54 protein-coding genes and 2 tRNA genes (2 of these 56 only partly in view) are annotated in these 55829 nt (G+C 64.6%); 23 read left to right on the forward strand and 33 right to left on the reverse strand.

What is annotated here, in order from left to right; genetic code table 11:
- The 3 genes in view from accB to aat are tightly spaced (at most 59 nt apart) and all read left to right on the forward strand, a layout consistent with a single transcriptional unit that may run on beyond the window.
- Positions 1-481, forward strand: partial view of an acetyl-CoA carboxylase biotin carboxyl carrier protein gene (gene accB / locus ATO9_RS10025; protein ID WP_043748014.1) — the 3' portion only. Its footprint begins 11 nt before the window's first position; 481 of the gene's 492 nt are visible here — the last part of the coding sequence; the start codon falls outside the window, past its left edge; its stop codon occupies positions 479-481.
- A 10-nt stretch (positions 482-491) separates the two neighbouring features.
- Positions 492-1841, forward strand: coding sequence for an acetyl-CoA carboxylase biotin carboxylase subunit (gene accC, locus ATO9_RS10030; protein WP_043748016.1), 1350 nt, complete (start codon positions 492-494; stop codon positions 1839-1841).
- Positions 1842-1900: 59 nt separating this feature from the next.
- Positions 1901-2551, forward strand: a complete 651-nt coding sequence (gene aat / locus ATO9_RS10035) for a leucyl/phenylalanyl-tRNA--protein transferase (RefSeq protein ID WP_043748018.1) — start codon at positions 1901-1903, stop codon at positions 2549-2551.
- On the opposite strand, the gene ATO9_RS10040 is transcribed toward aat, so the two are convergent.
- The 6 genes from ATO9_RS10040 to ATO9_RS10065 form a co-directional block, all read right to left on the reverse strand.
- The gene (locus ATO9_RS10040) at positions 2515-2877 is read right to left on the reverse strand and encodes a DUF2155 domain-containing protein (RefSeq protein ID WP_043748022.1); all 363 of its coding nucleotides are present in this window, start codon (positions 2875-2877) and stop codon (positions 2515-2517) included. The two genes, aat and ATO9_RS10040, sit on opposite strands and share 37 nt — an antisense overlap.
- Positions 2877-3329 carry an outer membrane lipid asymmetry maintenance protein MlaD gene (gene mlaD / locus ATO9_RS10045; RefSeq protein WP_043748025.1) on the reverse strand — a complete coding sequence of 151 codons (453 nt, stop codon included), beginning with the start codon at positions 3327-3329 and terminating at the stop codon, positions 2877-2879. The genes ATO9_RS10040 and mlaD overlap by 1 nt, the downstream gene beginning before the upstream one ends.
- 11 nt (positions 3330-3340) lie before the next feature.
- Positions 3341-3724 carry an NADH:ubiquinone oxidoreductase subunit NDUFA12 gene (locus tag ATO9_RS10050; protein WP_043748027.1) on the reverse strand — a complete coding sequence of 128 codons (384 nt, stop codon included), beginning with the start codon at positions 3722-3724 and terminating at the stop codon, positions 3341-3343.
- An 81-nt stretch (positions 3725-3805) separates the two neighbouring features.
- The gene (locus ATO9_RS10055) at positions 3806-4165 is read right to left on the reverse strand and encodes a RidA family protein (RefSeq protein ID WP_043748029.1); all 360 of its coding nucleotides are present in this window, start codon (positions 4163-4165) and stop codon (positions 3806-3808) included.
- Positions 4166-4224: 59 nt separating this feature from the next.
- A complete protein-coding gene (clpX, locus tag ATO9_RS10060) occupies positions 4225-5490 on the reverse strand; it encodes an ATP-dependent Clp protease ATP-binding subunit ClpX (protein WP_043748032.1) in 1266 nt (421 codons plus the stop codon).
- Positions 5491-5639: 149 nt separating this feature from the next.
- Positions 5640-6272 (reverse strand): ATP-dependent Clp protease proteolytic subunit, encoded by a 633-nt coding sequence (locus ATO9_RS10065; protein WP_043748034.1) that lies wholly within the window; start codon positions 6270-6272, stop codon positions 5640-5642.
- Between the two features lie 262 nt (positions 6273-6534).
- On the opposite strand from ATO9_RS10065, the gene ATO9_RS10070 reads away from it, so the two are divergent.
- Positions 6535-7224 (forward strand): DUF1045 domain-containing protein, encoded by a 690-nt coding sequence (locus tag ATO9_RS10070; protein ID WP_043748037.1) that lies wholly within the window; start codon positions 6535-6537, stop codon positions 7222-7224.
- 185 nt (positions 7225-7409) lie between these two features.
- Here the strand turns inward: ATO9_RS10070 and ATO9_RS10075 are convergent, their stop codons facing one another.
- A complete protein-coding gene (locus ATO9_RS10075; RefSeq protein ID WP_052418223.1) occupies positions 7410-8258 on the reverse strand; it encodes an SDR family NAD(P)-dependent oxidoreductase in 849 nt (282 codons plus the stop codon).
- Between the two features lie 146 nt (positions 8259-8404).
- Here ATO9_RS10075 and ATO9_RS10080 point away from each other — a divergent pair, with 146 nt between their 5' ends.
- Positions 8405-9670, forward strand: a complete 1266-nt coding sequence (locus ATO9_RS10080; RefSeq protein ID WP_052418224.1) for a TetR/AcrR family transcriptional regulator — start codon at positions 8405-8407, stop codon at positions 9668-9670.
- A 3-nt stretch (positions 9671-9673) separates the two neighbouring features.
- Here ATO9_RS10080 and ATO9_RS10085 read toward each other — a convergent pair whose 3' ends face one another.
- Positions 9674-11194: a flavin-containing monooxygenase gene (locus tag ATO9_RS10085; RefSeq protein ID WP_081979524.1), complete on the reverse strand. Its 1521-nt coding sequence runs from the start codon at positions 11192-11194 to the stop codon at positions 9674-9676.
- Between the two features lie 177 nt (positions 11195-11371).
- On the opposite strand from ATO9_RS10085, the gene ATO9_RS10090 reads away from it, so the two are divergent.
- On the forward strand, positions 11372-12262 hold the full coding sequence (locus ATO9_RS10090; RefSeq protein ID WP_043748039.1) for an alpha/beta fold hydrolase: 891 nt from the start codon (positions 11372-11374) through the stop codon (positions 12260-12262).
- An 86-nt stretch (positions 12263-12348) separates the two neighbouring features.
- Here ATO9_RS10090 and ATO9_RS10095 read toward each other — a convergent pair whose 3' ends face one another.
- From ATO9_RS10095 to ATO9_RS24570, 9 genes are all read right to left on the reverse strand, one after another.
- A complete protein-coding gene (locus ATO9_RS10095; RefSeq protein ID WP_043748042.1) occupies positions 12349-13239 on the reverse strand; it encodes an acyl-CoA thioesterase in 891 nt (296 codons plus the stop codon).
- A gap of 139 nt (positions 13240-13378) precedes the next feature.
- The gene (locus ATO9_RS10100; RefSeq protein ID WP_043748045.1) at positions 13379-14368 is read right to left on the reverse strand and encodes an ABC transporter ATP-binding protein; all 990 of its coding nucleotides are present in this window, start codon (positions 14366-14368) and stop codon (positions 13379-13381) included.
- Positions 14365-15351: an ABC transporter ATP-binding protein gene (locus ATO9_RS10105; RefSeq protein WP_043748047.1), complete on the reverse strand. Its 987-nt coding sequence runs from the start codon at positions 15349-15351 to the stop codon at positions 14365-14367. The genes ATO9_RS10100 and ATO9_RS10105 overlap by 4 nt, the downstream gene beginning before the upstream one ends.
- Positions 15352-15361: 10 nt before the next feature.
- Positions 15362-16273, reverse strand: coding sequence for an ABC transporter permease (locus ATO9_RS10110; protein ID WP_052418225.1), 912 nt, complete (start codon positions 16271-16273; stop codon positions 15362-15364).
- Entirely contained in the window at positions 16266-17219 is a 954-nt protein-coding gene (locus ATO9_RS10115; RefSeq protein WP_043748049.1) for an ABC transporter permease, read from the reverse strand. Before ATO9_RS10115 ends, ATO9_RS10110 begins: the two co-directional genes overlap by 8 nt.
- Before the next feature lie 86 nt (positions 17220-17305).
- Entirely contained in the window at positions 17306-18862 is a 1557-nt protein-coding gene (locus tag ATO9_RS10120; RefSeq protein ID WP_081979527.1) for an ABC transporter substrate-binding protein, read from the reverse strand.
- 453 nt (positions 18863-19315) lie between these two features.
- A complete protein-coding gene (locus tag ATO9_RS10125; RefSeq protein WP_043748052.1) occupies positions 19316-19783 on the reverse strand; it encodes a DUF2948 family protein in 468 nt (155 codons plus the stop codon).
- Positions 19780-21048, reverse strand: a complete 1269-nt coding sequence (gene murA / locus ATO9_RS10130) for a UDP-N-acetylglucosamine 1-carboxyvinyltransferase (RefSeq protein WP_043748055.1) — start codon at positions 21046-21048, stop codon at positions 19780-19782. Before murA ends, ATO9_RS10125 begins: the two co-directional genes overlap by 4 nt.
- Before the next feature lie 55 nt (positions 21049-21103).
- Positions 21104-21268, reverse strand: coding sequence for a hypothetical protein (locus tag ATO9_RS24570; RefSeq protein WP_202902124.1), 165 nt, complete (start codon positions 21266-21268; stop codon positions 21104-21106).
- Between the two features lie 98 nt (positions 21269-21366).
- Here ATO9_RS24570 and ATO9_RS10135 point away from each other — a divergent pair.
- Positions 21367-21441 (forward strand) — tRNA-Thr (locus ATO9_RS10135).
- 120 nt (positions 21442-21561) lie between these two features.
- On the opposite strand, the gene ATO9_RS10140 is transcribed toward ATO9_RS10135, so the two are convergent.
- The 8 genes from ATO9_RS10140 to ATO9_RS10175 form a co-directional block, all read right to left on the reverse strand.
- Complete coding sequence (locus tag ATO9_RS10140) at positions 21562-22326, reverse strand: ABC transporter permease (RefSeq protein WP_043748058.1); 765 nt, start codon at positions 22324-22326, stop codon at positions 21562-21564.
- The gene (locus ATO9_RS10145; RefSeq protein WP_043748061.1) at positions 22323-23129 is read right to left on the reverse strand and encodes an ABC transporter ATP-binding protein; all 807 of its coding nucleotides are present in this window, start codon (positions 23127-23129) and stop codon (positions 22323-22325) included. The genes ATO9_RS10140 and ATO9_RS10145 overlap by 4 nt, the downstream gene beginning before the upstream one ends.
- 45 nt (positions 23130-23174) lie before the next feature.
- Positions 23175-24194, reverse strand: a complete 1020-nt coding sequence (locus ATO9_RS10150) for an ABC transporter substrate-binding protein (RefSeq protein WP_043748063.1) — start codon at positions 24192-24194, stop codon at positions 23175-23177.
- Between the two features lie 177 nt (positions 24195-24371).
- Positions 24372-25646 (reverse strand): cytochrome P450, encoded by a 1275-nt coding sequence (locus ATO9_RS10155; RefSeq protein WP_043748065.1) that lies wholly within the window; start codon positions 25644-25646, stop codon positions 24372-24374.
- Positions 25647-25867: 221 nt separating this feature from the next.
- Entirely contained in the window at positions 25868-27766 is a 1899-nt protein-coding gene (locus ATO9_RS10160; RefSeq protein WP_043748068.1) for an acyl-CoA synthetase, read from the reverse strand.
- 188 nt (positions 27767-27954) lie between these two features.
- Positions 27955-29769, reverse strand: a complete 1815-nt coding sequence (locus ATO9_RS10165) for an ABC transporter transmembrane domain-containing protein (protein ID WP_052418226.1) — start codon at positions 29767-29769, stop codon at positions 27955-27957.
- 129 nt (positions 29770-29898) lie between these two features.
- Complete coding sequence (locus ATO9_RS10170) at positions 29899-30708, reverse strand: SDR family NAD(P)-dependent oxidoreductase (protein WP_043748071.1); 810 nt, start codon at positions 30706-30708, stop codon at positions 29899-29901.
- A 175-nt stretch (positions 30709-30883) separates the two neighbouring features.
- A tRNA-Gly gene (locus ATO9_RS10175) sits at positions 30884-30957 on the reverse strand.
- 134 nt (positions 30958-31091) lie between these two features.
- On the opposite strand from ATO9_RS10175, the gene ATO9_RS10180 reads away from it, so the two are divergent.
- Positions 31092-31484, forward strand: coding sequence for a response regulator (locus tag ATO9_RS10180; protein WP_043748072.1), 393 nt, complete (start codon positions 31092-31094; stop codon positions 31482-31484).
- Positions 31485-31550: 66 nt separating this feature from the next.
- Here the strand turns inward: ATO9_RS10180 and ATO9_RS10185 are convergent, their stop codons facing one another.
- The gene (locus ATO9_RS10185; protein WP_043748075.1) at positions 31551-35147 is read right to left on the reverse strand and encodes a hydantoinase B/oxoprolinase family protein; all 3597 of its coding nucleotides are present in this window, start codon (positions 35145-35147) and stop codon (positions 31551-31553) included.
- A 153-nt stretch (positions 35148-35300) separates the two neighbouring features.
- On the opposite strand from ATO9_RS10185, the gene ATO9_RS10190 reads away from it, so the two are divergent.
- The 4 genes from ATO9_RS10190 (at position 35301) to ATO9_RS10205 (ending at position 38737) form a co-directional block, all read left to right on the forward strand.
- Positions 35301-36275 (forward strand): TRAP transporter substrate-binding protein, encoded by a 975-nt coding sequence (locus tag ATO9_RS10190; RefSeq protein WP_052418227.1) that lies wholly within the window; start codon positions 35301-35303, stop codon positions 36273-36275.
- Positions 36276-36369: 94 nt separating this feature from the next.
- The gene (locus tag ATO9_RS10195; RefSeq protein ID WP_043748080.1) at positions 36370-36912 is read left to right on the forward strand and encodes a TRAP transporter small permease; all 543 of its coding nucleotides are present in this window, start codon (positions 36370-36372) and stop codon (positions 36910-36912) included.
- A complete protein-coding gene (locus ATO9_RS10200) occupies positions 36912-38207 on the forward strand; it encodes a TRAP transporter large permease (RefSeq protein ID WP_043748082.1) in 1296 nt (431 codons plus the stop codon). Before ATO9_RS10195 ends, ATO9_RS10200 begins: the two co-directional genes overlap by 1 nt.
- An 89-nt stretch (positions 38208-38296) precedes the next feature.
- The gene (locus ATO9_RS10205) at positions 38297-38737 is read left to right on the forward strand and encodes a winged helix DNA-binding protein (protein WP_043748673.1); all 441 of its coding nucleotides are present in this window, start codon (positions 38297-38299) and stop codon (positions 38735-38737) included.
- 108 nt (positions 38738-38845) lie between these two features.
- Here the strand turns inward: ATO9_RS10205 and ATO9_RS10210 are convergent, their stop codons facing one another.
- On the reverse strand, positions 38846-39172 hold the full coding sequence (locus ATO9_RS10210) for a hypothetical protein (protein WP_043748085.1): 327 nt from the start codon (positions 39170-39172) through the stop codon (positions 38846-38848).
- A 10-nt stretch (positions 39173-39182) separates the two neighbouring features.
- A complete protein-coding gene (locus ATO9_RS10215) occupies positions 39183-39515 on the reverse strand; it encodes an ElaB/YgaM/YqjD family protein (protein ID WP_043748088.1) in 333 nt (110 codons plus the stop codon).
- Between the two features lie 167 nt (positions 39516-39682).
- On the opposite strand from ATO9_RS10215, the gene ATO9_RS10220 reads away from it, so the two are divergent.
- A complete protein-coding gene (locus ATO9_RS10220; protein ID WP_043748090.1) occupies positions 39683-40294 on the forward strand; it encodes a hypothetical protein in 612 nt (203 codons plus the stop codon).
- A 3-nt stretch (positions 40295-40297) separates the two neighbouring features.
- On the opposite strand, the gene ATO9_RS10225 is transcribed toward ATO9_RS10220, so the two are convergent.
- The 3 genes from ATO9_RS10225 to ATO9_RS10235 all read right to left on the reverse strand — a co-directional run bounded on the left by ATO9_RS10225 (position 40298) and on the right by ATO9_RS10235 (position 41880).
- Entirely contained in the window at positions 40298-40960 is a 663-nt protein-coding gene (locus tag ATO9_RS10225; RefSeq protein WP_043748092.1) for an SOS response-associated peptidase, read from the reverse strand.
- A gap of 35 nt (positions 40961-40995) precedes the next feature.
- On the reverse strand, positions 40996-41301 hold the full coding sequence (locus ATO9_RS10230) for a DnaJ family domain-containing protein (protein ID WP_043748094.1): 306 nt from the start codon (positions 41299-41301) through the stop codon (positions 40996-40998).
- A gap of 69 nt (positions 41302-41370) precedes the next feature.
- Positions 41371-41880 carry a lytic transglycosylase domain-containing protein gene (locus ATO9_RS10235; RefSeq protein WP_052418228.1) on the reverse strand — a complete coding sequence of 170 codons (510 nt, stop codon included), beginning with the start codon at positions 41878-41880 and terminating at the stop codon, positions 41371-41373.
- A 236-nt stretch (positions 41881-42116) separates the two neighbouring features.
- On the opposite strand from ATO9_RS10235, the gene ATO9_RS10240 reads away from it, so the two are divergent.
- Together ATO9_RS10240 and ATO9_RS10245 are read left to right on the forward strand one after the other, a co-directional pair.
- The gene (locus ATO9_RS10240; RefSeq protein WP_043748097.1) at positions 42117-42404 is read left to right on the forward strand and encodes a GNAT family N-acetyltransferase; all 288 of its coding nucleotides are present in this window, start codon (positions 42117-42119) and stop codon (positions 42402-42404) included.
- A 19-nt stretch (positions 42405-42423) separates the two neighbouring features.
- Positions 42424-43386: a pirin family protein gene (locus ATO9_RS10245; RefSeq protein WP_043748098.1), complete on the forward strand. Its 963-nt coding sequence runs from the start codon at positions 42424-42426 to the stop codon at positions 43384-43386.
- A 79-nt stretch (positions 43387-43465) separates the two neighbouring features.
- On the opposite strand, the gene ATO9_RS10250 is transcribed toward ATO9_RS10245, so the two are convergent.
- On the reverse strand, positions 43466-45034 hold the full coding sequence (locus tag ATO9_RS10250) for a bifunctional metallophosphatase/5'-nucleotidase (protein WP_043748100.1): 1569 nt from the start codon (positions 45032-45034) through the stop codon (positions 43466-43468).
- Positions 45035-45307: 273 nt separating this feature from the next.
- Here ATO9_RS10250 and ATO9_RS10255 point away from each other — a divergent pair, with 273 nt between their 5' ends.
- The 8 genes from ATO9_RS10255 (at position 45308) to ATO9_RS10290 (ending at position 55605) form a co-directional block, all read left to right on the forward strand.
- Positions 45308-45646: a DUF952 domain-containing protein gene (locus ATO9_RS10255; protein ID WP_043748103.1), complete on the forward strand. Its 339-nt coding sequence runs from the start codon at positions 45308-45310 to the stop codon at positions 45644-45646.
- Positions 45643-46701 (forward strand): quinone-dependent dihydroorotate dehydrogenase, encoded by a 1059-nt coding sequence (locus ATO9_RS10260; RefSeq protein ID WP_043748106.1) that lies wholly within the window; start codon positions 45643-45645, stop codon positions 46699-46701. The genes ATO9_RS10255 and ATO9_RS10260 overlap by 4 nt, the downstream gene beginning before the upstream one ends.
- A complete protein-coding gene (gene arsC / locus ATO9_RS10265; protein WP_043748109.1) occupies positions 46698-47036 on the forward strand; it encodes an arsenate reductase (glutaredoxin) in 339 nt (112 codons plus the stop codon). Before ATO9_RS10260 ends, arsC begins: the two co-directional genes overlap by 4 nt.
- Positions 47037-47390: 354 nt before the next feature.
- Complete coding sequence (locus ATO9_RS10270) at positions 47391-49181, forward strand: peroxidase family protein (RefSeq protein ID WP_043748112.1); 1791 nt, start codon at positions 47391-47393, stop codon at positions 49179-49181.
- 88 nt (positions 49182-49269) lie between these two features.
- Positions 49270-50925 (forward strand): amidohydrolase family protein, encoded by a 1656-nt coding sequence (locus ATO9_RS10275; protein WP_043748115.1) that lies wholly within the window; start codon positions 49270-49272, stop codon positions 50923-50925.
- A gap of 3 nt (positions 50926-50928) precedes the next feature.
- A complete protein-coding gene (locus ATO9_RS10280; RefSeq protein ID WP_052418229.1) occupies positions 50929-52179 on the forward strand; it encodes a matrixin family metalloprotease in 1251 nt (416 codons plus the stop codon).
- Between the two features lie 46 nt (positions 52180-52225).
- Positions 52226-54469: a S8 family peptidase gene (locus ATO9_RS10285; RefSeq protein ID WP_043748118.1), complete on the forward strand. Its 2244-nt coding sequence runs from the start codon at positions 52226-52228 to the stop codon at positions 54467-54469.
- Entirely contained in the window at positions 54466-55605 is a 1140-nt protein-coding gene (locus tag ATO9_RS10290) for a trypsin-like serine peptidase (RefSeq protein WP_043748120.1), read from the forward strand. Before ATO9_RS10285 ends, ATO9_RS10290 begins: the two co-directional genes overlap by 4 nt.
- A gap of 16 nt (positions 55606-55621) precedes the next feature.
- On the opposite strand, the gene ATO9_RS10295 is transcribed toward ATO9_RS10290, so the two are convergent.
- Positions 55622-55829: the end of an MATE family efflux transporter gene (locus tag ATO9_RS10295; RefSeq protein ID WP_043748123.1), read on the reverse strand. The gene runs 1112 nt beyond the window's last position; only the last 208 of its 1320 coding nucleotides appear in the window; its start codon lies beyond the right edge, outside the window; the stop codon is at positions 55622-55624.

The following is a 55829-nucleotide window of genomic DNA, read 5'->3' on the forward strand; positions in this document are numbered from 1 at the left end:
GACGAACGAGGCCGATGTGGCCTTCATCAAGGCTCTGGCCGAACTTCTGCAGGATAACGGATTGACCGAGATCGAGGTCAAGCGGGAGTACGGGGAGGATGACAGCCTGAACGTCCGGGTCTCCAAGAAAATCGAATACGCGGCCGCACCGGCCCCGGTTCAGGTGTCGTCCCCCGCGGCAGCCCCGGCCCCCGCAGCGGCCAGCCCGGCGCCCGCGGCCACTACCGACGAAGACCCGGCGATGCATCCCGGCGCCGTGACCTCGCCGATGGTCGGCACGGTCTACCTTCAGCCGGAACCGACCGCCCCGGCCTTCGTCAAGGTGGGTGACAGCGTTCAGGAAGGCGACACGCTGCTGATCGTCGAAGCGATGAAGACCATGAACCACATCCCCGCGCCCAAGTCGGGGACCGTCAAGCGTATCCTCGTCGAGGACAAGGCTGCCGTCGAATATGGCGCGCCGCTGATGATCATCGAATAAGGGCCATCCCATGTTCGAGAAAATCCTGATTGCCAACCGTGGCGAGATTGCCCTGCGTGTCATCCGCGCCGCGCGCGAGATGGGCATCCGGTCCGTGGCCGTGCATTCGACCGCCGATGCGGATGCGATGCATGTGCGCATGGCCGACGAATCCGTCTGCATCGGCCCGCCGCCGGGCACCGAAAGCTACCTGCATATCCCATCGATCATCGCCGCCGCCGAAGTGACCGGCGCCCAGGCGATCCACCCGGGCTATGGCTTCCTGTCGGAAAATGCCGCCTTCGTGCAGATCGTCGAGGATCACGGCATCACCTTCATCGGCCCCACGGCGGAACATATCCGCGTCATGGGCGACAAGATCACCGCGAAGGACACGATGAAGGCGCTTGGCGTGCCTTGTGTGCCCGGATCGGACGGCGGCGTGCCCGACCTGGCCGCGGCCAAGGCGATCGGCAAGGAATTCGGCTATCCCGTCATCATCAAGGCAACCGCCGGCGGTGGTGGCCGTGGCATGAAGGTGGCCAATTCCGAAGCCGAGATGGAACGCGCCTTCCAGACCGCGCGGTCCGAGGCCAAGGCGGCCTTCGGCAATGACGAGGTCTATATCGAGAAATACCTGACCACGCCGCGCCATATCGAGATTCAGGTCTTCGGGGATGGCAAGGGCAAGGCGGTCCATCTGGGCGAACGCGATTGTTCGCTGCAGCGCCGCCACCAGAAGGTGTTCGAAGAGGCCCCCGGCCCCTGCATCAGCGCCGAAGAACGCGCCCGGATCGGCAAGGTCTGCGCGGACGCGGTCGCCAAGATCAATTATGCCGGCGCCGGCACGATCGAGTTCCTGTATGAAAACGGCGAGTTCTACTTCATCGAGATGAACACCCGCCTTCAGGTGGAACACCCGGTGACCGAGGCGATCTTCGGCGTCGACCTTGTGCGCGAACAGATCCGAGTGGCCGAAGGGCTGCCGATGTCGTTCACCCAGGACGATCTGACGATCAACGGTCACGCGATCGAGGTGCGTCTGAACGCGGAAAAGCTGCCCGATTTCGCGCCACGTCCGGGCCGGATCACCGCCTTCCATGCCCCCGGCGGGCTGGGTGTGCGGATGGATAGCGCGCTCTATGACGGCTATACGATCCCGCCCTATTACGACAGCCTGATCGGCAAGCTGATCGTGCATGGCCGCGACCGGAACGAGGCCCTGGCCCGTCTGCACCGTGCCCTGGGCGAATTGATCATCGACGGGGTGGAAAACACCGTGCCGCTGTTCGATGCCCTGCTGCAGGAGCCGGATATCCAATCAGGATCCTACAATATCCATTGGCTGGAACATTGGTTGGAAACCAGTTTCGCCAAGTGATATGGCCCCCGACCTGAATACAGGTTACACTGTAGCGGGTAGCAGGGGCAGGATAGAACGTGAAGGACACGGATTCAGAGCTGACGCCGGATTTGTTGCTGCACGCATACATGTCCGGCGTGTTTCCGATGTCGGAGCATCGCAACGATCCCGAAGTATTCTGGGTGGAACCTCGGCGGCGGGGTATTTTTCCGCTGGACGGGTTCCACACCTCGCGATCCCTGGCACGCACCCTGCGCCGCGATGACTACCAGGTGACGATCAACCGGGATTTCGAGGCTGTTCTGGATGGCTGCGCAGACCGGAACGAAACCTGGATCAGCGGGCGGATCGCCCAGCTTTATTCCGAACTGCACCATATGGGCCATGCCCATTCGATCGAGGTCTGGGATGGCTCCGACCTGATCGGCGGGGTCTACGGCGTGGCCCTGGGCGGGGCGTTCTTCGGCGAAAGCATGTTCTCGCGCCGCACCAACGCGTCAAAGATCGCCCTGGCCTGGCTGGTGGCGCATCTGAAGAATGGCGGCTTCGTGCTGTTCGACACGCAATTCCTGACCTCTCACCTCGCCTCGCTTGGCGCGGTCGAGGTGTCGCGCGCCGAATATCGCGCGCGCCTGGCAGATGCGCTGATCGTGGATGCGGATTTCACCGCCCCTGCTCTGCCCACCGGCGGTCAGGAGGTCGTGCAGCTCAATACCCAGACGTCGTAGCGGAAGTGGTCGAGCGGGTTCAGAGCCGGGCTTGACGCGATCATCCAGCCGGAAAAGACCGGGTCGTTGGACTTGGCCGGTTCCGTGATGGTCATGAAGGCATAGGCATCGCCTGCCTCGTTCCCCTCGGGATAGCGGCATTCCCACATCGTGATCGACAGCTTGCCCATCATCGCGGCAGAGCCCGACGGGATGGTGATGTCGACCGTATCCCCGTTGATCTTGTCGAGGCCACGCAGACGCGCACCGGTGCCAACGGACGCGTCCTCCTGCGCCAGGACCGGTTGTGCGGTCAGCAGGGCAAGGCCAAGGGCTATCCAGCGCATCAGCTGCCCTCCCCGCCGGCGACGAATTTCATCAGGAGCGAGACAAGGCTGACGGCGCCCTGGGTGTCCAGAACCTCGTCCCCGGATTCGTAGTTGAAGGGCGACCCGCCGGGCAGGATTTCCACGAAGTTCCCCCCCAGCAGCCCTTCGGACGAGATCACGACCGAACTGTCATCGGGCAGGGTCACATGATCTGCGACGGTGAAACGGGTCACGGCGCGGAAGGTCTGCGCGTCCAGGTCGATCCCGGTGACTGACCCGACCTTGACGCCCGCCAGCCGTACATCCGTGCCGACATTCACGCCCTGGGCCGACCGGAACGAGGCGCTGAGCGGATAGCCCGCGCCAGAGCCGGAGCCGATCCCCGCGATCTGCCCGGCATAAACGGCAAAACCGATGGCCAGGGCCAGGACAGCCCCGCCGACGACAACCTCGGTGGTGTTCTGGGACATGGTTCTGGCCCTTATTCGGGGCTCCAGGCCTCGTAATCGCTACGGTCGGCCGGAACCGGCTGACGGATCGACCCTGCGGGTGCATAGGCCTGCGGCGTGCCGGTCAGGTTCGGCAGGTGCGGCTTTTCCCAATCCTTGTGGACGAGGGGGCGGTCCTTCGGCGTTTCGTCGAAGGTGTAGTGCAGCCAGCCATGCCAATCGGGGCCGATCCGGCTCGCCTCGACCTCACCATTGAAGATCACCCAGCGTTTCTTGCCGTCTGCGGACTGGTAGAAGGTATTGCCCAGCTCATCCTCGCCCACTTTGGTGCCCTTGCGCCGGGTATAGAGCATGGTGTTCAGCGTGCCGCCGTTCCACCAGGTCACGGCGCTGAGGAAGGTGTTGAGAATGCCCATTTTCAAGCCTCCGAAGGTCTTTCCCCTGATATGGCGTATTCGCGGGACAAGGTCCAGCAGAGAGGTGTCGCAGGTCGGGATTCAGCCTGCGAGCGCCGTCACCTCGATCTCGATCCGGTATTTCGGGTCAATCAGGCCGCATTCGATCATCGTCGCGGCGGGCGGGTTGTCCCCGAATGCCTCGGACAAGATCGGCCAACAGGGTTCGAACTCGGCCCGGTCGGGAAGGTAATAGGTGACACGCACCACCTTTTCAAAGGACGAACCGGCCTTTTCCAGCGCATCGCCGATCACCGACAGGGCCGACTTGCACTGTTCCGTCACGCTGTCGCCCTGCCCCACCGTTCCGGCCACATGGACGAAACCGCCGGCAACCACGGCCCGGCAATACCCGATCTTCGCTTCGAATGCGCCGCCGGAATGAATGCGCTGAATTGTCATGAGTTCCTCACGAAAAAGGGCAGGATCGCTCCTGCCCCTTGATTGATATGCTTTGGCGGTCAGCCCGCCGTCGCCTCTTCCTTCTTGGCGTCGGCGTAGATCATCAGCGGGTTCGCATCCGAGGTCACGGCTTCTTCGTTCACGACAACCTCGTTGACGTCATCCATACCCGGCAGATCGAACATCGTGTCCAGCAGGATGTCTTCGAGGATGGAACGCAGGCCACGTGCACCGGTCTTGCGTTCGATGGCCTTCTTGGCGATGGCCGACAGCGCATCGTCAGTAAAGGTCAGCTGCGCGTCTTCCAGTTCGAACAGGCGCTGGTACTGCTTGACCAAGGCGTTCTTCGGCTCGGTCAGGATGGTGACCAGCGCGTCTTCGTCCAGGTCCTCGAGCGTCGCCAGAACAGGCAGACGGCCGACGAATTCCGGGATCAGGCCGAACTTGAGCAGATCTTCGGGTTCGAGGTCCTTGAAGATTTCGCCGATGCCGCGTTCGTCATTGTCCCGAACCTCGGCACCGAAGCCCATGGCAGAACCCTTGCCGCGCTGCGCGATGATCCGGTCGAGACCGGCAAATGCACCGCCGCAGATGAACAGGATATTGGTCGTGTCCACCTGCAGGAACTCCTGCTGCGGATGCTTGCGCCCACCCTGCGGCGGAACGGAGGCGACGGTGCCTTCCATCAGCTTCAGCAGGGCCTGCTGCACGCCCTCGCCCGACACGTCGCGGGTGATCGAGGGGTTTTCCGACTTGCGCGTGATCTTGTCGACCTCGTCGATATAGACGATGCCGCGCTGCGCCTTTTCGACGTTGTACTCGGACGATTGAAGCAGCTTGAGAATGATGTTTTCCACGTCCTCGCCCACGTAACCGGCTTCGGTCAGCGTGGTGGCATCGGCCATGGTGAAGGGCACGTCGAGGATGCGGGCCAGCGTCTGGGCCAGCAGCGTCTTGCCGCAGCCCGTCGGGCCGATCAGCAGGATGTTCGACTTCGCCAGTTCGATATCGCCACCCTTCGCAGAGTGGTTGAGGCGCTTGTAGTGGTTGTGCACCGCGACGGACAGAACCCGCTTTGCCACCGCCTGGCCGATCACGTAGTCGTCCAAGACATCACAGATTTCCTGCGGGGTCGGCACGCCTTCGGAGGATTTCAGGCCGGTGGCCTTCGTTTCCTCGCGGATGATGTCCATGCAAAGTTCGACACACTCATCACAGATGAACACCGTCGGACCGGCGATCAGCTTGCGCACCTCGTGCTGGCTCTTGCCGCAGAAGCTGCAGTAGAGCGTGTTCTTGCTGTCGCCGCCTGAATTGTTCGCCATCTTGTACCTCTCGCCCCGCCTCGGGGCTTGTCCGTCGGCCGCCCCGCACGATCATGCGGGATCGGCCTGAATTTATGACAGCCTAGGCCAGCCGATGGCCTACCACAATGTCAAAAATACGTCACGAAGCGATCGTGACGCAGGCGTGATTACGCCTTGTCCTCATCGGATTTCGGGCGCGTCTCGAAGATCTCGTCGATCAGGCCCCAATCCTTGGCTTCCTGTGCCGTCATGAAGTTATCGCGTTCCAGCGCATCGACCACCGTTTCGTAATCCTGGCCGGTATGCTTGACGTAGATGTTGTTCAGACGCTCTTTCAGCCGCTCGGTGTGCTTGGCGTGGATCATGATATCCGTCGCCTGGCCGCGATACCCGCCGGAGGGCTGGTGCACCATGACCTCTGCGTTCGGCAGCGCATAGCGCATGCCGGCCTCGCCGCCTGCCAGCAGGAGCGAGCCCATCGACGCCGCCTGGCCGATGACCAGCGTGCCGACCTTGGGCTTGATGTACTGCATCGTGTCATAGATCGACAGGCCTGAGGTCACGACGCCACCGGGGCTGTTGATGTACATCGAAATGTCCTTGGACGGGTTTTCCGCCTCGAGGTGCAGCAGCTGCGCCACGATCAGGCTGGACATGCCGTCATGCACGGGGCCCGAGACAAAGATGATGCGTTCCTTCAGCAGGCGCGAAAAGATGTCGTAGGCCCGTTCCCCGCGGCTGGTCTGTTCGACCACCATCGGCACGAGGGTATTCATGTAGTTTTCGTAAAGGTCGTCCATCTCGAACCCTGCCTCCTGATACCTTCCGATCCCTAACGGATCAGGTTCTAACAGAGTCTTAGTTACGCCGCAGACCGGCTGCAAGGGCAGCACGGGCAATCTTAAACCGACGGTAAACACGGGGTGTGGTGGCGGTGGCTTGCCCAAGCGACCCGAAAACCGTACCCGACCTTGACCGGGTGCCGCTGGGGCCCGGTCATCGCGGCCTTGTCACACCCCTGTCATCTTGGCGATGGATAGGCGGCAGAAACGGAGAGATGCCATGACCGACGACCGCCGCTACGCGATCTACTACGCGCCCGAGCCCGGACCGCTGGCCGATTTCGGTGCGGCGTGGCTGGGATGGGATCTGCATGCGGGTCGCACGGTCGCGCATCCCGACCTTCCCGGCCTGCCCCACCCGCTGGCCGAGATCACCGATACGCCCCGCAAATACGGGCTGCATGGCACGATCAAACCACCCTTCCGACTGGCAGAGGGGCGGACGCTCGATGACCTGCGGGACGAGGCGCTGGCGCTCTGCGCGGCCCTTCCCGTGTTGGCGATGGAGGGGCTGAAGCTTGCCCGGCTGGGCGGTTTCCTCGCGCTGGTGCCCGAAGGCGATACGGCGCCGCTGGCCGCCACCGCCGCCCGGATGGTCGACGGGCTGGACCATTTCCGCGCCCCGGCAGGAGAGGCAGAATTGGCCCGGCGCCGCGCCAAGGGGCTGACCGACCGGCAGGACGCGCTGTTGCTGAAATGGGGCTACCCTTACGTGATGGAGGAATTCCGGTTCCACATCACCCTGACCGGACGGCTGCCCAAGTCCGAAGCCGCGCAAACCGAAGCCGTCCTGTCAGAGCGGCTCGCTCCGCTGCTGCCGATGCCCTTTGTGATTCGGGGGCTGATTCTCGCCGAAGAGGACGATCTGGGCCGGTTCCGGCTGATCGAAACGCTGCCGTTCGGCGTGTAAACGCCTAATATATTTACCAAACGTCAACTATCTTGGACCGCGAGGTCAAAAAATTGCGCAAAAGGCCCGAAATGTGTTAAGATACTACCCATAAGGATAGTATAGATTTTTCCATTACCAAGAACGCGGCGACCCTCTGGGTTGCCGCTTTTTGTTTGTCGTTTTCGCATCCTGGATGATGTTCCTCACCCGCCCTGTTCGGCCCGGTATCTTGCGATGACCTCTGCCGCTTTCTGCGGGTCGGGACGGTCCGGACGATAGGGGTGCGAGGCGCTCAGACCGCCACAGACCGGCAGGGCCTGCCCGGTGATGTAGGACGCCATGGGCGAGGCGAGGAACAGCGCGACGGCAGCGATCTCCTCCGGCTCTCCGCCGCGCTGCAACGGCGTGGCCGAACCGAGCGCGGCATTTGCCCCGGTGGCGCGGGCGTAGTCGTAGATCGGGCGGGTCATCTCCGTCTCGATCAGGCCGGGGCAGATCGCGTTGACCCGAACGCCGGTTCCGGCCAGCCCGTAGGCCGAGGTCTGCACAAGGTTGATGACCCCGGCCTTGGAGGCCGAATAGGCCGGCGGCCCGGCATTAGCCCGCATGCCCGCAACGCTCGCCGTGGCGATGATCGCGCCGCCGCCGCGTTCGGTCATCAGGGGCGCGGCGTGTTTGACGGCCAGGAATGGACCGATGAGGTTCACACGCAGCACCTCGGCCCAGATATCGGGTGTGCTTTCCTCGATCGTGCGGACGCCGCCGGTGATCCCGGCATTGGCAAAGAAGATATCCAGCCCGCCCCCGATCGCGACGGCCTTTTCGATCGCGGCCAAGACGTCGGGTTCAGCGCCTGCATCCATCTCCATCGTCTCGATGCGCCCGCCGCCCTCCACCGGGCCCGCCAGCGCCGCGACATCCGCATTGCGGTCGCAGGCCAATACCGTGGCGCCGGAGCCCGCGAACATCAGCGCCGTGGCGCGACCGATCCCCGATGCGGCACCGGTGACGATCGCGACCTTGCCGGTCAGATCGGTTCCTGGGTTTGTCATGTCATTTCCTCCCGTTTCGACCATCACGGCCATACTGACATTTCGAATTCGGTTTCGCGCCCACGCCGGCGGGGACCGCGAAAATCGCCGCAGCGCGGCGGTTCAGCTGCGTGACAGCGCCGCCGGTGCTTGCTATTCCTCGTTACATGGCAAGCGTTTCCGCCCCCCAGCCGATATCGGCGCCCGACCCGCAGGACAGCGGCACCGAAACCTCGGACCGGTTCCGGGCCAAACGTGACCGGATCCTCGATGCGGCGGCGCAAATCATCAACGAAAAGGGCCTGCGCGGCCTGACCTTCGTGAGTGTGGCCGAGCTGGTCGAGATGAACACCACCTCGATCACCTACTACTTCAAGCGCAAGGAATTGCTGGCCGCGGCGACGCTGGAACGGTCGATCGAGGACATGCTGGACGCGGTGACACGCTCGGCCCGCGAAGCGACGCCCGAAGCGCGGGTCAGCCGCCTTGTCCGCATCGTTCTGGACAATATCGCGGAGGAGCGCACCGGCACCCGCCCGGCCCGCGCCCGCCTGTCGGACATGCGCGCCCTGAACGAGGAACTGCGCGACGAACTGGGTGTGCAATATATGAACATGTTCCGCCAGGTCGTTGATTTCTTTGACGTCCCGCGGGGCGACAAGGGGCGCGAGATCGCCTGGGCGCGCACCCATGTCCTGCTGGATACGCTGCATTGGTGCCGCATCTGGATCTCGAAATATTCCGTCGGGGATTACGACCGCGTCCATGCCCGCCTGATGGAGTTGTATCGCTACGGCTACGCCACCGATGACGCGCAATGGGCGCCTGCCACGCTGGACGTGCAGGACATCGACGACAGCACCGACGAGATCAACCGCGAGACCTATCTGCGCGCCGCCACCGTCACGATCAACGAACGCGGCTATCGCGGCGCATCGGTCGAACGGATCGCAGCCTTCCTGAATGTCTCCAAGGGGTCGTTCTATCACCATCTCGACGGCAAGGACGACCTTGTGCTGGATTGCTTCGACCGGTCCTATGGTCGGGTCAGCCGGGTGCAGCGCGCGGCGATGGCCCTGCCTGGCACGTGGTGGGACAGGCTGTCGGCCGCGACGGCAACGCTCACCGAGGTACAGTTCGATTCTCGCGTACCGTTGCTTCGGATCACCGCCCTGACCGCCCTGCCCCGCGAGATGCGCGGGCCGATCCTGCGGCGGTCGGACCGCATGGCACAGCGCTTTGCCGGGATGATGATCGACGGCATCACCGAAGGCTCCATCCGCCCGATCGACCCGCTGATCGCGTCGCAATGCCTGGTCTCCTCGTTGAACTCGGCCTTCGATTTCCGTCGCTGGGCCGAACACCGGAGCGATCCCGAAACCGCGATCCGGTTGTATTCCCAGCCCCTGGCGTTCGGATTGTTCGGACGCTAGGCGCTACTCTGCCGCCATTTCGACCGTGTCGTCGCAGCGCTGTTCCGGCGGGAAGACCACGGCCTTGCCCTCGGTCGAGAAATCCAGCGAACCATCATCGACCTTGCCGCGCTTGAGCGTCTTGCGGTCCCAGAAATATTCCTGTTCGTGCACCCAGGGAAAAGCCGTGCCGTGTTTCGGCAAACGGTCCCTGACCCGCAGGAAATAGCCGCTGGTGAACTTGATTGCGGTGGAAATTGTCGCGAAATCCTCGGACCCGGCGCGGGGCACGGCCTGCACATATCCCTTTTCGCCCATATGCTTGAGCAGACGGCAGGCATATTCCGCCACGAGGTCCACCTTCAGCGTCCAGGACGCGTTGGTGTAGCCCGTCACGTAGATGAGGTTGGGCATGTTGGAATACATGAAACCCTTGTAGACCAGTAGCTTGCCCGGATCGACGTCCTGCCCGTCCACGGCATATTGCGCGCCACCCAGCGTTTCCAGCACAAGGCCTGTGGCTGTGACGATGATATCGGCTTCGATCTCGGTCCCGTCCTGCATCCGAAGGCCGGTTTCGGTGAAGGTCTCGATCTCGCCGGTGACCATGGTGGCCTTCTTCTGGCGCAGGGTTTCGAACATGTCGCCATCGGGCACGACGCAGATACGTTGCTGTCCCGGCCAGTAGGGCGGCGTGAAATGGTCCTGCCAATCGGGAACGTCCTGCGCCAGTTCCTTGCCGACGCCGCCGATCAGCAGCTTTTTCATCCCCTTGATGTCGCTCACGAATTTCTTGCGGCGCAGGCGGCCGGCCCAGATAATCTTCCACCGGGTCAGCCAATAGCCCAGCTTGCCGGGGAAGATCGTCTTCAGGATATTGCCGATGCGGTCCTTGGCGGGCCGGTTGATGACATAGGTCGGCGTGCGCTGGATCTGCCAGACATGGGCGGCCTTTTCGGCCAGGGTCGGCGTCAGCGTCACGGCGGTGGCGCCAGATCCGATGATCGCCACCTTCTTGCCCGCATGATCCAGGTCTTCGGGCCAGAATTGAGGGTGGACCAATTGCCCCTTGAAGCTGTCATAGCCCGGGAAGTCGGGCAGATAGCCTTCGTCATGCCGATAGTACCCGGCGCAGGACAGGATGAACCGGGCGGTCATCGTCTTGGTCCCCTCGGGCGTTTCAACGGTCAGGGTCCAGAGCGCGGTCGACGTATCGTAATCGGCGCGCTGCACCTTGTGTTCGTAAAGGATGTGGTCGTCGATCCCGTATTCGCGGGAGGTTTCCTTGACGTAGTTCAGGATCGACCCGCCATCCGAGATCGCCTTGGCGTTCTTCCAGGGTTTGAACGCGTAGCCCATCGTATGCATGTCGCTGTCCGACCGGATACCGGGGTAACGAAACAGATCCCAGGTGCCGCCCATACGCGGCTTGGTCTCGAGGATCGCGAAATCCTTGTCGGGGCATTCGACCTTCAGATAGCGGGCAACGCCGATGCCCGACAGCCCTGCCCCGATGATGATGACGTCGTGATCCGGATTGGTCATTTTACATACCCATTCTTCAAACTCCCGATCTGTCTAGCAGCCCACCCCGGCCCCGGCTAGTGCGAAAATTATTTCCGCAAACTGCTTTTTGCGCCATCACGGCCTTCCACCTTCCCGGAAATCTGCCTAATCTGCCCGACAAGCTGGCGCGGCCAGCCATTCTGGGAGGAGACAGGAATGACAATCGCCAACGTCAATGGCATCGACATCTATTACGACGTGACAGGGCCGGAGACGGCCAAACCGCTTCTTCTGATCTCGGGGGTAGGCACGCAGAGCACGCGCTGGCCCGACGACTTCGTCGCGCCGCTGGTCGACCGCGGCTACCGCGTCATCCGGATGGATAACCGCGACATCGGGCTGAGCCAGAAATTCACCGAATTCGGCGTGCCGGACTTCAAGGCGCTGCTGGCGCAGAAGGCCTCGGGCGCTGTGCCGGACACACCTTACACCCTGTCTGACATGGCTGCGGACGGGATCGCGCTGCTGGATCACCTGAACATCGACAAGGCGCATATCTGTGGCGCCTCGATGGGTGGCATGATCGTGCAGCTGATGGCCATCGAACACCCCGAGCGCATCCTGTCGGTCACCTCGATCATGTCGAATACCGGCAACCCCGACCTGCCCCGCGCCACGGACGAGGCGATGGCCGCCCTGACCGCCCCGCGCCCGGACGCGACGGTGGATCGCGAAGGCTTCCTCGCCTCGGTGATCCACACCGCAAAGGTCATCGGCTCCCCTGCCCACCCGATCGCAGAGGAAGACATCCGCGCCGGGGCGGAACGCGACCTCGACCGGTCCTACCATCCCACCGGGTTTTCCCGCCAATACGCTGCAATCCTCGCGACCCGCGACCGGCGCGAGGAACTGAAAAAGCTGACCATCCCGATGGCCGTGATCCACGGCGTGCAAGACCCGCTGGTGCCGGTGCATGGCGGTCGCGATACTGCCGCGAATTGCCCGACGGCAGAGCTGATCGAGATCGACGGCATGGGCCACAACATCCCGCCCGGCATCTATGACCAGGTGATCGACGGGATCGAACGCGCCACGCTGCGCGCCTGATCCCCGACCAATCCCCAAACACTCCAATCACAAAGGCCGGCGCGTTCCCGCACCGGCCTTTTTTCATCTCCGTCGGGCGTCGCCGCTCAGGTCTTGCGCCGCAGCATGCCTTCCTGCGACAGGGTCGCGACAAGGCGGCCGTCGCGGGTAAAGATACGGCCGTGGGTCAGGCCGCGTCCGCCGCCGGTCCAGGGGCTCTGCATCCCGAAGAGCAGCCACTCGTCCATGCGGAAATCGTCATGCATCCACATCGCGTGGTCGAGCGAGGCAAAGCGCATCCCCTTCGAGAAGAACCCGACGCCATGCACGCCCAGTGCCACGCCGAGCAGCCCCATATCAGACGCATAGACCAGTGCCGCGCGATGCAGGGCCTTGTCATCGGGCATCGGCACCCGCGCCTTGATCCAGCGGAAGCTTTCGCCGTCAAAGGGTTCCATGTCGTAGGGCGGGCCAAGGCGGCAGGGCCTGACCTCGATCGGGCGCTCCGCCTGGAGGAAACGCTTGACCATCTCGGGCACCTTGTCGGGGTATTTCTCGGCCAGGCCCTGTTCGTCGAGCAGGTCCTCGGGCTCGGGCATATCCGCTGGCATGGCAGAGGCGTGGTGCATCCCCTCCTCCTGCACCTGGAAGGATGCGGCGAGGTTGAGGATGGGCTGGCCGTTCTGGATCGCGACGACCCGGCGGGTGTTGAAGCTGCGCCCGTCCATGTCCCGCTCGACCCGGTAGAGCACCGGCTTGGTCGCGTCGCCCGCACGCATGAAATAGCCATGGAGCGAATGGTTCACCCGGTCGCCCTCGACCGTGTGGGTCGCGGCCATCAGCGCCTGTCCCAGCACCTGCCCGCCAAACATCCGCCCCTCGCCATTCGGCGTTTCGATACCGCGGAAGAAGTTGTCCTCGATCCGCTCGACGGTCAGGATCTCGGTCAGGCGGTCATCGGCATGGCGGGTCATCGGCGGCTGGCTATCGTCGTTCATCACGCTCTCGTCGTTGTTTCACAGGGTCTGGTTCTGCCAAGGCCCGGTGGATTGCAAGCTGTTTTTGATGTCTCACACCGATGCGGCCCCGAAGTCTCCGGGGCCGCACACTGGCAATCAAATGCTTTGTCGGAAGGCGTCAGCCGGCCTCTGGCACCAGCGGGTGGTGGCAGGCGACGATATGGCCACGGGTGATCTCGCGCAGCTCCGGCATCACGGCCTTGCACTGCTCCGACGCCCTGGGGCACCGGGTGCGGAACGGGCATCCCGAGGGCGGGTTGACCGGCGATGGCAATTCCCCGGGCACGAGGTTGATCTCGCGTTCCGGTGCGTCCGGATCGGGTTCCGGCACGGCATCCAGCAGGGTGCGGGTGTAGGGATGCACCGGCTGACGATAGATCGTCTCGGCATCCGCCAATTCGCATAGCCGCCCCAGGTACATCACCGCCACCCGGTCGGAGACATGTTTCACCACCGCCAGGTCGTGCGAGATGAAGAGCATGGTCAGGCCCAGCTCTTTCTTCAACTCTTCCAGCAGGTTCAGCACCTGTGCCTGCACCGAGACGTCCAGCGCCGACACCGCCTCGTCACAGACCAGAAGATCGGGTTCAAGGATCAGTGCCCGCGCGATGGAGATCCGCTGGCATTGCCCGCCGGAGAATTCGTGCGGACGCCGTTCCATCGCCTGGTCGGCGTTCAGGCCGACTTTCTCCAGCATCTCGGCCACACGCTGCGTGCGTTCCTCTTCGGTGCCGATGCCGGCAATTTCCAGCGGTGCCGCGACGATGTCGCGGATGTTCATGCGCGGGTTCAGCGAGGCAATCGGATCCTGAAAGATCATCTGGAACCGCCGCCGCGCCTGTTGCAGCGCACGCCCCTTGAGGCCGGTCAGGTCCTGCCCGTCCAGCGTGACCTTTCCACGCGTCGGGCGCGGCAATTGCATCACCGCCCGCGCGGCAGAGGATTTGCCGCAACCGGATTCCCCCACCAGGCCAAGGGTTTCGCCCCGTTTCACATGGGCAGTGAAATCGGTCACCGCATGCACCTTGCGCCCGCCTTGCAGCGGGTATTCGACCGTCAGGTTGTCGATGGCCAGGAATGTATCGATCTTGCCGGGCTCCGCGTTCACGCCGCCACCTCCTCGCCCAGGGGTTTCACACAGGCATATTGATGCGCGCCCGGCCCTTCGAGCGGGGGCACCTGTTCTTCGCATTCGGGCCCCGCGAACTTGCAACGCGGCGCAAAGGGACAGCCCTGGGGCGGGTTGATCAGATCGGGCGGCCGCCCTTCGATCGCGTCCAGCTTGCGATGCGGCGGGTCGGTGACCTTGGGGATCGAAGACAGAAGCGCGGCCGTGTAAGGCATGCGGGTGTTGTTGAAAAGCTCCCTCACCGGCGCCTTTTCGACGATCCGCCCCGCATACATCACCGCGACCTCGTCACAGCGGCCGGCGACCACGCCCATGTCGTGGGTGATCAGGATCATCGCCATGTTGCGTTCCTTGACCATGCGTTGAAGCAGGTCGAGGATCTCGGCCTGCACCGTCACGTCCAGCGCCGTGGTCGGTTCGTCCGCGATCAGCAGGTCAGGCTCGCAGGCAATCGCGATTGCAATGGCCACGCGCTGCCGCATCCCGCCGGACAATTGGTGCGGATACTGGTTCACCCGCACATCGGGTTGCGGCAGGCCGACGGCGCGCAACAGCTCCACCGCCTTTTCCTTGGCCGGGCCCTTCTTCATGCCCATGTGGAACATCAGCACTTCCATGATCTGCTTGCCGATGCTCAGCACCGGGTTGAGCGAGGTCATGGGGTCCTGGAACACGATGGCCATTTCCGGACCACGCAGGCGGCGCAGTTCCGTCTCGGACAGGCGGGTCAGGTCCTTGCCGTTCAGGATCACCTTGCTGTCGGACGGCACGACCGAATTGCCCGGCAGCAGGCGCATGACCGAGCGTGACAGCACGGATTTGCCCGAGCCGGATTCACCAACCACGCCCAGGGTCTTGCCCCGCTCCAGCGTGAAGGACACGCCGTCCACGGCGTTCAGCATGCCCCGCGCGGTGGCAAAGGCGGTGCGCTGGTTGCGCACGTCGAGAATGATTTCTCCCATGACAGCCTCCTCAGATCGCGCCTTCGCGGACATCCGCGAGGCGGCGGCGGATTGCATCGCCCACCAGGTTGAAACACAGCACCGTCAGGAACATCACCAGCGTCGGATAAAGTGCGATATGCGGGCTGGTAGACAGGACCTCGCGGCCTTCGGCAATGATACCCCCCCAGGAAGGGGTCGGCGCCTTGACCGACAGCCCGAGGAAGGACAGCGCGCCTTCGATCACGATGGCGATCGGGATGTCGATCAGCACGAAGGCGATCAGCGGCCAGATGATGTTGGGGAACACCTCCTTGCGCAGGATGCGGAAATCGGACGCGCCCATGGCCTTGGCCGCCAGCACGAATTCCCGCCCCGCATAGTTCAGCGTCGCCGCCCGGGTGATCCGCGCCGCCGTGGGGATGAAAAGCAGCCCCAGCGACAGGCACACCATGAAGAGCGAGCCACCGAACACGACGGAGAAGAGCAGCAGGATCACCAGGCCGGGGATCGCCAGCCAGGCGTCGATCATGATGCCGATCACCTCGTCGGCCCAGCCGCGGTAATAGCCCGCGATCATGCCGAGGATCAGGCCCAGACCAACCCCGATGAACGGCGCGGCAAAGCCCACGGTCAGCGACACGCGGCCGCCATAGATGATCCGGCTCAGCAGGTCGCGGCCCAGGTTGTCCGTGCCCAGCGGGTGCCCCTCGACCGGCGGGGACTGGATGTAGGCCCAGTCGATCTCGTCCGCCGGCGGCAGGCCCCAGAGCGGGGCAAAGACACAGGCGACGGCAACGATGATCAGCCAGATCATCGGGATCCAGAAGTAGAGCCCGAAGGACCGCGACTTGCGATGCATCGCGATGGCCAGGGCGTTGCGGTCGATCTGCGGTTTGCCGTCGTCTTTGTCGGCGTTTCCGGAAGAAGTCACGTCAGCCATGAGAGCCTCTGGTTCTGACCCGCGGATCGAGCCAGGCATAGGCGATGTCCACGAGGAAGTTGGCGGTCACGAAGGCCAGGGCAAAGAAGGTCACGCAGCCCTGGATCACGACGAAATCGCGGGTGTAGACGGCATGGATCAGCAGGCGACCGACGCCTGGAATGCCGAAGATCTGCTCGATGATGATCGTCCCGCCCAACAGCCGCGCGACCTGAAGGCCCAGAAGGGTGATCATCGAAAAGGAAGAGGGCCGCAGCGCGTGGACCCACAGGATGCGCAGGTTCGACATGCCCTTGGCACGGGCCAACGCGATGTAGTTCTCCTGCAGGACCGAGATCATCTCGACCCGCAGGGTCCGCATCAGGATGGTCCATTCGACCAGCGCCAGCGACAGCGCCGGCAGGATCATCGGCTTGAGATTGGCCCAGAGACCAGAGGACAGCGGCTCGTACCCGGTAGCCGGCAACCAGCCCAGGCCAAGCGCAAAGACGAAGATCAGCAGGATCGCGGTCATGAAGGACGGCATCGATACGCTGGCAAAGGCCAGGGCCCCGATGATCCGGTCGGCGCGCCCATTCGGCCGGAACGCCGAAGCCATGCCCGCGGGGATCGCCATGGCCAGCGCCAGGATCTGCGCCAGCAGCATCAGCTCGAACGAGACGGGGAACCGGTCGGTGACCGCGTGCCAGACATCTTCGGAACTGATGAAGGACGTGCCCCAATCGCCCACGAAGACGCCGCCGACCCATTCGAAGTATCGGATCACCACCGGCCGGTCGAGGCCGAGCTCTTCGCGGATTTCCTGCACCTCCTCTTCCGAGGAATCCATGCCCGCCATTTCATAGGCGACATCGCCCGGCAGGACATTGACCAGCAGGAACGTGACAAAGGTAACCGCCGCTAGGACGATGGCCAGACGGCGGAGCCTGTAAAGCAGATAGCGCATATGCCCTCCCCTATTCCACCGGTCTGCGGGGCCGGTGGACGCATGATATCCCGGCGGCGCACTTGGCCGCCGGGACAGAGGTCAGATCACGACTGTTCGTCGATCCAGGCGCGGGTCACATCGACCGCACCCCGGTACGGGGCCGGAACGCCCTTGACCCGCGGCGTGGTGAAGGCGTGGTACCGCCCGCCACCGCGATAGAGGATGCCGCCGTCATCGTTCATGATCGACACCATCTCGCATTGCAGGTCCAGCCGCTCTTCTCGGGTGGTCGCGACGCGCATCTGTTCGGCCACCTCGGCCAGCTTCGGATCGTCGAAGCCGGTCAGGTTGTAGGACGAACCGGGCATCGCGTAGGCGTAGAGCTGCGGGCCCATGTCGGCGCCGTCGGCGATCCGCCAGCCGGAGATATCGAAATCGTTGGTGAAGACGCGCTTCACCAGCGTCGACTGGTCGACCGGCTGCAGCTCCAGCGGGATACCCGCTGCCTTGGCGGTCTGCTGGTAGATCTCGCCCAGTTCACGGCCGCGCGGGGTCGTGGTGTGGATCATCACGATGGTCGGCACCTCGGTATTGCCGGTGTCGGCCTTCCATTCCTCGATATATTCCTTCGCCTTGGCGATATCGAAGCCGCGATAGTTCACGTCGCCGCAATCCTTGACCGGACCCAGCGGATGTTCGACCGCGGGGCGGGTGTTCTGCCACGAGATCTTGACCAGCGCATCCTGGTTCCACGCATGGGCCAGGGCCTTGCGCAGCGCAGGATGGTTCAGCGGCTCCTTCTTGCCGTTCAGCAGGTTAACCGCCGCACCCGCGCCTTCCGATACCAGCGTGACCAGCTTGTCATCCTGCTTGGCCTCGACGATCGACGGACCACGGTCGGTCCACATCACGTCCACCTCGCCCGAACGGAGCGATGCAAACCGGGTCTGGGTATCGGGCAGAATGCGGAAGGTGATCTTGTCGAGGTTGATCTCGTCCGCGTTCCAGTAGTCGGGGTTCCGCTCTACGATGATCCGATCGCCCGAGGCCCATTCCACGAACTTGAACGGACCGGTGCCCACGGGGCTGCGGTTCTGCGTGTCGGCCTCGACCGCCTCTTTCGCCGGGATCGGTCCGGACATGGAGGTCGTCGCGAGGTAAGGCAGAAGCGCCTGCCACGGATGCTTGAGGTGGAATTCCACAGTCAGCGGATCGACCGCTTCGACCTTCTCGATCGAGGCGATGAAGGTCCGCGAGCGCGACTTGTTCTCGGGGTCGAGGATGCGGTTGTAGTGATGCGCCACGTCCTCGGCATCGAAATCGCTGCCATCGTGGAATTTCACGCCTTCGCGCAGCTTGAACGTCCAGACGGTCTGATCGTCGTTATGGGACCATTCCGTGGCCAGCAGCGGTTGGGGCTCGTTGGTTTCCGGGTCCCAGTCCAGCAGCGGCTCCTGGATCGTGCGCATCACGATCTCGCCGGTCTGCCCCAGAACGCCGCCCTTGATGGTGCCGAAGCCCCGGACGTCCGTTTCGATTGCCACGGTCAGTTCGCCACCTTTCTTCGCCATCGCGTGGGATTCGGCAAAGCTGGGTGTTGCGGCCAAAAGGGCCATGGCCGTCGACGCGGCCAGAGTCATAGGCAGACGGGGTGTCCGCATGGTCTTTCCTCCCTGATTTTTCCTCCAACCGCTCTCCTGACGGTTATCCGGATATTGGAGGCGTTTCCGGACCTTGTGAATACCCTATCTTCAAATTTTTCGTTATTTGCGGGTATTTGCATGCTGGATTCATCTATCTCGAAAGCCACTTGCGGAAACAAAATTCGCCATGCGAGATAAGGAGGTGAGTCATTATTTTTATATATTTTCATTAGGTTAGCCCTCAACCCAATCACGCAACCTGTCATAACAACCAGTTGAATTCCGTGATGCGGAACCGATCTCGGCCCCTCTGCACTGCAGCAAAAATGCTGTGCAAACGCAGCACCGGCCCAACATACCGGATCTTTGAATTTCCGTGAATCAGCCAAAAACATACCCGCAAGCATGCGAAAGCCGGACCATGTCATGGCCCGGCTCACTCCCGTCATGGGGGCATTCAGCTACGCAACGTCACTCGTGGGTCGGTCTCTTGCCTGATGGGGCGCGGTACGGGCGGGTCACGTCGCGCAGGCGTGCCTCGACCGCTTCGACGTTCAGGCGGATCGCTCCGTCGCCGGCAAGTGTCAGCAGGACCTGCCCCGCGGGGGCATCGTCACCGGCTGTGAAATCGACCGACAGAAGCGACAGGATCACGTCCTTGTCGGACCGGTCGATGCCCTGGCTGGATACCTGGAGAACGTTGTCGAAGACCAGCAGCGACTGCACGCGCTCGACGCCATGCCGCTCCACCCCGCGATCTTCCCACCTCACCCGGTTCAACAGGATCGAGAAACGGCGCGCGCCGGGCTGCCAGCGCATCTCCGTGACCGGAAAGACCGCGTCCTGCGCGAGCGCCGACAGGACCTTCAGATCCTCGCCATCCATCGCACCGAGGTTCAGCGGGGCCTCGCGTCCGTCTTCGAAACTGGCGTCGCTCATGTTTCCTTCACCCGTTCGATCTTGGCACCGCAGGCCATCAGCTTTTCCTCGACCCGCTCATAGCCGCGGTCGAGGTGATAGACACGGCGCACGATGGTTTCGCCCTCGGCCGCCAGCCCCGCCAGGATCAGCGAGACCGACGCCCGCAGATCCGTCGCCATGACCGGCGCGCCTTTCAGCCGTTCGACACCGGTCACGGTGGCCGTGCCGCCCTGCACGTCGATCGTCGCACCCATGCGGGTCAGTTCGGGCGCGTGCATGAACCGGTTTTCAAAAATCTTCTCTTCCAGAACCGATGTGCCATCCGCCGTGCAAAGCAGCGCCATCATCTGTGCCTGCAGGTCGGTCGGAAAGCCGGGGAACGGTTCGGTCGTCACGTTGACTGCCTTGACCCGGTCGCCGCGGCGACGAACCAGCAGGCCGGTCTGGGTTTCCGTGACCTCGACCCCGGCCTCGTCCAGTTTCTCGACGAAGGAGGACACGAGGTCCATCCGACCGCCCAGGCATTCCACCTCGCCGCCACAGATGGCGGGAGCCAGCATGTAGGTGCCCAGTTCGATCCGGTCGGTGACCACAGGGTGGGTCGCGCCGCTCAGACGGTCGACACCCTGGATGGTCAGGGTCGATGTCCCCTCCCCTTCGATCTGCGCGCCCATCTTGCGCAGGCAATGCACCAGGTCGACGATCTCGGGCTCGCGCGCAGCGTTCTTCAGGACCGTCGTGCCCTTGGCCAGGGTTGCTGCCATCACCGCGTTCTCCGTTGCGCCGACGGACACAAGCGGGAACTCGAACGTGCCGCCCTTCAGCCCACCCTTGGCGCGGGCATGGACGTAGCCGTCCCTCAGGTCCAGCTCCGCCCCCATGGCCTCCAGCGCCCTGAGATGCAGATCGACCGGACGCGCGCCGATGGCACAGCCGCCGGGCAGCGACACGACCGCCTCTCCGAACCGGGCCAGCATCGGACCAAGGACGAGGATCGAGGCGCGCATCTTGCGCACGATGTCATAATCCGCCTTGAAGTTGTCGATCCCGTGGGACGACAGGGCCAGCACTTTGCCCTCCTGCAGCGCAGTGACCTCGGCCCCCAGCGATTGCAGCAGCGTGGTCATGGTGCGGATATCCGACAGGCGCGGCGCATTGGTCAGCGTCAGCGGCTCCTCGCTCAGTAGCGTGGCCGGCATGAGGGTCAGGCAGGCATTCTTGGCCCCTGCAATCGGAATTGCGCCGTGAAGCGGCCCGTTTCCGGTGACGATAATCTGATCCATTGCCTTGCCTTTCGCCTGCACATGCGTTCGACGCCCCCCGGGGCCCCGATCCGCCTTATTCGGTCTCGTCCGATTCCGCCCCGGCCTCGCCAGAGGCCGCCCGCTTGCGCGCCTGCGCCTTGCGCCGCGACAGGTTCGCCTTCAGCGCCGCTTTCAGCCGATCCTCGCGGGTTTGCGCGGCTTTGGCGGGCTTGTCGGAAGAGGTGTTATTATCACTCATACCCCCTCCATAAATGAGACCGAAAAAAGGGTCCAGATTGCGCTTGCAGTATCCGACGATTGCGTCTAATCACCCGCCACGGCCCATTTGGGACCTGCGCCGCAGTAGCTCAGTGGTAGAGCGCACCCTTGGTAAGGGTGAGGTCGGGAGTTCAATCCTCCCCTGCGGCACCACCCCCCTTAGTTCAATCCGGTACAGTCACGCGTCAGCTGATTTGCGCCCTTGCGTGGGCTTGGTATCCGTCCCCGCCTGCCAAAAAGAAAAAGACCGGCGCGGCGGCCGGTCTTTCCAGGTTAGCTTTGCGGGCGTTCCGCCCAGCCTGCGAATATCCGCTCCAGTGCGACCACGGCGTAGTAGAGCAGGATCCCCAGCACGGCGAGCGCGATCAGAACCGCGAACATCAGCGGATAGTTCGAATTCGTCTGCCCCGACAGGAACAGCGCCCCCAGCCCGCGACCATGGGGCGAGATGATCTCGACCAGGTTGGTGCCGATGAAGGCCAGCGTGACCGAGACTTTCAGCGCGCCGAAGAATTCAGGCAGGGTCTTGGGAAGCGCGATCTTGCGGAAGATGGTGAACCGGCTGGCCCCGAGCGAGCGCAGGATGTCGCGGTATTCCGGCTCCAGCGTCGACAGGCCGATGCCCACCGACACGGCGATCGGGAAGAACGAGATCAGGAAGGCCATCATCACGGTGTTGAAATTATGCTGGCCGATGAACAGCAGCGCCAGAACCGGCACGAGCGTGGCCTTGGGTACCGCGTTGAATCCCACCAGCAGCGGGTAGAGCCCGTCCCGTGCAATCCGCGAAAACCCCATGATCATGCCCAACAACGTCCCGCAGACCACCGCCAGCAGCAGGCCCAGAACCGTCCGCCACAGCGTCTGCCAGCCACCGATCAGGAACAGGTTCCAGAACCGCGAATACGCTTCAGGCAGGTCGGACGGAGAGGCCATCACGTAGTTCGGCCAGCCATTGGCCCAGACCAGCAGCTCCCAGACGATCAGGAACAGGACGATGGCGGCCACGGGCACGCCGACTTTCTGCACGTTTCTCATGACTGCACCGCCGGTTCCGGTTGCCGCCCCTGGGCGATTTGGATCTGTTCCCGCAGGGCGGCCAGCATGTCGGAACAGGCCGGGGTATAAAGCCCCTCCAGCTTCCGTTCGCCGCCCTCACCGGGATATTTCACATCAAGCACGTATTGCGTTGTGGCGGGACGCCCCGACAGCACGATCACCTGGTCGCCCAGGTAGACACTTTCGCGCAGGTCATGGGTGATCAGCACCGCCGTGAACGGCTCTTTCGCGCGCAGGGCATGCATGGTCTGCCAAAGGTCTTCGCGGGTGAAGGCATCCAGCGCGCCGAAGGGCTCGTCCATGATCAAGACGTCGGGCTTGTGCACGATGGACCGGCACAGGGAAGCGCGCTGACGCATGCCGCCCGACAGTTCCGACGGGCGCTTGTCCTCGAAACCGTCGAGACCGACCAGCGTCAGCAACTCCATCGCCCGGTCGCGGCGCTTGGCACGCGGCATCGTCGGCGCGACGATTTCCAGCGGCAGGATCACGTTGTCCATGATCGTGCGCCATTCCAGCAGGACCGGGTTCTGGAACGCCATGCCCACGGTCTTGCGCGGGGTCTTCACCAATTCGCCATGAAGCCAGACCTCGCCCTCGTCGGGCTTCATCAGGCCGGCCACCAACCGTGTGAGCGTGGACTTGCCACAGCCCGACGGGCCGACCACGGCGGCGAACTCCCCCTCCGGCACGGAGACGTTGAGGTTGTCCAGCACCGGCAACGGACCGTCCGGCGTCTGGTAGGCGTGGGTCACGCCCTTGATCTCGATAAGATTTGTCATTGGAAAGAAGCGGGGCCGGCGTTTCGGACGCCGGCCCCTGCCCTGTTATTGCAGCATCAGGCTGCCGTCATCGGGCAGATAGCTGTCGTCGAAATAGAGCGAGGCATCGGGTTCCGACTGGAACTCATAAACCGCCTTGGTCTGCTCGATCGCCTTGGCCATGCGGTCGGCGTCGATCATGCCCAGGCCGTTTTCCTTGACGAAATCGGTCAGGACGTTGTCCTCCAGCACCATGGCCAGGCGCTCCAGCTCAAGCTCCTTGTCGGCGGCGGGGTTGCGTTCCAGCAGCGCGTCGATACCCGCTTCGGGATCGGCGATGACAGAGGCCCAGCCCTTGGCGACGGCGCGCAGGAAACCGGTGACGGCCTCGGGGTTCTCGGCGGCAAATTCGGTGTTCACGATCACCGCGTTGCCATACAGCTCAAGCCCGTAATCCGACATCAGGATGACCGAGATATCGTCGACCGGGACGCCCAGACGCTTGGTGTTCAGGAAGGACGAGAAGGAATAGCCGGTCACGGCAGCGACCTTGCCCTCGGCCAGCATCGGCTCGCGCGTCGGGAAGCCCACGGGCTCAACGGTGATGTCATCCATCACCAGCTCGTTCTCGGCGGCGAAGATCGGGAATTGCGCCCAGGCGCCATCCGGCGGCGGCGCGCCCAGCACCTTGCCCATCAGGTCCGACGGCTCCTCGACGCCCAGCGACTTGCGGCCCACCACGGCAAAGGGCGGCGCGTCATAGGTCATCATGATTGCGGTGACCGGCGCGCCGGGGTTCTGGTCGACAAAGCGCATCAGGCTGTTGATGTCGGCAAAGCCGATCGGATAGGCGCCCGTGGCCACTTTCGGGATCGCGTCCAGCGACCCGGCCCCTTCCGCGATCTCGACGGTCAGGCCCTCATCGGCGAAATAGCCTTCGTCCAGCGCCACGAAATACGGGGCCGCCGGCCCTTCGAATTTCCAGTCCAGCGCGAAATTCATCTCGGTTTGCGCGGAAACGGCGCCTGTTGCGCCGATCGTCGCGACGGAGGCAGCGAAAGCTGCAGAGATTAGTCGGTTGAACACGTCACTCTCCCTTGGATTGGTTCGACAACATTTGTCGTGCCCTGCGGGAGACGCGAAACAGGCGCTTCGGACTCGCCGATCACTTTGTCCATACGGTCCAGAATTGCGCCCGCAAATTAATCAGGGCGCCCGAAAATTGGGCGCCCCGCAATAATGGCCGATCGTCTGCGGACCGGATCAGTTTCGTCGTGGAATGCGGACCATCAGGTCCTCGTAGCCCCGCACGAAGACCGAGAATGTCCGGGACGGTTCCTGCAGGACCTCGATCACGGGGAAGCGTTTCAGGATCTCTTCCCACAGGATCTGCAACTGCATCTCGGCCACGCGATTGCCGAAGCAACGATGGATGCCGAAGCCGAAGGACAGGTGCGACCGCACCTTGTCGCGGGTGATGTCATAGGCGTTCGGGTTCTCGAAGTGCCGCTCGTCGCGGTTGCCGGAAACGTACCACATGGCGACACGGTCGCCCTTGCGGATCGTCTTGCCGTGCATCTCCACGTCTTCCTTGGCAGTCCGGGCCATGTGGGCCAGCGGGGTCTGCCAGCGGATCGTCTCGGACACCATGCCCGGCACCAGCGACGGGTCGGCACGCAGCTTGTCATATTGCTCGGGGAACCGGTTCAGCGCGTAGACCGATCCCGACAGCGTGTTGCGGGTCGTGTCGTTGCCCCCGACGATCAGCAGGATGACGTTGCCGTAGAAGACATGCCGCGGCATGGAGGCCGTGCCCTCCCCCTGCGCCAGCATCGACACCAGGTCGAAACCGCCATCCTTCTTCTCGCGGTCGCGCCACAGTTCGTCGAAGGCGGCGAAACAGGCGTCCATCTCGGCCTTCTTGTGCTCCCAGCTTTCGACCGGGCCATGGCCGGGCGAATTGGTGATCATATCCGACCAATGGGTCAGCTTGCGCCGGTCCTCGAACGGGAAATCAAACAGCGTCGCCAGGGTCATGGCGGTGAATTCCTTGCTCACCAGGTCGACCCAGTCAAAGGGCTCACCAATGGGCAGGCTGTCCAGCAGCTTGGCCGCGCGTTCCCGCAGCAATACCGACAGAGTCTTGAGGTTCGGCGGCTGCACGACCGGGCCGACGGCCTTGCGCTGCGGGCCGTGGTCGGGCTGGTCCATGGTGATGAAACCGACGCCGTCATTGCTCTGAAACCGGTTGAACTCGATCGTTTCGGCGGTGCGCAGCGTGATCGCCTCGGCCGAGGAGAACCGCTTGTGATCAAGATCGACCGCCGCGATGTCGGCATAGCGGGTGATCGACCAATGCGGTTCGTAATTGCCGGTATCGCAGTAATGCACCGGGTCTTCGTTGCGCAGGCGTTCGAAATAGGGCCACATCGTATCCATCGCGAATTGCGATGCGCGGGCGACGTTCAGCGTGTCCAGCGGCTGCGCGGCAGCATCCTGGCGCGCCTCGTCCAATGTCGGGCGTACAAAATCTTCCATATCAGGCCTCCCTCCTGACCCCGCGCGTTGCCGTCGCGGGCCCGGTCATTGGACCCCGAAAGCGCGGTGCCACGCAAGCCCCCTGACAACCTTCCGGTGCGTCACATGGGGCCCGGATCGCCCTAGAAGGACAAGAGAAAACCCGCCGCGCATGTGGCGCGGCGGGCTGCATCCAAGGGCTTGACCGGATCAGGGCGCGGAGGGCGCGCCCCGGGCCGGCATCATTCCGCCCAATCCCAGGGCCGGGTGAATTTCCCCAGCAGAGAGGTGATCGCCATATCGTCGACCTCGCCGGTCTTCTTCACCTTGGCGGTCAGGCCACGCTTCTTGTCATCCACGACCTCGACCACTTCGGCGGGCAGACCCGCTTCAGAGAGGGCTTCATTGTAGATGCGCCGGATCGCACTCTTGCGCAGGTCCGGCTTGAAGACCTTGCCGACGGCCGTCTTGGGCAATTCGTCCAGGATCTCGATATGCTTGGGAAAGGCCGCGCGTTCGTGGATATGCTTGCGCGCATGTTCCATCAACTCGTCCGTGGTGACATCCCCGCCACCGACCAGTTCGACATAGGCACAGGGGATTTCGCCGGAATGCGCATCGGGCTGACCGATCGCGCCGGCAAAGGCCACCGCCTGGTGGGACAGCAGCGCCTCCTCGATCTCGGCGGGGTCGATGTTGTGGCCGCCACGAATGATCAGGTCCTTGGCACGGCCCGTGATCCAGACATAGCCGTCCTCATCGATGCGCCCAAGGTCACCGGTCCGCAGGTAGACGCGGTTGGTCTCGTGTCCCTCGTGATAGAGGTCGCGGTTCTTGACCTCCTCGGTATAGGTCGAATGGGCGTTCACGCCGGGGTTGGAGACACAGATCTCCCCCACCTCGTCCACGCCGCATTCGCGCAGCTCCTTGGTGGTGTGATCGAAGATGCGCACATCCGTGTAGGGGAACGGGATGCCGACCGATCCGATCTTCTTCTCGCCCGCCACGGGGTTGCAGGACACGAGGCAGGTCGCCTCGGTCAGGCCGTAGCCTTCCACTATGGTGACACCGGTTGCCTTCTCGAAGCGGTTGAACAGTTCCTGCGGCAGCGGCGCAGAGCCCGAGAACGACGTCTTCACGGTCGAGATATCGGCATCCACAGGGCGCTGCATCAGCGCCGAAATAGCGGTCGGCACGGTGATGATGAAGGTGATCTTCCAGCGCTCGCACAGCTTCCAGAAATTGTCGAACACGCCCTCGCCGCGATAGCCCGACGGCGTTGGGAAGACGACATGGGCGCCGGATTTCAGCATCGCCATGAAGATCACGTGGCAGGCAAAGACGTGGAACAGCGGCAGCGGGCAGATCACGTTGTCGTCTTCGGTGAACAGAAGCTGATGCCCGATCCAGCCATTGTAGACGATACCGGAATACTTGTGCTGGGCGACCTTGGGCATGCCCGTCGTGCCGCCGGTGTGGAAATAGGCCGCGACCCGGTCCCGCCCGCTGTCTTCGAAGGACAGCGTCTTGGGCTGGCGCTTCATCTCGGCCAGGAAATCCTTCACGTCGGCATGGTGGTTGATGCCGTTCTTGGGGCGGATGAATGGCACGATCCAGCTTTTCGGCGGGGTCAGGTAGCGGTTCAGATCGACCTCGAGGATCGTGTGAACGCCGGGGGCATGTTTCACCGCCTCGGCGGTCTTCTGCGCAACATCCGAGCTGGGGAAAGATTTCAGGGTCACGACGACCTTGGCCTTGGTCTCCCGCAGGATGGCGCCGATCTGTTCGGGCTCCAGCAGCGGGTTGATCGGGTTCACGATCCCCGCGATCATCCCCGCCACGGTGGCGACGGCGGTTTCATTGCTGTTGGGCAACACCAGGGCCACGACGTCTTCCTCGCCGATGCCCAGCGACCGGAACAGGTTGGCCGCCTGGCAGGTCTTGTCGAAAAGCTCGGACCAGGTATAGGTCTCGGCCTTGTCGTCGGGGCCGGACATCAGCTGGAACGTCAGGGCGTTATGGGCCGGGAACTTTTCTGCCGTCTCCTTGATCATCTGGTAGACGGTGACCGGAACACCCCGCTCCTCGTAGGGCATCTCGTTCTCGATCGCGAGATTGTCGGCAAGCGACGTCATCGGCATTTCAGTTCCTCCCAAAACCGAATTCGGAAAAGTCGCCCAAAGATGGGGGACAACGCCTGTTAACGCAAGCTTGACCCTGCGTTGACGTTTGCGGAAGCCTGAAACGAAAAATCCTGATCGGGTCGCGGGATCACATCCATGCCGAGATGACTGCGATCGGGGCAAAGACCCGCCGCAATTCCGACAGATCACTCGGGATGGGGCACCACATCCGACAAACCTTCGGTAAATTGCAGCTTCGCCAGCCGCGCGTAAAGCCCTTCCTGCGCCACCAGCTCGTTATGGGTGCCCTCTGCGACGATACGGCCGCGTTCCATCACGACGATGCGGTCGGCCTTCTTGACGGTGGACAGGCGGTGCGCGATCACGATGGTCGTGCGGCCTTCGGCAACGGTTTCCACCGCCTGCTGCACCAGTCGCTCGCTTTCCGCATCCAGGGCCGAGGTCGCCTCGTCCAGCAGCAGGACAGGGGCGTCGCGCAGGATGGCCCGGGCAATGGCGATGCGCTGTTTCTGGCCGCCTGACAGCATCACGCCGCGTTCGCCCAGCGGGCTGTCATAACCGTCGGGCAGCTGGGTGATGAAGTCATGGGCCGCAGCGGCACGCGCGGCCGCCTCGACCTCCGCATCCGAGGCATCGGGCCAGCCGAAACGGATGTTATCGCGCGCCGAGGCTGCGAAGATCACCGGGTCCTGCGGCACCAGCGCCATGGTCCGGCGGAAGGCCCGACGCTCCAGCGTCTTCAGATCGGCACCGTCCAGCCGCACCTGACCCTTGGCCGGGTCGTAGAACCGCAGGATCATCTGGATCACCGTCGACTTGCCCGCCCCGGACGGGCCGACCAGCGCCACGGTCTCGCCTGGCTTCACATGAAGCGTCACGTTGTCCAGTGCCGGTTCGGCGGGTCGCGAGGGGTAAGAGAATGTCACGCCCTCGAAATCGATCGCCCCCCGCACCGGTTCCGGCAGCGCCAGCGGCGCATCGGGGTCCTGGACCTGATCGCGGATCTGCAACAGCTCCACCAGCCGTTCGGTCGCCCCGGCGGCGCGCTGCACCTCGCCCCAGATCTCCGACAGGGCCGCGACGGAGCCTGCAACCATGACCGAATAGATCACGAACTGCACCAACGCGCCGGTCGACATCTCGCCCTGACGCACGTCATGGGCGCCGATCCACAGCACCCCGACCACGCCCGAGAAGATCAGGAAGATCACGATCATCGTCATCACGGCCCGCGCCGTGATCCGCTTGCGGGCGGAGTTGAAGCTTTCCTCGGTCACCCGGTCGAACTCATCCCGCGATCGCCGCTCATGGGTGAAGGCCTGGACGGTCTGCACCGACAACAGCGCCTCCGACGCGTTCCCCGACGAGGCCGCGATCCAGTCCTGGTTTTCGCGGCTCAGCACCCGCAGGCGTCGACCCAGCGTCAGGATCGGTACGATCACCGCCGGCACGATCAGCAGCACCAGCCCCGTCAGCTTGGCCGAGGTGAACAGCATCAGCACCAGCCCGCCCATGAAGATCAGCATGTTGCGCAGCGCGATCGAAATGGAGGAGCCGATTACCGACTGGATCAGCGTCGTGTCGGTGGTGATCCGGCTCAGCACTTCGCCGGTCATCGTGGTTTCGTAGAAGGCCGGGCTCATCCCGATGACCCGGCCGAACACGGCCTTGCGGATATCGGCCACAACCCGTTCGCCCAGCCGCGTGACCAGCGCGTAGCGTAGCCCCGTGCCAAGGGCCAGAAGCCCGGCAAAACCAATGGCGGCGGCGAAATACTGGTCCAGCAGGCCCGACGCATCCGACCCGAAATTGTCGACCACCCGCCGCACGGCCAATGGCAGCATCAGCGACACCGAAGCCGTCAGCACCAGCGCCAGGAAAGCCGCACCCAGCAACAGGCGGTAGGGGCGCAGATAGGGCCAAAGCTCGGCCAGCGCCCCGACGCGGCGGCTCTTCTCGCGGTCTTCAGCGGTTGGGCTCAGGGTCGGGCGGCGCGCCATGGAGGGGTCCTTGCACTGGTCTAGGGGCCTGCCCGGGGCCGGGCTCCCGCTACATGGCGGCCCCGTCTCTCCGGGTCAACCCGCGGCCCGCCACCCGGTCGCATCTGACGCACCACGCCCGCCGGGCTCTCAGCCGTCGCGATGCCGCCCCGCCGTCGCGCCGGCATCCACGGGCAGAACCGCCCCGGTGACCCATCGGGCCGCGTCCGAGGCCAGGAAGGCCACGGCATTGCCGACATCCCAGCCCGATCCCTCGACCTGCAACAACGACCGCTTGCGCCGCGCGTCGCGGGCTGTGTCGTCCATGCCGCGGGTATAGACCATCGGCGTGTAGACCATGCCGGGGCAGATGCAGTTCACCCGCACCCCGTCACGGCCGTGGTGGGTCGCCATGGCCCGCGTCATCTGCACCACCGCGCCCTTGGACGTCGGATAAAGCAGCTTCGGATGCCCGCCGATCAAACCGGCGACGGACGAGATATTGACGATGGATCCCGCCCCCTTCTCGATCATGCCGGGCAGGCAGGCCCGCGCCATCAGCACCATCGAGGACACGTTGACCGCCATCGCCTTGTCCCATTCGGCCATGTCGACATCCAGCGCCGTGCCGTCCGGTCCACCGATCCCCACGTTGTTCACCAGGATATCCGGCACGCCCAGTTCCTCGGTGATTGCGGCAACCGTGTCCTTGCAGGCCGCCTCCTCCGCCACGTCGCAGGCATAGACGGCCGCCGTGCCGCCCTGTGCCTCGATCATCGCCAGCGTTGCCTCGGCCCATTCCCTGTTGGCATCGATCAGGGCCACTTTCGCCCCGTGCCGCGCCAGCAGGATAGAAGCCGCGCGCCCATTGCCGATCCCGTCGGCCCGCGACCCGGCCCCCGTGACCACCGCCACCTTCCCCGTCACCGCAAAGGCCGAGGGTATCTCCGCGCCGCTCATGCCGTGGCGCCTTGGTTCGAATTCGTCATGTCTGTCTCCTCCCAGAGCCCGGGCGCATCGCCCGACTGAGCGGAAATATTACTTACCGTTCGGTAGAATCCAAGAGCCGAGGCACCAAACACGAAAAAACCCGCCATCGGGCGGGTCGCAGGGCCATTGGCCTGGGCGGAAAATCTGGAGCGGGTAGCGGGAATCGAACCCGCACGACTAGCTTGGAAGGCTAGGGCGCTACCATTACACCATACCCGCTCAACAGGAGTGGAGGATATTCCACACCCGCCCTGCCCCGTCAAGCCGGTCCTGCGCCGCTGCGGCATTATCCAAATGTTACGGATTTGGCCCTATTGCTCGGCAAGGTTTCCATTGCGACCGGGATGGGGTGAATGACAGGCGCAGCGAAAATCAGATGCCTCGTGGTCGAGGACAGCGAGGTCGACCGCCTGCGCTTCAGCCGCATCTTTTCGCATGCCAAACCCGCCTGTTCGGTCGATTTCGCCCCCAGTCTCTCCAGCGCCCGGACCAAATTGATGGACGAGGATTACCAGATGATCTTCCTCGACAATTCCCTGCGCGACGGGCTGGGCGCGGATTTCGCGATGGAACTGGCCGGCAGTCGACGGATGGGGGCGATTCCCATCGTCATGGTCAGCGATTGGCCCTCGCCCTTCATGTACGCCAAGGCCCGCTCGGCCAACGTGAAAGAGGTGCTGACCAAGGACCAGTTCAATTCGAACGTCCTGCAGGGATTGCTGCCCTACGGCATGACCCGCCACTGAAAACGGCCCAGAAAAACGGCCCGGCGCGATGCCGGGCCGTTTCGGGTTTCAGCTCGGACGACTAGTTCAGCCGCCATAGCCCCCCGGTGTCGGGGTCACGACGATGACCGCCTCGCCGGCCTCCAGCTCTGTCTGGTCACAGGGGGCAAGGGTTTCGACCTTGCCGGACAGGCGGCGCACCTGGGTCTTGCCCCGGCGCCCCTCTGCCCCGCCCATCAGGCCCTGCGGCGCGTGGTCCCGGTGCGAGGACAGGATCGACAGGTCCATCGGCTCCAGGAACCGGATCACGCGGGTCGTGCCGTCACCGCCACGCACCCGCCCTGCCCCGCCAGAGCCTTCGTCGATGCGGAAATCCTCCAGCATCACGGGATAACGGCTTTCCAGGATCTCCGGATCGGTCAGGCGCGAATTGGTCATGTGGACATGCACCCCGGCCTGGCCGTCAAATTCCCGCCCGTCATTCCAGCGCCCCGCCGGGGACCCTGCGCAGATCGTCTCGTAATACTGGTAGGTCTCGTTGCCGAAGGTCAGGTTGTTCATCGTCCCCTCGCTGTTCGACATGGCGCCAAGCGCCCCGAACAGCGCGTTCGTCACGTGCTGAGAGGTCTCGACATTGCCCGCCACGACCGCCGCCGGATAGGTCGGCGCCAGCATGCAGCCTTCGGGCACGATGATCTTGATCGGCCGCAGGCAGCCCGCATTCATCGGGATCGGCGCCTCCACCATGACCCGGAAGACATAAAGAACGGCGGCCCGCGTCACCGGCTCGGGCGCGTTGAAGTTGTTCTTCTGCATCGGCGAGGTGCCGGTGAAATCAACGACCGCCTCGCCCGCCTCACGGTCAATGGTGATCTTCACGCGAATGACCTGGCCGGTATCGGTGGGATATTCGTATTCGCCATCCTCCAGCCGGCCCAGAACGCGGGCGACCTCGGCGGCGGCATTGTCCTGCACGTGGCCCATATAGGCCTGCACGACGTCCAGTCCGAACAACTCGATCATCCGACGCAGCTCTGCCGCGCCACGGGCATTGGCGGCGACCTGCGCCTTCAGGTCGGCGACGTTCTGATCGGGGTTGCGGCAGGGCCAGGCATGGTCGGTCAGCACCTCGCGCAGCGCGGCTTCGCGGAACCGGCCATCCTCGACCAGCAGGAAGTTGTCGATCAGCACGCCTTCTTCCTCGACGCTGGTGGCGCGCGGCGTCATCGACCCGGGCGCGATCCCACCCACATCGGCGTGGTGCCCGCGCGAGGCGGTCCAGAACAGGATTTCGTCTTCCTCGAAGACCGGCGTCACCACGGTGATGTCCGGCAGATGCGTGCCCCCGTTATAGGGCGCGTTCAGCGCAAAGACGTCGCCCGGGCGCACCTTGCCCGCATTCTGCCGGATGATCGCCTCGACCGAACGATCCATGGAGCCCAGATGCACCGGCATATGCGGCGCGTTGGCCACCAGCGCCCCGTCCCGGTCGAACACCGCGCAGGAAAAATCGAGCCGTTCCTTGATGTTCACCGACCGTGCGGTTTTCTGCAGCGCAACGCCCATCTGTTCGGCGATGTTCATGAAGAGGTTGTTGAACACCTCCAGCAGCACCGGGTCGGCCTTGGTGCCGACCGCATCGGCGCGGTTCGCGGCCTCGACCCGGGTCATCATGACATGATCGTGCCCCGACACCTCGGCCCGCCAGCCGGGTTCGACGACAATGGTCTGGTTCGTCTCGATGACCAGCGCGGGGCCCTGCACGTGACGGCCCGGCGTCAGCGCGTCGCGCCGCACGATCGCCGCCTCGTGCCAGGTGCCACCCGAAAAGACCGGGACGCGCGCCTCGATCTCCGCGGCGCCCTCGGTCAGGTCGTGGCTGTCATCGGTGCCCGCATGATCCGGCGCCTCGCCCTCGACCTCGACCGCTTCGACCACCAGCTGCGTATCGGGATCGGTAAAACCGAACTCCGCCTTGTGCGCCGCTTCGAACTCTGCGCGGGCGGCGGCCTCGTCATCGGCCCAGCGGACCGGAAGCGCCGTGTCGGTGCCCGCATAGCGCAGATGCAGGCGCCGCCGGATCTCGACCTCGTCGCTGACGCCCTGTTCGGCCAGCGCCTGGCGCACCTCGCCTTCCAGCCGCTCGAGGGCGGGCCCGATATCCGCGGTCTCGCCAAAGACCGCCTCCAGCCCCTGTTGTCGCGCCTCGGTCACGCGGGCCAGGCCTATACCGTAGGCCGACAGCAGGCCCGACAGCGGATGGATCAGCACCTGGCTCATGCCGAGCGCATCGGCCACCAGGCAGGCATGCTGCCCGCCCGCGCCGCCGAAGGCGTTCAGCAGGTAGCCGGTCACGTCATGCCCCCGCTGGACCGAGATCTTCTTGACCGCGTTGGCCATGCTTTCGACCGCGATGCGCAGGAACCCTTCCGCGACCTCCTCGGGGGCCTTGTCGCCGGCAATCTCGGCGAACTTGGCGGCCACGGTGTCGCGGTCCAGTGTCTGGTCCTGGTCGGGGCCGAAGATGGCGGGGAAGTAGTCGGGGTTCAGCTTGCCCAGCATGACATTGGCATCGGTCACGGTCAGCGGGCCACCGCCCCGGTAACAGGCCGGCCCGGGATGCGCCCCCGCGCTGTCGGGGCCCACCCGGAACCGACCGGGATCGGCATGCAGGATCGACCCGCCCCCGGCGGCCACCGTATGCACCTGCACCATCGGCGTGCGCATCCGCACGCCGGCCACCTGCGTTTCGAACGCCCGCTCGAAGGCGCCGTCGAAATGCGCCACGTCGGTCGAGGTGCCGCCCATGTCAAAGCCGATCACCTTGTCATGCCCGGCGATCTGCCCGGTGCGCGCCATGCCCACAACGCCACCCGCGGGCCCCGACAGGATCGCGTCGCGCCCCTTGAACCGGTCCGCCGCGGTCAGCCCGCCGGAGGACATCATGAACAGAAGCGTGGGACCCGCCTGATCCGGCGGTGTCGCGCCCAGGGCCTTTGCGACCCGGTCGACATAGCGCGACAGGATCGGCGTAAGGTAGGCGTCCACCACCGTCGTGTCGCCCCGCCCCACCAGCTTGATCAGCGGCGACACCTCGTGGCTGACCGAGATCTGGCCAAAGCCCTCTTCCCGCGCGATGCGGGCCAGCGCCTCTTCATGGGCGGGGGCAGCCCAGGCGTGCATCAGCACGATGGCAACCGCGTCGATCCCGTCCGCCTTGGCCGCGGCCAGCGCCGCGCGGGCGCTTTCGGGGTCCAGCGCGGTTTCGACGCTGCCATCGGCGCGCACCCGTTCCTCGACCTCGACCACCTGCTCGTACAGCTGTTCGGGCAGCGTGATTTCCTTGGCGAAAATGTCAGGCCGGTCCTGGTAAGCGATCCGCAGCGCATCGCGGAAGCCCCTGGTGATCAGCAGCAGGGTCCGGTCGCCCTTGCGTTCCAGCAGCGCATTTGTCGCCACGGTCGTGCCCATCCGCACGGTGCCGACGCGGGCCGGGTCGATCTCATCTTCCCCCAGATGGCGGCGAATCCCCTCGATCGCCGCGTCCTCGTAGACGCCGGGATTCTCCGACAACAGCTTCATCGCGGCCAGGTTGCCGTCGGGCGATCGCGCAATAACATCTGTAAACGTGCCCCCGCGGTCGATCCAGAAATCCCATTCCTTGCGTGCCGATTGCTCAATCATTCATCTAATTCCCGCATGATGCCGTCATTTTGCTTACAATTTGTTGACGAAACTTAAGTGAGTCTGTCAAGGTCCTGTCACGTCACAATGCAATCGGCCGGGCAAACGCCCCGGTCGGCTGCTCAGAAAAACGACATCCAGGGAGAAAGACCCATGACCAAGACGCTACGTATGCCTCTCCTCGCCGGGGCCCTTGCCGCATTGGCCGCACCGGCCATGGCCGAAACCTGGGACATGCCCACGCCCTATGGCGACAGCGTGTTCCACACCCAGAACATCATCCAGTTCGCCGAAGACGTGACCGAAGCCACCGGTGGCGATCTCGAGATCACCGTGCATTCCGCCGGTTCGCTCTTCGCCCACCCGGAAATCAAGGATTCGGTCCGCCGAGGCCTCGCGCCCATCGGCGAAACGCTGATGTCGCGCCTGGCGAACGAAGACCCGATCTTCGCCATCGACTCGATCCCCTTCCTGGCCTCGAACTACGACGAGGCGATGAAACTGTGGGATGCCTCCCGCCCGCTGGTCGAGGAAAAGCTGGCCGAGCAGGGCCTGACCCTTCTCTATGCCGTGCCGTGGCCGGGGCAGAGCCTTTACACCAGCGGCCCGGTCGAAAGCACTGCGGACCTCGAAGGAGCGGCCTTCCGCGCCTATAACAACGCGACCGAGCGCCTGGCGCAGCTGATGGGCGCCGTGCCGACCCAGATCGAAACCGGCGACATCCCGACCGCGTTCTCGACCGGCCGCGCCGACGCGATGATCACCTCGCCCTCCACCGGCGTGTCCTCGCAGGCATGGGATTTCGTGTCCAACTACACCGAGCTTCAGGCCTGGCTGCCCAAGAACATGGTCATCGTGAACACCCGCGCGCTGGACGCCCTGTCGGACGAGACCAAGGCCGCCCTGATGGAGGCCGCCGCCGCAGCCGAAACCCGCGGCTGGGACATGTCCAAGGCCGAAACCGCCGAGAAACTGGCCGAGCTCGAGGCCAACGGCATGACCGTCTCCGATCCCTCCGACACGCTGCTGGAAGAACTGGCCGCCATCGGCGAGACCATGACCCAGGAATGGCTGGAAGAGGCCGGTGACGAAGGCAAGGCCGTCGTCGACACCTATAACGGTCAGTAATTCCACCTCTGACATCCGGTCGGGGCGGTACCACGCCCCGACCATCCAGACCAATCGGCCGGATCACACCCGGCCCCGAGGGGAACGGCCCATCATGCGACAGACACTCGACCGGCTCTATTCAGGAGCATTGATCCTTGCCGCCGCCGCATTCGCCGCCATCGCGGCGCTGGTGCTGGTGCAGATCATCGGCCGCCTGATCGACCGCGGCGCCCGCGCCCTCGGCGCCGTGCCGCCCGGCATCACCGTACCCTCGTTGGCCGAAATCGGCGGGTTCCTCTTCCTGTCGGCCGTGTTCCTCGGCCTCGCCGGCACCTTTGCCCGGGGCGGCCATGTGCGCGTCAGCCTGCTGACCGGCGCCCTGCCCCCGACCATCGCCCGCCCGCTCGAGGCGCTGGTCCTCATTATCGCGGCGGGCCTGTGTGCCTTCGCCACCTGGTCCTCTTGGCTGCAAGCCTGGGATTCCTGGGTCTATGACAGCGTGTCCTTCGGGATGGTCCGCGTGCCGCTCTGGCTGCCGCAGGGGGTGATGACCTTCGGGCTGGTCCTGCTCTGCATCGCGTTGATCGACAGCCTTGTCACCGTGATCCGCGGCGGCACACCCCACTACGCCGAACACGAACAGGGAGAGGCCTGATGGAAATCGCAACCCTCGCCCCCCTTCTCATCGTCGTCCTGTTCGTCGCGCTGGCGGCAGGGCTCTGGATCGGTTTCGCGCTGATCGCCGTGGGGCTCGTCGCCATGGTTGCGGCCTCCTCGGCTCCGGTTACTCTGGTCTTTGCCACCAAGGTCTGGGGCAGCCTGACGATCTGGGATCTGACCTCGCTGCCGATGTTCATCTGGATGGGGGAAATCCTGGTCCGGTCGCGGCTGTCCTCGGACATGTTCGAAGGCCTTTCGCCCTTCACTCGTCGCCTTCCTGGCCGCCTGCTGCACGTCAACGTGCTGGGCTGCGCGCTTTTCGCCGCCGTCTCGGGCTCCTCTGCCGCGACGACCGCGACGATCGGCCGGATGTCCGTGCCGGAACTGCTGGCACGCGGCTATGACCCGAAAATGGCCATCGGCACGCTGGCGGGCGCCGGCACCTTCGGCTTCCTGATCCCGCCCTCGATCATCCTGATCGTCTACGGCGCCGCGACCGAGCAATCCATCGCCCAGCTGTTCCTGGCGGGCCTGCTGCCCGGCCTGATGCTGGCGCTGATGTTCTCCGGATACATCATGATCTGGGCCCTGCTGAACCGGTCCCGCATGCCCGAGGCCGAACCCGCGGCCGATGACAGCAACAGCTTTGCCGCCCTGATGCGCCTGCTGCCCGTCGTCGGGCTGATCGTCGCCGTCATCGGGTCGATCTATGCCGGCATCGCATCGCCCACCGAGGCAGCGGTGATCGGCGTCACCGGCGCGATGCTGCTGGCCTGGGCCACCGGCGCGGCCAGCTGGAAGGGGATGGGCGACAGCCTGCTGGCGGCCTCGACCACGACCTGCATGATCGCTTTCATCATGGCCGGCGCCGGATTCCTGACCGTCGCCATGGGCTATACCGGCATCCCGCGCGCACTGGCCGCCTGGATCGGTGCCATGGGCCTGTCGCCCTATGCCCTGCTGGCCGCGCTGACCGTGTTCTTCATCGTGATGGGCATGTTCCTCGACGGGATTTCCATGGTCGTGCTGACCGTGTCGATCATCCTCCCGATGGTCACGCAGGTCGGGCTGGACCCGATCTGGTTCGGCGTCTTCCTCGTGATCGTCGTCGAGATGAGCCAGATCACCCCGCCCGTCGGCTTCAACCTTTTCGTGCTGCAGAAGATCACCGGGCGCGACGTGCTGACCCTGGCGGGATATGCCGCGCCCTTCTTCCTGATCCTGGTGATCGCGGTTGCGCTTCTGTCGATATTCCCGCAGATCGCCCTCTGGCTGCCCCGGACAATGTGATGAAAATGACCGAAGAAGACCGTTTCAAGATCGGCCCCGTCGTCTCCTCCGCGCATCTGGCGAACTCCGCCATGCCGGAGGTGTCCGAGATGGAGTTCGCGCTGGCCATGGGCAACCACGCCTTCCAGCGCTGGATGACCCGCTGCATGGACGCCGCCGGCCACCCCGGCATGGCGCCGCTGGAAATCCAGGTGCTGCACCTTGTCCATCACCGCGAACGGCCCAAGACCCTGGCCGATATCTGCCTCGTCCTGAACATCGAGGACACGCATACGGTCAATTACGCCCTGCGCAAACTGACCGAGCGCAAGCTGATCACCTCGGGGCGCAAGGCGAAGGAAAAGACCGTTTCGATCACCGAAGAAGGCGCAGAGCTTTGCCGCCGCTATGGCAAGGTGCGCGAGGCGCTGTTGATCCGGTCCCTCAAGGAAACCGGCATCGACCCGGCGGATGTGTCGCGCCTCGCCGCGCTGCTGCGTGCCATGTCGGGTGGCTACGACCAGGCGGCCCGGGCTGCAGCCAGTCTCTGACGTCGACGCCCTGCCAGGCCGTGTGGTCTCCGCGCACGGAAAAAGGCGCTGCGAACGTGAACGTCACCTCGCAGCACCCTGATCCGCCTTCGAATTCCTTCGGCAATGTCAGTGGCTGGATTTCATCGCCTGCCGTGCGGCGGCCCCTGCGCCAAAGCCCTGCGCAAAGGCAGCACCCAATCCGCCCGTGGTCATCGCGGCGGCGGTGGTGGGCGGCACATAGCCAACAGGTCGGCGCGTACCGAACGCTACGACGAGGGCCCCAAGTCCGAAATAGACCGACCCGATGATCAGAGCGGCATATTGCGCGTCATGCGCCTCGGCCAGAGCGATCCAGGCGGCGACGGTCAGGAACCCTGCCCCGATCGCCATCAGCAGAAGGCCGCCCAGGCCAAAGCCCGCGCGGCGCATTCCAAGTTTCAGCGACATCAACATGCGTCGCTCCTTACCGGCGGGCCGAAATCAGACCCAGCACAAAGCCGATACCGGCCGCAATGCCGACGGCAGCGGCGGGGTTATCGCGCACGGCCCCTTCGGCCTGCGCATAGCTTGCCTTGACCTGCGCTTCGGCGTCACGGCCAAGCGCTTCGGCACGGTGGCGCATTTCGTCCGCCTTGCCCGACGCAGTGTCGCGGGCATAGCGGCCACGGGCCCGGCCATACTCGGTGACGGTGCGGGTCAGCTCTGCCATATCGGCCTGCAGCGCCGAAATCTGTGCCTTGACATCGTCCGAAGTTGCTTCAGTCTTCATCGAGGTGTTCGTGCCATTATGGGCCATTTGAAACTCCTGTTGTTTCACGTCCTTTGCATCTCAACGACCTCACCCCAAGATTGGTTCCGAAACCCGTTAAATCGCTTGGAAAAAGGCGATTTCCGGGCACATTTTGGCCATATTCAAACTTTAATAAATCGTCATCGAAACAGGCATTTACAGATTGTTATCCAATGAACGAACAGACCACTCACTCCAAGTCTGTGCTGGGGATACTGCGCGTATTGCTGGTCCTGACGTTGCTCAGCATGTCCGCGACACCCTCGCAGGCGCAATGGTGCTGGTTCGGCTGCTGGGAACCAGAACCTGAGCCAGAACCCGAACCGGTCGAACCGACTGGCGTCATGCACGTCGTCTACATGGTCGGCAACGGCTTCATGCCCGACGAGATCCACGCCCAGCTGGGCGATACCGTGAAGTTCTACCAGCTCGCCTACACGACCCAGCGGGTCGAGGCGACGGACAATTCCTGGACGAGCGATTACCTTTACAAGGGTGACAGCTGGCAGTTCATGATCGACCACGACACCGGCCTGAACTTCGAAAAGAAGGTCAGCAGCTGGTCCTGGACCAACATGACCGGGCGGCTTCTGCTGGAAGACATCCCCGCTGTTGTGGACCTCGGCGACCTGATCAATCACAACGGCCAGATCATCGGCAAGGACGGCAAGCCCAAGGGTAATGCCGCGGGCCTCGGCAAGACACTGGCCATGGTGGGTGGTGTGGTCAACAATGTCGGTCTGGGCCTTGGCCTGAACACCGATCTCGGCCTGGGTAACAACTGATCGTCACGCGTCCAGCGGTTCGATCAGCCCCTCGCCGGTGGCACGGTTGGAATTGACCTCCGTCCCGACGCGGTACATGTCGTAGACCTCATCGGGCGCGGCCGTCATCAGACGGGCCGCGCCTTTTCCGTTCTCGCCCAGCCACAGGCCCCAATCCTCAGGCTCCAGCAGGACGGGGATGCGGTTATGGATCTCCGCCATCTGGCCTTTCGCCTCTGTGGTGACGATGGCGCAGGTGGTCAGGAGCTGCTCGCCCTTGTCCCAGCCCTGCCAGATGCCGGCCACCACCATCGGCGCGCCATCGCGACGGTGGATGAACCAGGGCAGCTTCTGATCGCCCGCCCGGTCCCATTCATAGAACCCGTCCATCGCGATCAGGCAGCGCCGTTCCCGTGCCGCCTGCCGGAAGGCCGGTTTCTCGGCCACGGTTTCGGCGCGGGCATTGATCAGCAGCGGGCCGTCACTCGGCGTCTTGTACCAATGCGGGACAAAGCCCCACCGCATCGCCGTCAGCCGCCGCCCGCCCTCGCCCAGCGAACAGACATTGATCGGAACGGTTGGGCAGACGTTGTAATTGGGCACGCCCGCCAGATCATTGGCGGGCTGCGCCTCGAACAATTGCGCCATCGCATCGGGCGGCAGGGTTACGGCAAAACGTCCACACATGGGACGAGGCTAGCGGCAGGCGCGCGCCAGGTCCATCAGCGCCAGGCCTTGCGGGCCATGTCGATCCGGGCCTCCATCATCGACATGTCCTTCATGATGTCGCGGCGCTTGACCTCATCGGTGACGCCCGCCAGCTCCCCGCGCAGGCGCTTCAATTCGCGCCCCAGCGTGATGAATTCCGGCTCGGCCCCGTTTTCCTCCATGATCCGGCGGATCAGGGCGTTCTCGGGGTCGTCCACGCGGGGCAGCGGCTTGCCCGCGCCGGGCAGGTTGTTAAACTCGCCCTTGGCTTCGGCCTCGGCGATCTTGGCCGAGATCAGGTCGATCAGGGGATGGTCCATGGCGTCACCTCTCGTCCCAATGTTGGGCTTCGCGGGATCAAGTCAAGATGGGGCAGGTCAGGACAGACCTCACTTGCGGCATGATTTGCGGATCTCGCGGTCCAGAAGCTCCGTCTCGACCAGCATGCAGCGGTCGCGGGCCTCGTAGTAATAGCCGCGCGCATACCATTGCACCGCCGTCGGTTCGTCCCCGTAGGACAGCAACCACGCGCCGCGCAGGTATTTCACCGCCCATTTCAGATTGGTTTCGGCATCCAGCAGGTCATTCGGCTGGCCCTGGAACCCCATGCCGCGTGCCGTGGCCGGCAGGATCTGCATCATCCCGTAATAGGGACCGTTGCGCGCATGGGGGCGGTAATCGCTTTCGCGCTGAATGACGCGGTGGACCAGCGACCGGGGCACCTCGTAATGGTCGGCATACTTATTCACGAGCACCCGCAGCTCGGCCGTCTCATTGGGATAGAGCGGCGGCGCCGCCCGCGACACTTCGGGCGCCTGCGTCGGGGCACATCCCGCCAGCAGACCCAGACCGACCGACAGGGCCAGCGCCGCCCCGCACCAATTGCGCCGTTTCACCATTCCGCGATTCCGTTTGTTGTTTGCGTGACCGCTATGGCACCAGAAATGCCCTTTCAGACAAGGGGCAGACGTCACCACCCCGCCCGATGCGCGCCCTTCCGCGCAAGACCCGCACCTACAGCGGCCCATGCGCTGCCAAACCCGACCCCTGCGCAGCAATTGTGCGGAATTAGAGAAGTGTATTTTCCCCGCGATACGCCACCTTGTCTTCAAGCACACAAAGCGGAGGAGCCCCGATGACAGACCTGAACGTAACCAAGGAAGATGGCGAACGGAAAGGCCGGTTCGTCGTCACCCTCGACGGCCACGAGGCCGAACTGACCTATTCGCGCATGAACGCCACCACGATCATCGCCGATCATACCGGTGTGCCAGAGGCCCTGGGCGGCCGGCGCGTCGGCATCGCCCTGGTCGAAGCGCTGGTCGCCGATGCCCGCGCGGAAGGCTACCGCATCGTCCCGCTCTGCCCCTTCGTGAAGGCACAGCTGTTCCGTCACCCCGAATGGTCGGACGTGTTCGTCTGATCCGCCACAGGAGGTCCCCATGAGCTGGAACCCGACACATTCCCCGGATTGCGAAACCGAAGCCGGGCTCGACGCCCTGGAAACCGTCATCATCCCTCGTGCCCGCGATCTCGGCGGGTTCGAGGTCCGCCGCGCCCTGCCTTCGAAAGACCGGCAGATGGTCGGGCCGTTCATCTTCTTCGACCAGATGGGCCCCGCCGAATTCATCACGGAGGGCGGCATCGACGTGCGCCCGCATCCGCATATCGGCCTGGGCACCGTGACCTATCTCTACAAGGGCGAGTTCGAACATCGCGACAGCCTCGGCACCCACCAGATGATCCACCCCGGAGAGGTCAACTGGATGCTCGCCGGGCGCGGGGTCACCCATTCCGAGCGGACCTCGGCCCAGACCCGCGCAACCCGGCACAGCCTTTTCGGCATTCAGACCTGGGTCGCCCTGCCCGAGGATCGCGAGGAAATGGCCCCCGCCTTCGAACATCACGGCGCCGACGCCCTGCCCCTGCTGGAAGAGGCCGGGTCCTCGGCCCGGCTGATCCTGGGCACTGCCTGGGGCGAACGCGCGCCGGTCACGATGCAGTCCGACATCTTCTATGCCGATGTCACCCTCGCTCCCGGCGGGCACCTGCCGCTGCCCGACGACCACGAGGATCGCGGGATTTACGTCACCCAGGGCGAGATCGAAATCGCGGGCGAAACCTTCGAGGCCGGGCGCATGATGGTGTTCCGTCCGGGCGACCGCATCTCGGTCAAGGCGGGACCGCAGGGCGCGCGTGTCATGGCGCTTGGCGGCGAGACGCTGAACGGGCCGCGCTACATGTGGTGGAACTTCGTCTCGTCCTCGCCCGACCGGATCGAAGAGGCCAAGAAGGACTGGAAGGCCGCCGACTGGGATAACGGCCCTTTCCGCCTGCCCCCCGGCGACGAGGAGGAGTTCATTCCGATCACCGACGACATGGACAACATGAAGATCAAGCGCTGAGCCCGCTCGGCCCCAATCGCGCAAAAGAAAACCCCGCCGGTTCGCACCGGCGGGGTTTGCCGTCCCATAGGGGCGGCGCTTACTTCTGGGTGATGCGCCCGTCCGTGTAGGGCGTGTATGGCGCGTTCGCGGCCAGGAACTCCGCCGTCACGTCAGCCAGGTCGGGGCCGAAATCGTAGGCGTTCTCGGCGTCCTTGAACATCGCGTAGCCGTCGCCGCCATTGCGGACGTAGTTGTTGGTCACGGCCAGGTAGGTCGCCTCAGGGTCGATGGGCGCAAAGGCATCGCCGTCCATCACCATCACGTCCGACACGCGGCTGCCCGGTTCGGCAGAGGCGTCGAAGGTGAATTTCAGCCCTGCGACCTGCGGGAAGCGGCCTGCGCCGTCGGCAACCTGGCTGACACCGTTCTCAAGCGCCTCGATGATGGTCGCGCCATCGGTTTCGAAGGTCGACAGCGTGTTCTGGAACGGCAGCACGGTCAGCACTTCGCCCATGGTCACCTCGCCCGCATCGATGGAGGCACGCAGGCCACCGCTATTGGCAATGGCGATCTGCACGCCCTGATCGGCCACGCGGTCCAGCATGGCATCGGCCACCAGGTTGCCCATCGAACATTCCTGCGCCCGGCAGACGTCGCGGTTGCCTTCGATCGCTTCCGAGGTCTCGGCCACGACGCGGTTGCGGATTTCATCCAGCGGCGCGGCGGCTTCGGCGATGCGGGCCTTGGTGGCCTCGTCCTCGGTCACGGCCGCGTCCATGATGATCGGCGCGCCAGTGGCTTCGGTCACGTTGCCCTCGTCGTCGAAGGTCACGTTCAGCTCGCCCAGGAACTTGCCATAGGCATAGGCGGACACGATGGCGGTGTTGCCCACCATGGTCGGATACGGGCCTTCGGCGCGGTCCATGTCCCCCAGCAGCGTGTTGGTATGGCCGCCCACGATCACGTCGACCCCGGTGGTGTTCTCTGCCACCGTCTGGTCCACGCCATAACCCGAATGCGACAGAACGATGATCTTGTTCACGCCCGCTTCGGTCAGCTTGTCGACCTCGCCCTGAACGGCGTCCGACGGATCGGTGAAGATGATGTTCGGCCCCGGCGAGGCCAGCTCGTCGGTGTCCTGCGGCGTCAGGCCGATCAGGCCGATCTTCTCGCCGCCCTGCTCGATCACCGTGGATTTCATCAGCACATCGGCCAGCAGCGGCTCGCCCGAGACATCGGCGTTGGACATCAGGACCGGGAATTCAACCGCATCCATGAAACCGCGCAGAACTTCGGGGCCATCGTCGAACTCGTGGTTGCCCACGGTCATCGCCGTGTAGCCCATCTTGTTCATCATCTCGGCGGCCAGCTTGCCCTTGTAATAGGTGTAGAACAGCGTGCCCTGGAACTGGTCGCCGCCATCCACGAGGATGGAGTTGTTGGACCGGCCGCGCGCCTCTTCGATCGCGGTAATCAGGCGGGCAGAGCCACCAAAGCACTCACCGGCATCGTTGTCCTCGGCCGAACAGCCGCTGTCGTATTTGGAGATCGGTTCGAAACGGGCGTGGAAATCGTTGGTATGAAGAATGGTCAGCGAATAATCCGCCATGGCCACACCAGAGGTGAGGGCCAGGGCAGCGGCGCTGGTCAGCAGACGAAAAGACATGGAAATTCCCCTGTTGGTAGAGTTGTGCAGAAGATGCTGCACCGCAACTCGAACCGAGTCAAAGCACATTGCGGGCCCGGTGGCACGGGTTTGCCAATGACCTTGGGGCAGCCGCCCGATCAGGCAATTGCTTAGGGCTGTCGACCGCGTCGGGCCGATCCCCTGCCCGGGGCGCCCCCCAAGACCCTTCAGACCCAGTAGCGCCCGCAGTTTCCCCGCCGCCACGGCATCCGTGCACTTGACGATCACGGAGCGTCGGGGCATCCCCAATTCATGCTGATCTACAAGATATTTCGTGCGCCGGAATGGCAGCACCTCGCGGAAACCGGCCAGACCGATGGTGCCCCAATCGACCTGGCCGACGGCTACATCCACTTCTCGACCGCCACCCAGGCCGAGGAAACCGCGGCCAAGCATTTCGCCGGGGCCGAGGGGCTGATCCTCGCCGCCGTCGATGCCGCCCCCTTGGGCGACGACCTGAAATGGGAGGTCTCCCGCGGCGGTGCCGAATTCCCTCATCTCTACCGCCCCCTGCGGCTGGAGGATGTCACCTGGCACGAAGACCTGCCGCTGGTCGACGGCGCACACGTCTTCCCGGACCGTATGTCATGAATTTTCTCGAACAGACCGGCATGGGATTGCTGCGCCGTATGGACCCTGAACAGGCCCACCGGATCGCGCTCTTCGCCATGAAATCGGGCCTTGCCCCCCTGCCCGGCCTGGTCACCTCGCCGCGCCTGCGCACGCAGCTGGCCGGGCTGAACCTGGCCAATCCCATCGGCCTGGCCGCCGGGTTCGACAAGAACGCAGAGGTCCTGTCGCCCCTGTCCCGCGCCGGTCTGGGCTTTATCGAGGTCGGCGGCGTCACCCCGCGCGCCCAGCCCGGCAATCCGCGCCCCCGTCTCTTCCGCCTGACCGAGGACCGCGCCGTCATCAACCGTTTCGGGTTCAACAATGACGGGATGGAGGTCATCGCCGACCGCCTGTCCCAACGCCCCCGCGACGCGGTGATCGGCCTGAATCTAGGCGCCAACAAGGACAGCGACGACCGGGCCGAGGATTTCGCCCGCGTCCTGTCGCGCTGCGGTGAATTCCTCGACTTCGCCACCGTCAATGTCAGCTCTCCCAACACCGAGAACCTGCGTGACCTGCAGGGTGCCGCGGCGCTCGACGCGCTGCTGGCGGGCGTGATCGAAGCGCGGGATTGGCTGCCGCGCCGCATTCCCATTTTCCTCAAGATCGCCCCCGATCTGACCGATGCGGAAATCGTCGACATCGCCCGCGTGGCCACCAATCGCGGCCTCTCGGCGATCATCGCCACCAACACCACGCTCGACCGCAGCGGCCTCTCCAGCCCGCATCGCGAGGAAAAGGGCGGCCTCTCCGGCGCGCCCCTGTTCGAGAAATCGACCCGCGTACTTGCCCGCCTTGCCCAGGTCACCGAAGGCCAGATCCCGCTGATCGGTGTCGGCGGCATCAGCTCGGCCGAAGACGCCTATGCCAAGATCCGCGCCGGCGCGTCGGCGGTGCAGCTTTATTCGGCCATGGTTTTCCACGGCCTTTCGCTGGGGGCCGAGATCGCCCATGGCCTCGACCGCCTGCTGGAGCGGGACGGCTTCGCCAATGTCGCCGACGCCGTCGGCACCGGGATGGAGGACTGGCTATGATCCTGTGGCACAACCCGCGCTGCACCAAGTCGCGCCAGACCCTCGCCCTGCTTCAGGAAAACGGGGTGGAGCCCACGATCCGCCTTTACCTCCAGGATCCGCCCGACACGTCCGAGATCCGCGCCGTTCTGGCCAAGCTGGACATCGCCCCGATCCAGATGATGCGGGTCAAGGAAAAGGCCTTCAAGGAGGCCGGGTTGAGCCGCGACAGCGACGATGACACGCTCATCGCCGCCATGGCCGAAACCCCGATCCTGATCGAACGCCCGATCGCGATCACCGACACACGCGCCGCCATCGGTCGCCCGCCCGAAGACGTTCTGGCCCTGCTCTGACCGCCTCGGGCCAGCACGCACGCCGACCTCTCGCAACCCATGATTGATCCCACAGACACCGCCTGAGGGGCAGCGCGAACCTGCTTCGACCTCACTTGATAACGGAACAGACCGCCGATCACGGTCGCGAAACGATTCGCATCAGGGGCGGCCGCTGTCCCCGAAACCCATCCGCAACTGCCCAAAAAACACGCAAAGTGTGAACTCGGCCCCTCTGCCACGGTGCCGGGCGCCGGTTTCCGGACGCCCTTCGGAGAGTGGGGAATTCCTTACTGTCGACTCAACACAGGGTTGTTGTAGTTTGATTGACGTTAGGTAAGGCGAATTTTTCATCCCTTTTTCCCGGAGGACGTCATGTCTCTCTTTTTTCAATCCCACGGCGGCAATAATCGCCGCTCCGCCCCACCCAGAAAGTCCGCGCTTCAGGCCCGGGCCCTGATCCCTGCCGATGGCGACATCGCCGTCGACGAGGCCGGCGATTTCGGCTTCATCCTGCCCCCCTCGGGCGATCCGGGCGATTACCTGCCCGATGACGTCCTGGCCGAACTGGACGAGCTGGGCGACCTGATGGTCCCCGCGGCCAATGCCGCCTCGCCCGACGTGACGCCGGATTCGACCATGCCCGCGGTGATGACCTATTGGGGCCAGTTCCTGGATCACGAGCTGACCGCGCGCACCGACCGCGAAACCCAGATCTCCTCGATCGAACACCCCGCCCCGACCCATACGGCGGACCAGATCGAAGCGCAGCTCAAGAATGCGCGCTCTCCGCGGTTCGACCTGGATTCGGTCTATGGCGGCCTGCCCGTCGGCCTTCAGGACAGCGCAGAGGCAGCCGCGGCCTATGCCGATGCGGCCCGCGTGATCTCGGGGATGCGGCACCCGAAATACCCGGCCAAGATGCGCGTCGGAACCTGTGCCCCCCATGGCCCGATCCCCGACGGGCTCGACCCGCACCGCGACCTGCCCCGCTTCGGCCAGGTCGAACATTCGGTCAAGCAAGCCTATCTCGACATCCTGGCCCGCAACCTGTCGCCCGCGGATGTGGCCAAGTTCGAGGCATCCCTCGACAGCCGCGCGCTGATCGGGGACATGCGCAATGACGAAAACCTCAACATTGCGCAATTCCACCTCAGCTTCCTGCGGTTCCACAACCGCGTCGTCGACTTCCTCGAGGCGAACGACACCGGCTGGCTGCCCGATTTCCATTCCGCCCAGGCCCTGACCAAGCTGCATTACCAATGGCTGATCGTCGAAGGTTACCTCAAGACGGTCTGCGACCCGGCCGTGGTGCAATCGGTGCTGGCGGCCCGTGCCAAGCATTTCTTCGACTTCCGCGCCGCCCATGCGGACCGGATCGGCACCAAGACCCTGGGCGACGCCATGGCGATGGAATTTTCCGTGGCCGCCTTCCGCTTCGGCCATTCGATGGTGCGCGATGCCTATGATTACAATGGCAATTTCGGGCGCGGCGGGGCGGCGGACAAGGCGCCCTTCGATCAGATCTTCGCCCATACCGGCGGCGGTGGCTTCGATGGCCATGGCAAGCTGCCGCGCGAACGGATCATCGACTGGTCCCGCTTCGTCACCGCCGATCCCGACAGCGCCGACGGCCATCCGGCGCGCGCGGCCCGGCGCATCGACACGCTGATCGCCCCGCCCCTCGGCGACCTGCGCAACGAGGGCGGCGAGGAAGAGGACGAGATGCTGAAAAAGCTCTTCCGTCAGCTTGCCCGCCGCAACCTGCGCCGCGGTTTCAGCCTGCGCCTGCCCACCGGACAGGCCCTGCATGCCTACCTGAAATCCACCGGCGCGGTCACGACCGACCCGATCCCGGATGTCGGCGCGATCCTCGACAACAAGCCCAACCTGACCGGGTTCCTGCAAGGCACGCAATCGCGGCTCTTCGAACGCACGCCGCTCTGGTTCTACGTCCTGGCCGAGGCCGAGGCAGCCGGCGGCGACCACCTGGGCGAGGTCGGCAGCTGGATCGTGGCGAGCACCTTCGTCGCCATCCTGCTGGCCGATCCCGACAGCGCGCTGTCAAAGGATTTCGACCCGACCCACAGCCCGCTGCGCCTGCCCGATGGCAGCCCGATCGACAGCATCGAGGCCTGGATGAAATTCGCCCTCGTGCTCGAATGAAACCCCGGCCGGGCCGTCACACAGGCGGCCCGCCCCCCGAACAGACGCCCCAAGGCGCTGACATGACAGGACAAAGAGGACTTCAAGGATGATAGACAGACGCGGACTCCTTCTGGGCCTCACCGGTGCCCTCGCCCTGCCGGGGCTGTCAGGCTGCGCCCAGGTCAGGCGGTTCTTCCAGCCCGAAGTGTCGCGCACCGCCATCGACATCCACACCCATTTCTTCAATGGCCGCGACGTGCCCGTGGTGGGCTTCCTGAAACAGACGATCATCCGCGATCCCCATGCGCCGGTCGATCCGGACATGACCACGGATGCCTTCCTGAAACTGCTGACCTCGATCCTGCTGGTGAACACGCCGACCGCGCGGGCCGAACTTGACGAGCTCGGCGGTCGCGTCGCCCCGATCCCGCGCGATGACCTGATCCGCCGCGACCAGCAGAACGTGGCCGACGGCATCGCGCAATTCGCCGCTGCCGCCGGACCGCGCCCGACCGGCCTGTCGACCACGCGGCGGGACGAGGACCGCCTCCTCGACCGTATCGCTGAGGAGGTCGGAACCCCCGGCCTGCGCAATTCGCTGCAAACCCCGCAGGCCCAGGCCCGGACCCTCGCAAACCGCATCTATGACCGGGGCGCCGGGGGCCTCACCACCGGGCAGCCGCGCGATTACCTGCATTACTCGCCGCTGATCCAGACGATCCGCTGGGCCGGGCTGCTGACCCGGTCGCGCATCGACATCCTGGCCGAACTCGACCGGCTCTATGGCGGTCAGACCGGCATCCGCATCTTTTCGCCCTCGCTGGTGGATTTCGGCGCCTGGCTTGTCACCGAAGAGGACGTGACCCCGATCGAGGACCAGATCGAACTGGTCGCCGCCATCGCGCGCAAGCACACCTCGTCGCTGATCCTGCCCTTCGCCCCCTTCTGCCCCCTGCGCGCCGCGCTGGAACGCGAGGACGACCCCTCCGTCGATCCGCTGCGCAACGTCAAGCATGCGGTGCTCGACCTGGGCTTTCTGGGGATCAAGCTCTACCCGCCCATGGGGTTCCGCCCCATCGGCAACAACACCGACCTGACCTGGGTGCCGCGCAAGCCTCGCGACGGCCCCCCCGCCCTGGATCGTGAGCTCGAGGCGCTCTACGCCTGGTGTGTCGAGAACGAGGTGCCGATCAAGGCCCATGCCAACAATTCCATCGCCGCCGGCCCCAATACCGGGACCTTCGCCGATCCGGCGGGCTGGCAAGTGGTGCTGCGCGATCCGCGGTTCAAGAACCTTCAGCTGAACCTGGCCCATTTCGGCGGCTTCGACGAAACCGGGCACGACGACGCCTTCACCTCAGGCTCGGATTGGGAGGCGACGATGGCCGCGATGGTCGGCGAATTTCCCAATGTCTATTTCGACCTCGGCTACTGGACCGATGCCGCCGAGATCGACAATGACGACCGCCAGCGCGTGTTGGACCGTACCGCCGCGCTGATCGCATCGACGCCCAAGATGCTGGACCGGATGATGTATGGCTCCGACTTCTCGATGATCGGCCGCGTGCCCAGCCATCCCGCCTATCTCTCCGGGCTTCACCAGACCTTCGACGATCTCGGCCTCACCCCGGCCCAGACAGAGGCCGTCATGGGCGGCAATGCCGCCGCCTATCTCGGGCTCGATCGGCGCGGAAAGCAACGCGCGCGATTGGCCCATGTCTACAAAACCCACCCTATTTACCAGGACATTTTCGAGGATTGACAGATGCTTACCCCCGTTCTCCGCCCCACCCTTCCGCTGCTTGTCGCGCTGGCCCTTGCCGGTCCGGCCACGGCCCAGCCGGTTGATCCCGACACTGGCGACGCCGCCCTGGCCGACCTCGCCGAAGCCGCCCGCGAGGCGCGATCCGGCCTCAGCTTCGAGGAATTCCGCGACCAGACCACCTATATCCCCGAGACGGGCAAGTATTACGTCAACGGCGATACGCCCATCCGCAACGAAAAGCTGCTGCGCGAATTCTGGGAACAGAACGTGCGCAACAAACCCGTGCCCCCCATGGGCGAGACGCCCGAATTCACCGTCATCAATGTCGGCGGGCTCGATCAGCTCTGGGGGCCCGTCGAAAAGCACAACCTGACCTATTGCGTCAGCACCGCCTTCGGCAGCCGCCACGCGCTGGTCGTGGGCGACATGCAGGCCGCCGCCGCCGCGTGGGAGGCCGTGGCCGATCTCGATTTCTCCTACATCGCGTCGCAGGACGGCGATTGCGACGCCGCCAATGACGAGGTGATGTTCGACGTGCGCCCGGTGAATGCGGGCGGGCAATTCCTGGCCGCCGCCTTCTTTCCCAACGACCCGAGAGAGGCGCGCAGCGTGGTGATCGACCCGTCCTCCTTCTCGCTGGACCCCAATGGCAACCTGACCCTGCGCGGCATCCTGCGCCACGAACTAGGCCACGTGATCGGTGCGCGCCATGAACATGTCCGCCCCGAGGCCGGCACCTGTTTCGAAGATAATGACTGGCGGGGCGTCACCGATTACGATGCGTTTTCGGTCATGCATTACCCGCAATGCAACGGGCTGGGCGACTGGTCGCTGCGCCTGACCGAGACCGACAAGAGCGGCGTCGCCTGCCTTTATGGGGCCGCCGCGGGTTTCACCATCGACACCGATATCTGCACGCCCGAGGCCGGCACCAACGCCCCCGAAAGCGAAAGCTTCGGCCCCTTCACCGTGGCGCAGGGCGAAACCCGGCTCATCACCTCCGTGCCCGTCACCCCCGGCACCGTCTTCCGGGCCGAGATGACCGGCAGCGGCGATCCCGACCTCTATGTAAAGCTCGACGGTCCGGCGCTGATCTCCAGCTACGATTGCCGCCCCTACACGTCAGGGGCCGAGGAAACCTGCGACTTCGTCGTGCCCGCCAACCGCTCCACCGCCTTCATCGCGGTGCATGGCTACACGGACGGCGAATTCACCGTGACCGTCACGGCCACCGCCCCGCTGCCGCAATGATCCGCACCTCCGAATGAAGACCCAGATGATGAAAAGGAGACCCCCGATGATCCGACGCAGCCTTCTGGCCTGGACCGCGCTCCTTGCGGCCTCCACGGCCTCCGTCGCGACCGCCGAAATGGCGGTGCCCCAGATCACCTTCCAGTGGCAACCCGACGCCGCCAACGCCATCGAATTGTCCAACGAGATCGAGGCGCTCTACCTCGCGCTCTATAATTCCGGCAACCTCACCGTGCGCGACGCAGAACTGGGCCAGCCCCCCTTCGTGGAATCGCTGATGCGCCAGGAACAGGTGATGCATGGCGCCCATTTCCCCGTCGCGCTGGACGCGATGATGTGCGACCTGAACCCCGACCATTGCCGCCGCACCCTGCGCCCCGCCGGGTCAGGCGAGTTGCGGGACCTGACGGCCCATGTGGGCGGCTACGTCCCCAGCCGCGGCCGCTGGTCCCTGCGCGGTGGCGAGACGCTGAACATCCCCGATTACGACTTCATGACCACCACGACGCTGGAACGCATCCCCGCCCCCAAGGGCTGGACACCCGATGCCTTCGTCGCGGATCAGGGGCTGGATTGCTCGGCCTTCAAGGCCAGCTGCGAAGACGTCGTGCGGCGCTTCAACCCGCAGCTTCTCAAGGCGCCCGCCTCGGGCAACGTGGCGATCACCGTGCCGCAACAGCAGATCGGCACCACCGTCGCCCTGCGGCCCGACACGCGCTCTAGCTATCTCAACCAGCTGAAAGAGGTGATGAACCCCGACCAGTCCGGCAGCATCGCCCAGCTCAGCTTTGACGAGGGCAGCACCTTCTCCCCGACCTGGAATCAGACACTCGAAAGCCGCTCCCCGGCGGACCTGGCGATCGAGGCGATCCGCCAGAACGTTCAGACCATCGGCACGATCCAGAATTTCGGGGTCGGCGACGAACCCTTCCTGCACAGCCAGATCGGGCTGTTCAAACTGGTGAACCACCCCTTCGCCCGGCTCGAGGACCTGGACGAAACCCAATCCCAGCCGGTGCATGTGGCGGTGATCGATTCCCGCCTGTCCGACGGGCATTGCGACCTGCCGGTGATCCGCCTGTCCGACGGCACCGACCTGGCACCGCCTGCCCCCGAAACCGATGCGGAGACGACCCCGACCCCGGTGTCGGACACCACAACGCCAGCGCCGCCCCCTGCCGACACCTGCGCCACCATCGACCACCTTGCCATGTCCGATGCCGATCACGCGGCGGGCGTGGCCGGCGTCATCGCCTCGCGCGCCAATGGCAAGGGCATGGTCGGCATGAACCCCCATGCCCGGCTCTGGATGATGGCGTTCGACCGCAACCGCGTCGCCGATCAGCAGATCGACAACCTGATCCTGCAAATGCAGATCGCCATCCCCGAAGACGTGCGCGTCGCCAATCTCAGCTTCGGGGTGCAGCCGCGGCTGTCCAACCCGGGCCGCATGGCCAATGCGATGGCGGTTCTCGGCTCCCGCATGCTCATCGTGGCCGCGGCCGGCAATGAAGGCGAGAAATTCGACGCTCAGCATTGCCCGGTCCTGCCCGCTTGCCTGAACGATCTGGACAACGTGCTGACCGTGGTCGGGCTGGACAGCGACATGGACGATCCCGGCCTCTGGACCTCGCAATCCGCGGGTTCCAATTCCAACCCGGCCTTCGACATCGGCGCGCCCGCGGAAAACATCCTCAGCACCGCGACAGGCAACCGCTTCACCCACCAGGCCGGCACCTCCTTCGCCGCGCCGCAGGTCACGGCGGCGGCCTCTCTCGTCTTCTCGACCGGCGAATATGTCTACGGCGACGAACTGGCCGGGGCGCAGCTGTCGCCCAAGATCGTCAAGGATCGGCTGATCTACACCTCGGATTTCTTCGCCGGCCTGTCTGGCGCGGTCCGTGCCGGGCGGCTCAATGTCGGGCGGGCGATCAACGTCCGCGAAGCGCAGTTCGAGTTGTTCGACGGCCGCACCATCACCGGACAGGTGCTCGAGGCCCCGGACGAATTCGTCTGCCGTACCCCGATCGCAGGCCAGCAATTCCAGAAATGGTACAACCTGCGCCGCCTGTCCTGGAACGAGACCAAGCAGCGGCATTTCCTCTTCCGCCATGTCGGCAGCGACCTCGGCGGGCGCTACGGGGTGCTGGAACGCGATGCCTCCTGCCTGGTGCGCACGCTGTCGGCCCCGGTCGAGGTGCTGGTGCGCCAGAACAACGGCCCCGGAGAGGTCGTGAGCTTCCAGTTCCGCGACATCCGCGACTACACCTCGCCCCTGTTCGACCAATGACCCGGCTGCCGCTCCTCCTGCTCGCGCTTGCGGGCCCCGCGATTGCCCAGGACGACAGCGCACGCCCCGGCCCCGTGCTCGAGGCCTATGTCGACGGGCTGATCGAGGCCCGCGACATCCGCATCGGCGCCGCCGAACGCACCGGCCCGTCCCCCGTCCCGTGGAGCGACGAGATCAGCGTGCCCGGCTCCGACTATATCCGCCTGCACCTGCGCGTCGAAGGCCCGCCCTTCCCGCCGGATGCCACCCTGCGCCTGCTGGGCGCGCTGGATCAGGACGTGGCGATCCCGCTCGACCGGGTCGGCCCCGATGGCATGTGGAGCGACCTGATGCCCTTCGGTCGCGCCCGCATCGCGCTGGTCGCGCCCACGCCCATCGACCCTCAAAGCACGCTCTTCATCGACCAGCTGATGATGCAAAGCACCAAGATCACGCCCTATTCCGTGCATGGCATCAACCAGCTGACACCGATCAACGATGCCGCAGTCCCGGCCGACCTGCGCGCACTTGGCGCGCCCGTGGCCTTCCTGTCCTTCATCGAAGGCGGCTTTGCCCGCACCTGTTCGGGCTTCCTGATAGGTCCCGACCGGCTGATGACCAACGAACATTGCATCAACAGCGCCGCAACCTGCGCCTCGATGACCGCCGTTTTCGGCTATGAATTCGATACTGAGGGACGGCTTGGCATGGGGCCGCAGCTGCGCTGTCGCGATTTCGAAGCGGCGCAGGTGAACGTCACGCTCGATGCCAGCGTCGTCACCCTGACCGGCGCGCCCGGCCCCGAATACGGCCAGGTCGACCTCGCCATGCTCGGCGACGCTGCCGATGGCCCGATGGTGGTGATCCAGCATCCCGGCCCGCAGCCCAAGCAGATCTCATTTCTCGATTGCGACGCGGGCGAGACGCGGATCGCCGGCCGCGGGCCCGAGACGGACTTCACCCATACCTGCGACACTGCCGGCGGGTCGTCCGGCGCGCCGATCTTCGATGTCAGCGGACGGTTGGTCGGCCTGCATCATTTCGGGTTCCAGGATGGCGAGGCCTGGGACAGCAATCGCGGCGTCCATGCCGACCGCATCCAGGACTGGCTAAGCCCCGACACCACGGCCTACCCCGCCGAAACCCCACCGGAGTGACGCAGGGCGGAACCGCTCAGGCCTCCACCCGGTCCGCGTCCCGCTCCAGCCCGGGATACTTGATCGCCAGCGTCACGCCGCGCGCCGCGAACGAGATCAGCAGCGCCGCCCACAGCCCGTGATTGCCCAGCCACGGCATCAACACCGCCAATGCGATGCCATAGATGACAAAGCTCACGGCCATCATGTTGCGCATGTCCACCGACCGCGCCGCCCCGATGAAG

Source organism: Pseudooceanicola atlanticus, from assembly GCF_000768315.1.
GTDB lineage: Bacteria > Pseudomonadota > Alphaproteobacteria > Rhodobacterales > Rhodobacteraceae > Pseudooceanicola > Pseudooceanicola atlanticus.

What these genes read in the sequence shown, in the direction of transcription:
- accC (WP_043748016.1), top strand. Translation starts at nt 492, where the DNA reads ATGTTCGAGAAAATCCTGATTGCCAACCGTGGCGAGATTGCCCTGCGT.
- ATO9_RS10040 (WP_043748022.1), bottom strand. Translation starts at nt 2,877, where the DNA reads ATGCGCTGGATAGCCCTTGGCCTTGCCCTGCTGACCGCACAACCGGTC.
- mlaD (WP_043748025.1), bottom strand. Translation starts at nt 3,329, where the DNA reads ATGTCCCAGAACACCACCGAGGTTGTCGTCGGCGGGGCTGTCCTGGCC.
- ATO9_RS10050 (WP_043748027.1), bottom strand. Translation starts at nt 3,724, where the DNA reads ATGGGCATTCTCAACACCTTCCTCAGCGCCGTGACCTGGTGGAACGGC.
- ATO9_RS10055 (WP_043748029.1), bottom strand. Translation starts at nt 4,165, where the DNA reads ATGACAATTCAGCGCATTCATTCCGGCGGCGCATTCGAAGCGAAGATC.
- clpX (WP_043748032.1), bottom strand. Translation starts at nt 5,490, where the DNA reads ATGGCGAACAATTCAGGCGGCGACAGCAAGAACACGCTCTACTGCAGC.
- ATO9_RS10065 (WP_043748034.1), bottom strand. Translation starts at nt 6,272, where the DNA reads ATGGACGACCTTTACGAAAACTACATGAATACCCTCGTGCCGATGGTG.
- ATO9_RS10070 (WP_043748037.1), top strand. Translation starts at nt 6,535, where the DNA reads ATGACCGACGACCGCCGCTACGCGATCTACTACGCGCCCGAGCCCGGA.
- ATO9_RS10075 (WP_052418223.1), bottom strand. Translation starts at nt 8,258, where the DNA reads ATGACAAACCCAGGAACCGATCTGACCGGCAAGGTCGCGATCGTCACC.
- ATO9_RS10080 (WP_052418224.1), top strand. Translation starts at nt 8,405, where the DNA reads ATGGCAAGCGTTTCCGCCCCCCAGCCGATATCGGCGCCCGACCCGCAG.
- ATO9_RS10085 (WP_081979524.1), bottom strand. Translation starts at nt 11,194, where the DNA reads ATGACCAATCCGGATCACGACGTCATCATCATCGGGGCAGGGCTGTCG.
- ATO9_RS10090 (WP_043748039.1), top strand. Translation starts at nt 11,372, where the DNA reads ATGACAATCGCCAACGTCAATGGCATCGACATCTATTACGACGTGACA.
- ATO9_RS10095 (WP_043748042.1), bottom strand. Translation starts at nt 13,239, where the DNA reads ATGAACGACGATAGCCAGCCGCCGATGACCCGCCATGCCGATGACCGC.
- ATO9_RS10105 (WP_043748047.1), bottom strand. Translation starts at nt 15,351, where the DNA reads ATGGGAGAAATCATTCTCGACGTGCGCAACCAGCGCACCGCCTTTGCC.
- ATO9_RS10110 (WP_052418225.1), bottom strand. Translation starts at nt 16,273, where the DNA reads ATGGCTGACGTGACTTCTTCCGGAAACGCCGACAAAGACGACGGCAAA.
- ATO9_RS10115 (WP_043748049.1), bottom strand. Translation starts at nt 17,219, where the DNA reads ATGCGCTATCTGCTTTACAGGCTCCGCCGTCTGGCCATCGTCCTAGCG.
- ATO9_RS10120 (WP_081979527.1), bottom strand. Translation starts at nt 18,862, where the DNA reads ATGCGGACACCCCGTCTGCCTATGACTCTGGCCGCGTCGACGGCCATG.
- ATO9_RS10125 (WP_043748052.1), bottom strand. Translation starts at nt 19,783, where the DNA reads ATGAGCGACGCCAGTTTCGAAGACGGACGCGAGGCCCCGCTGAACCTC.
- murA (WP_043748055.1), bottom strand. Translation starts at nt 21,048, where the DNA reads ATGGATCAGATTATCGTCACCGGAAACGGGCCGCTTCACGGCGCAATT.
- ATO9_RS24570 (WP_202902124.1), bottom strand. Translation starts at nt 21,268, where the DNA reads ATGAGTGATAATAACACCTCTTCCGACAAGCCCGCCAAAGCCGCGCAA.
- ATO9_RS10140 (WP_043748058.1), bottom strand. Translation starts at nt 22,326, where the DNA reads ATGAGAAACGTGCAGAAAGTCGGCGTGCCCGTGGCCGCCATCGTCCTG.
- ATO9_RS10145 (WP_043748061.1), bottom strand. Translation starts at nt 23,129, where the DNA reads ATGACAAATCTTATCGAGATCAAGGGCGTGACCCACGCCTACCAGACG.
- ATO9_RS10155 (WP_043748065.1), bottom strand. Translation starts at nt 25,646, where the DNA reads ATGGAAGATTTTGTACGCCCGACATTGGACGAGGCGCGCCAGGATGCT.
- ATO9_RS10160 (WP_043748068.1), bottom strand. Translation starts at nt 27,766, where the DNA reads ATGCCGATGACGTCGCTTGCCGACAATCTCGCGATCGAGAACGAGATG.
- ATO9_RS10165 (WP_052418226.1), bottom strand. Translation starts at nt 29,769, where the DNA reads ATGGCGCGCCGCCCGACCCTGAGCCCAACCGCTGAAGACCGCGAGAAG.
- ATO9_RS10170 (WP_043748071.1), bottom strand. Translation starts at nt 30,708, where the DNA reads ATGAGCGGCGCGGAGATACCCTCGGCCTTTGCGGTGACGGGGAAGGTG.
- ATO9_RS10180 (WP_043748072.1), top strand. Translation starts at nt 31,092, where the DNA reads ATGACAGGCGCAGCGAAAATCAGATGCCTCGTGGTCGAGGACAGCGAG.
- ATO9_RS10185 (WP_043748075.1), bottom strand. Translation starts at nt 35,147, where the DNA reads ATGATTGAGCAATCGGCACGCAAGGAATGGGATTTCTGGATCGACCGC.
- ATO9_RS10190 (WP_052418227.1), top strand. Translation starts at nt 35,301, where the DNA reads ATGACCAAGACGCTACGTATGCCTCTCCTCGCCGGGGCCCTTGCCGCA.
- ATO9_RS10195 (WP_043748080.1), top strand. Translation starts at nt 36,370, where the DNA reads ATGCGACAGACACTCGACCGGCTCTATTCAGGAGCATTGATCCTTGCC.
- ATO9_RS10200 (WP_043748082.1), top strand. Translation starts at nt 36,912, where the DNA reads ATGGAAATCGCAACCCTCGCCCCCCTTCTCATCGTCGTCCTGTTCGTC.
- ATO9_RS10205 (WP_043748673.1), top strand. Translation starts at nt 38,297, where the DNA reads ATGGAGTTCGCGCTGGCCATGGGCAACCACGCCTTCCAGCGCTGGATG.
- ATO9_RS10210 (WP_043748085.1), bottom strand. Translation starts at nt 39,172, where the DNA reads ATGTTGATGTCGCTGAAACTTGGAATGCGCCGCGCGGGCTTTGGCCTG.
- ATO9_RS10215 (WP_043748088.1), bottom strand. Translation starts at nt 39,515, where the DNA reads ATGGCCCATAATGGCACGAACACCTCGATGAAGACTGAAGCAACTTCG.
- ATO9_RS10220 (WP_043748090.1), top strand. Translation starts at nt 39,683, where the DNA reads ATGAACGAACAGACCACTCACTCCAAGTCTGTGCTGGGGATACTGCGC.
- ATO9_RS10225 (WP_043748092.1), bottom strand. Translation starts at nt 40,960, where the DNA reads ATGTGTGGACGTTTTGCCGTAACCCTGCCGCCCGATGCGATGGCGCAA.
- ATO9_RS10230 (WP_043748094.1), bottom strand. Translation starts at nt 41,301, where the DNA reads ATGGACCATCCCCTGATCGACCTGATCTCGGCCAAGATCGCCGAGGCC.
- ATO9_RS10235 (WP_052418228.1), bottom strand. Translation starts at nt 41,880, where the DNA reads ATGGTGAAACGGCGCAATTGGTGCGGGGCGGCGCTGGCCCTGTCGGTC.
- ATO9_RS10240 (WP_043748097.1), top strand. Translation starts at nt 42,117, where the DNA reads ATGACAGACCTGAACGTAACCAAGGAAGATGGCGAACGGAAAGGCCGG.
- ATO9_RS10245 (WP_043748098.1), top strand. Translation starts at nt 42,424, where the DNA reads ATGAGCTGGAACCCGACACATTCCCCGGATTGCGAAACCGAAGCCGGG.
- ATO9_RS10250 (WP_043748100.1), bottom strand. Translation starts at nt 45,034, where the DNA reads ATGTCTTTTCGTCTGCTGACCAGCGCCGCTGCCCTGGCCCTCACCTCT.
- ATO9_RS10255 (WP_043748103.1), top strand. Translation starts at nt 45,308, where the DNA reads ATGCTGATCTACAAGATATTTCGTGCGCCGGAATGGCAGCACCTCGCG.
- ATO9_RS10260 (WP_043748106.1), top strand. Translation starts at nt 45,643, where the DNA reads ATGAATTTTCTCGAACAGACCGGCATGGGATTGCTGCGCCGTATGGAC.
- arsC (WP_043748109.1), top strand. Translation starts at nt 46,698, where the DNA reads ATGATCCTGTGGCACAACCCGCGCTGCACCAAGTCGCGCCAGACCCTC.
- ATO9_RS10270 (WP_043748112.1), top strand. Translation starts at nt 47,391, where the DNA reads ATGTCTCTCTTTTTTCAATCCCACGGCGGCAATAATCGCCGCTCCGCC.
- ATO9_RS10275 (WP_043748115.1), top strand. Translation starts at nt 49,270, where the DNA reads ATGATAGACAGACGCGGACTCCTTCTGGGCCTCACCGGTGCCCTCGCC.
- ATO9_RS10280 (WP_052418229.1), top strand. Translation starts at nt 50,929, where the DNA reads ATGCTTACCCCCGTTCTCCGCCCCACCCTTCCGCTGCTTGTCGCGCTG.
- ATO9_RS10285 (WP_043748118.1), top strand. Translation starts at nt 52,226, where the DNA reads ATGATCCGACGCAGCCTTCTGGCCTGGACCGCGCTCCTTGCGGCCTCC.
- ATO9_RS10290 (WP_043748120.1), top strand. Translation starts at nt 54,466, where the DNA reads ATGACCCGGCTGCCGCTCCTCCTGCTCGCGCTTGCGGGCCCCGCGATT.